At 66.2% G+C, this 56,622-nt stretch carries 50 protein-coding genes (1 of these 50 only partly in view); 16 read left to right on the top strand and 34 right to left on the bottom strand.

The genetic code is table 11. The annotated features are described in order from the left end of the window. The 3 genes from AC1DOX_RS15115 to AC1DOX_RS15105 all read right to left on the bottom strand — a co-directional run. Positions 1-430: the start of a glutamate/aspartate ABC transporter substrate-binding protein gene (locus tag AC1DOX_RS15115; protein ID WP_092135925.1), read on the bottom strand. The gene continues 470 nt to the left of window position 1, outside the view; 430 of the gene's 900 nt are visible here — the first part of the coding sequence; it begins with the start codon at positions 428-430; its stop codon lies beyond the left edge, outside the window. A 304-nt stretch (positions 431-734) separates the two neighbouring features. Continuing rightward, positions 735-2,042: a Glu/Leu/Phe/Val family dehydrogenase gene (locus AC1DOX_RS15110; protein WP_441619021.1), complete on the bottom strand. Its 1,308-nt coding sequence runs from the start codon at positions 2,040-2,042 to the stop codon at positions 735-737. Between the two features lie 122 nt (positions 2,043-2,164). Beyond that, positions 2,165-3,109 (bottom strand): LysR family transcriptional regulator, encoded by a 945-nt coding sequence (locus AC1DOX_RS15105; protein ID WP_441619019.1) that lies wholly within the window; start codon positions 3,107-3,109, stop codon positions 2,165-2,167. A 177-nt stretch (positions 3,110-3,286) separates the two neighbouring features. Between AC1DOX_RS15105 and AC1DOX_RS15100 the strand changes: the two genes are divergently transcribed. Both AC1DOX_RS15100 and AC1DOX_RS15095 read left to right on the top strand, forming a co-directional pair. Next, positions 3,287-3,853, top strand: coding sequence for a cysteine dioxygenase family protein (locus AC1DOX_RS15100; RefSeq protein ID WP_441619017.1), 567 nt, complete (start codon positions 3,287-3,289; stop codon positions 3,851-3,853). Between the two features lie 69 nt (positions 3,854-3,922). Beyond that, positions 3,923-4,381: an Lrp/AsnC family transcriptional regulator gene (locus tag AC1DOX_RS15095; protein ID WP_441619015.1), complete on the top strand. Its 459-nt coding sequence runs from the start codon at positions 3,923-3,925 to the stop codon at positions 4,379-4,381. Between the two features lie 111 nt (positions 4,382-4,492). Here the strand turns inward: AC1DOX_RS15095 and AC1DOX_RS15090 are convergent, their stop codons facing one another. The 4 genes from AC1DOX_RS15090 to AC1DOX_RS15075 all read right to left on the bottom strand — a co-directional run bounded on the left by AC1DOX_RS15090 (position 4,493) and on the right by AC1DOX_RS15075 (position 9,254). Then, the gene (locus tag AC1DOX_RS15090) at positions 4,493-5,266 is read right to left on the bottom strand and encodes an ABC transporter permease (RefSeq protein ID WP_441619013.1); all 774 of its coding nucleotides are present in this window, start codon (positions 5,264-5,266) and stop codon (positions 4,493-4,495) included. A 2-nt stretch (positions 5,267-5,268) separates the two neighbouring features. Next, entirely contained in the window at positions 5,269-6,114 is an 846-nt protein-coding gene (locus tag AC1DOX_RS15085; protein ID WP_441619011.1) for an ABC transporter ATP-binding protein, read from the bottom strand. After that, positions 6,111-7,169 (bottom strand): ABC transporter substrate-binding protein, encoded by a 1,059-nt coding sequence (locus AC1DOX_RS15080; protein ID WP_441619009.1) that lies wholly within the window; start codon positions 7,167-7,169, stop codon positions 6,111-6,113. Before AC1DOX_RS15080 ends, AC1DOX_RS15085 begins: the two co-directional genes overlap by 4 nt. Before the next feature lie 192 nt (positions 7,170-7,361). After that, positions 7,362-9,254, bottom strand: a complete 1,893-nt coding sequence (locus AC1DOX_RS15075; RefSeq protein WP_441619007.1) for an ABCB family ABC transporter ATP-binding protein/permease — start codon at positions 9,252-9,254, stop codon at positions 7,362-7,364. 85 nt (positions 9,255-9,339) lie between these two features. Here AC1DOX_RS15075 and AC1DOX_RS15070 point away from each other — a divergent pair, with 85 nt between their 5' ends. After that, on the top strand, positions 9,340-9,744 hold the full coding sequence (locus AC1DOX_RS15070) for an acyl-CoA thioesterase (RefSeq protein WP_092135914.1): 405 nt from the start codon (positions 9,340-9,342) through the stop codon (positions 9,742-9,744). A 122-nt stretch (positions 9,745-9,866) separates the two neighbouring features. On the opposite strand, the gene AC1DOX_RS15065 is transcribed toward AC1DOX_RS15070, so the two are convergent. The 7 genes from AC1DOX_RS15065 to clsB form a co-directional block, all read right to left on the bottom strand. Beyond that, positions 9,867-10,643, bottom strand: coding sequence for an enoyl-CoA hydratase (locus tag AC1DOX_RS15065; protein WP_441619005.1), 777 nt, complete (start codon positions 10,641-10,643; stop codon positions 9,867-9,869). Positions 10,644-10,687: 44 nt separating this feature from the next. Beyond that, positions 10,688-11,644 (bottom strand): DegV family protein, encoded by a 957-nt coding sequence (locus AC1DOX_RS15060; RefSeq protein ID WP_441619003.1) that lies wholly within the window; start codon positions 11,642-11,644, stop codon positions 10,688-10,690. Positions 11,645-11,756: 112 nt separating this feature from the next. Continuing rightward, positions 11,757-12,956 carry an acetyl-CoA C-acyltransferase gene (locus AC1DOX_RS15055; protein WP_441619187.1) on the bottom strand — a complete coding sequence of 400 codons (1,200 nt, stop codon included), beginning with the start codon at positions 12,954-12,956 and terminating at the stop codon, positions 11,757-11,759. 21 nt (positions 12,957-12,977) lie between these two features. Beyond that, positions 12,978-15,404, bottom strand: a complete 2,427-nt coding sequence (locus AC1DOX_RS15050; RefSeq protein ID WP_441619001.1) for a 3-hydroxyacyl-CoA dehydrogenase/enoyl-CoA hydratase family protein — start codon at positions 15,402-15,404, stop codon at positions 12,978-12,980. A 135-nt stretch (positions 15,405-15,539) separates the two neighbouring features. Next, entirely contained in the window at positions 15,540-17,327 is a 1,788-nt protein-coding gene (locus AC1DOX_RS15045) for an acyl-CoA dehydrogenase C-terminal domain-containing protein (RefSeq protein WP_441618999.1), read from the bottom strand. A gap of 82 nt (positions 17,328-17,409) precedes the next feature. Next, entirely contained in the window at positions 17,410-18,000 is a 591-nt protein-coding gene (locus AC1DOX_RS15040) for a TetR/AcrR family transcriptional regulator (RefSeq protein WP_441619185.1), read from the bottom strand. A gap of 341 nt (positions 18,001-18,341) precedes the next feature. After that, positions 18,342-19,598: a cardiolipin synthase ClsB gene (gene clsB, locus AC1DOX_RS15035; protein WP_441618997.1), complete on the bottom strand. Its 1,257-nt coding sequence runs from the start codon at positions 19,596-19,598 to the stop codon at positions 18,342-18,344. A gap of 169 nt (positions 19,599-19,767) precedes the next feature. On the opposite strand from clsB, the gene mobB reads away from it, so the two are divergent. Then, positions 19,768-20,277: a molybdopterin-guanine dinucleotide biosynthesis protein B gene (gene mobB, locus AC1DOX_RS15030; RefSeq protein ID WP_092135904.1), complete on the top strand. Its 510-nt coding sequence runs from the start codon at positions 19,768-19,770 to the stop codon at positions 20,275-20,277. Positions 20,278-20,284: 7 nt separating this feature from the next. On the opposite strand, the gene AC1DOX_RS15025 is transcribed toward mobB, so the two are convergent. The 7 genes from AC1DOX_RS15025 to AC1DOX_RS14995 form a co-directional block, all read right to left on the bottom strand. Continuing rightward, entirely contained in the window at positions 20,285-21,043 is a 759-nt protein-coding gene (locus AC1DOX_RS15025) for an endonuclease/exonuclease/phosphatase family protein (protein ID WP_176860899.1), read from the bottom strand. Beyond that, entirely contained in the window at positions 21,040-21,513 is a 474-nt protein-coding gene (nudB, locus tag AC1DOX_RS15020) for a dihydroneopterin triphosphate diphosphatase (RefSeq protein ID WP_441618994.1), read from the bottom strand. The genes AC1DOX_RS15025 and nudB overlap by 4 nt, the downstream gene beginning before the upstream one ends. A 183-nt stretch (positions 21,514-21,696) precedes the next feature. After that, positions 21,697-22,632 carry a hypothetical protein gene (locus tag AC1DOX_RS15015; protein WP_477114040.1) on the bottom strand — a complete coding sequence of 312 codons (936 nt, stop codon included), beginning with the start codon at positions 22,630-22,632 and terminating at the stop codon, positions 21,697-21,699. Positions 22,633-22,828: 196 nt separating this feature from the next. Then, entirely contained in the window at positions 22,829-24,637 is a 1,809-nt protein-coding gene (gene aspS / locus AC1DOX_RS15010) for an aspartate--tRNA ligase (RefSeq protein WP_441618990.1), read from the bottom strand. A 43-nt stretch (positions 24,638-24,680) separates the two neighbouring features. Next, positions 24,681-25,409: a DUF502 domain-containing protein gene (locus AC1DOX_RS15005; RefSeq protein ID WP_441619183.1), complete on the bottom strand. Its 729-nt coding sequence runs from the start codon at positions 25,407-25,409 to the stop codon at positions 24,681-24,683. Positions 25,410-25,443: 34 nt separating this feature from the next. Further along, on the bottom strand, positions 25,444-25,782 hold the full coding sequence (locus tag AC1DOX_RS15000) for an FmdB family zinc ribbon protein (protein ID WP_477101433.1): 339 nt from the start codon (positions 25,780-25,782) through the stop codon (positions 25,444-25,446). A gap of 340 nt (positions 25,783-26,122) precedes the next feature. Then, on the bottom strand, positions 26,123-27,559 hold the full coding sequence (locus tag AC1DOX_RS14995) for a high affinity choline transporter 1 (RefSeq protein ID WP_441623962.1): 1,437 nt from the start codon (positions 27,557-27,559) through the stop codon (positions 26,123-26,125). A gap of 405 nt (positions 27,560-27,964) precedes the next feature. On the opposite strand from AC1DOX_RS14995, the gene AC1DOX_RS14990 reads away from it, so the two are divergent. Next, positions 27,965-28,561 carry a hypothetical protein gene (locus AC1DOX_RS14990; RefSeq protein ID WP_441623960.1) on the top strand — a complete coding sequence of 199 codons (597 nt, stop codon included), beginning with the start codon at positions 27,965-27,967 and terminating at the stop codon, positions 28,559-28,561. Between the two features lie 16 nt (positions 28,562-28,577). On the opposite strand, the gene AC1DOX_RS14985 is transcribed toward AC1DOX_RS14990, so the two are convergent. From AC1DOX_RS14985 to AC1DOX_RS14940, 10 genes are all read right to left on the bottom strand, one after another. Beyond that, the gene (locus tag AC1DOX_RS14985) at positions 28,578-29,201 is read right to left on the bottom strand and encodes a methyltransferase domain-containing protein (RefSeq protein WP_441623958.1); all 624 of its coding nucleotides are present in this window, start codon (positions 29,199-29,201) and stop codon (positions 28,578-28,580) included. Positions 29,202-29,207: 6 nt separating this feature from the next. Beyond that, on the bottom strand, positions 29,208-30,785 hold the full coding sequence (ubiB, locus tag AC1DOX_RS14980; protein WP_441623956.1) for a ubiquinone biosynthesis regulatory protein kinase UbiB: 1,578 nt from the start codon (positions 30,783-30,785) through the stop codon (positions 29,208-29,210). A gap of 70 nt (positions 30,786-30,855) precedes the next feature. Then, positions 30,856-31,539 (bottom strand): ubiquinone biosynthesis accessory factor UbiJ, encoded by a 684-nt coding sequence (locus AC1DOX_RS14975; protein WP_441623954.1) that lies wholly within the window; start codon positions 31,537-31,539, stop codon positions 30,856-30,858. A 112-nt stretch (positions 31,540-31,651) separates the two neighbouring features. Further along, positions 31,652-32,653 carry a Tim44 domain-containing protein gene (locus tag AC1DOX_RS14970; protein ID WP_441623952.1) on the bottom strand — a complete coding sequence of 334 codons (1,002 nt, stop codon included), beginning with the start codon at positions 32,651-32,653 and terminating at the stop codon, positions 31,652-31,654. 51 nt (positions 32,654-32,704) lie between these two features. After that, positions 32,705-33,436: a bifunctional demethylmenaquinone methyltransferase/2-methoxy-6-polyprenyl-1,4-benzoquinol methylase UbiE gene (gene ubiE / locus AC1DOX_RS14965; RefSeq protein WP_441623950.1), complete on the bottom strand. Its 732-nt coding sequence runs from the start codon at positions 33,434-33,436 to the stop codon at positions 32,705-32,707. 23 nt (positions 33,437-33,459) lie between these two features. After that, entirely contained in the window at positions 33,460-33,876 is a 417-nt protein-coding gene (locus tag AC1DOX_RS14960; RefSeq protein WP_441623948.1) for a gamma-butyrobetaine hydroxylase family protein, read from the bottom strand. Positions 33,877-33,940: 64 nt separating this feature from the next. Then, positions 33,941-35,860, bottom strand: a complete 1,920-nt coding sequence (locus AC1DOX_RS14955) for an ABC transporter ATP-binding protein/permease (protein WP_441623946.1) — start codon at positions 35,858-35,860, stop codon at positions 33,941-33,943. Positions 35,861-36,011: 151 nt separating this feature from the next. After that, positions 36,012-36,446: an HIT family protein gene (locus tag AC1DOX_RS14950; RefSeq protein ID WP_092135883.1), complete on the bottom strand. Its 435-nt coding sequence runs from the start codon at positions 36,444-36,446 to the stop codon at positions 36,012-36,014. Between the two features lie 11 nt (positions 36,447-36,457). Then, on the bottom strand, positions 36,458-40,432 hold the full coding sequence (locus AC1DOX_RS14945; protein ID WP_477114039.1) for a DUF3683 domain-containing protein: 3,975 nt from the start codon (positions 40,430-40,432) through the stop codon (positions 36,458-36,460). Positions 40,433-40,583: 151 nt separating this feature from the next. Further along, positions 40,584-41,162 carry a YqaA family protein gene (locus AC1DOX_RS14940; RefSeq protein WP_441623941.1) on the bottom strand — a complete coding sequence of 193 codons (579 nt, stop codon included), beginning with the start codon at positions 41,160-41,162 and terminating at the stop codon, positions 40,584-40,586. A gap of 278 nt (positions 41,163-41,440) precedes the next feature. Here AC1DOX_RS14940 and AC1DOX_RS14935 point away from each other — a divergent pair, with 278 nt between their 5' ends. From AC1DOX_RS14935 to AC1DOX_RS14900, 8 genes are all read left to right on the top strand, one after another. After that, positions 41,441-41,935, top strand: a complete 495-nt coding sequence (locus tag AC1DOX_RS14935) for a (2Fe-2S)-binding protein (RefSeq protein WP_092135878.1) — start codon at positions 41,441-41,443, stop codon at positions 41,933-41,935. A gap of 10 nt (positions 41,936-41,945) precedes the next feature. Then, the gene (locus tag AC1DOX_RS14930) at positions 41,946-44,333 is read left to right on the top strand and encodes a xanthine dehydrogenase family protein molybdopterin-binding subunit (RefSeq protein ID WP_441623937.1); all 2,388 of its coding nucleotides are present in this window, start codon (positions 41,946-41,948) and stop codon (positions 44,331-44,333) included. Between the two features lie 18 nt (positions 44,334-44,351). Further along, positions 44,352-45,152, top strand: a complete 801-nt coding sequence (locus AC1DOX_RS14925) for an FAD binding domain-containing protein (protein WP_441623935.1) — start codon at positions 44,352-44,354, stop codon at positions 45,150-45,152. A gap of 191 nt (positions 45,153-45,343) precedes the next feature. Next, complete coding sequence (locus AC1DOX_RS14920; protein ID WP_441623933.1) at positions 45,344-46,240, top strand: AAA family ATPase; 897 nt, start codon at positions 45,344-45,346, stop codon at positions 46,238-46,240. A gap of 4 nt (positions 46,241-46,244) precedes the next feature. Continuing rightward, a complete protein-coding gene (locus AC1DOX_RS14915; RefSeq protein WP_441623931.1) occupies positions 46,245-47,477 on the top strand; it encodes a vWA domain-containing protein in 1,233 nt (410 codons plus the stop codon). Then, entirely contained in the window at positions 47,468-48,031 is a 564-nt protein-coding gene (locus AC1DOX_RS14910; protein WP_092135871.1) for an SRPBCC family protein, read from the top strand. The genes AC1DOX_RS14915 and AC1DOX_RS14910 overlap by 10 nt, the downstream gene beginning before the upstream one ends. Next, on the top strand, positions 48,004-49,071 hold the full coding sequence (locus AC1DOX_RS14905) for an XdhC family protein (protein ID WP_441623928.1): 1,068 nt from the start codon (positions 48,004-48,006) through the stop codon (positions 49,069-49,071). The genes AC1DOX_RS14910 and AC1DOX_RS14905 overlap by 28 nt, the downstream gene beginning before the upstream one ends. After that, the gene (locus AC1DOX_RS14900) at positions 49,068-49,676 is read left to right on the top strand and encodes a nucleotidyltransferase family protein (RefSeq protein ID WP_477101430.1); all 609 of its coding nucleotides are present in this window, start codon (positions 49,068-49,070) and stop codon (positions 49,674-49,676) included. The genes AC1DOX_RS14905 and AC1DOX_RS14900 overlap by 4 nt, the downstream gene beginning before the upstream one ends. Before the next feature lie 3 nt (positions 49,677-49,679). On the opposite strand, the gene AC1DOX_RS14895 is transcribed toward AC1DOX_RS14900, so the two are convergent. From AC1DOX_RS14895 to otsB, 3 genes are read right to left on the bottom strand one after another with little or no spacing between them, the layout of a single operon-like run. Then, positions 49,680-51,074, bottom strand: coding sequence for an alpha,alpha-trehalose-phosphate synthase (UDP-forming) (locus AC1DOX_RS14895; protein ID WP_441623924.1), 1,395 nt, complete (start codon positions 51,072-51,074; stop codon positions 49,680-49,682). A gap of 31 nt (positions 51,075-51,105) precedes the next feature. Beyond that, on the bottom strand, positions 51,106-52,977 hold the full coding sequence (locus AC1DOX_RS14890) for a glycoside hydrolase family 15 protein (RefSeq protein WP_477112459.1): 1,872 nt from the start codon (positions 52,975-52,977) through the stop codon (positions 51,106-51,108). Between the two features lie 13 nt (positions 52,978-52,990). Further along, a complete protein-coding gene (gene otsB / locus AC1DOX_RS14885) occupies positions 52,991-53,803 on the bottom strand; it encodes a trehalose-phosphatase (protein ID WP_441623920.1) in 813 nt (270 codons plus the stop codon). 260 nt (positions 53,804-54,063) lie between these two features. On the opposite strand from otsB, the gene ilvA reads away from it, so the two are divergent. From ilvA to AC1DOX_RS14870, 3 genes are all read left to right on the top strand, one after another. Continuing rightward, positions 54,064-55,599, top strand: a complete 1,536-nt coding sequence (gene ilvA, locus AC1DOX_RS14880) for a threonine ammonia-lyase, biosynthetic (protein WP_441623918.1) — start codon at positions 54,064-54,066, stop codon at positions 55,597-55,599. Between the two features lie 9 nt (positions 55,600-55,608). After that, positions 55,609-56,442, top strand: coding sequence for an NADPH-dependent 7-cyano-7-deazaguanine reductase QueF (queF, locus tag AC1DOX_RS14875; RefSeq protein ID WP_092135862.1), 834 nt, complete (start codon positions 55,609-55,611; stop codon positions 56,440-56,442). Between the two features lie 9 nt (positions 56,443-56,451). After that, positions 56,452-56,622, top strand: a 171-nt coding sequence (locus AC1DOX_RS14870) for a transposase (RefSeq protein ID WP_477101432.1), incomplete at its 3' end; no start/stop codon positions are given.

The following is a 56,622-nucleotide window of genomic DNA, read 5'->3' as shown; positions in this document are numbered from 1 at the left end:
CCTTGATGCCGCCATCCTTCTTCACCATGATGCGGGTGCCGATGATGAAGATGCTGGTGGTAAACGATGCCTGCTTCTGGCGCTCGAGGTTATTGGTCGTGGACCCGCACTCGATGTCGATCGTGCCGTTCTGCAGCAGCGTGATGCGGTTCTGCGAGGTGATCGGGATTTCCTTGACCTGCAGGTTCGGCAGCTTCAGCTGGTCCTTGATGGCTTCCACGATCTTCATGTTGATATCGTAGGAATAGCCCACCTGGCGCACGCCGCCCAGGTTGTAGTTGAACGGAATCGAAGAATCCCGCACGCCCAGCGTGATAACACCCGTATCCTTGATCTTCTGCAGTGTGCCCGTCAGCGGCTCGGCTGCCTGCGCGGTACCGCACAGGACGCCCGCCGCGATCATCAGGCTAGCCAGCTTGGCTACATTCATAACATCTCCTTGACCATGAAGAGAAAGGCGGGACTCTAGCAAAAAGGTCCCACCAGCGAAACAGTATTGCTTAGCTCGTGACCCAAAACAACGGGTTTTTCCCCTAAGTGGTGCCGTTTCGGGCATGGTTTCGCGGCGATGCGTCAAAATGAGACACAACTGCGAACGCTTGCGCCATTCGACTGCGGGCGGCACAGGTACGAAAACGCGGCGACCGGAACTCTCCGGCCGCCGCGTTCTGCCATTTGCCGAAGCGGAGTCATGCTGCATCGCAGCACTACCTCCGCTCCCAGTCCCGCCTCAATCAGGGATACAGGCCGCGCATCTCGCGCGCCTGCAGGATTCGCGTACAGGCGACGATGAACGCAGCCGTACGCAGCGTGACCTTGTTTTCCTGGGCAACCTGCCAGATCGCCCGGAAGGCTTCTTGCATGATTCGTACCAGGCGTTCGTTGATTTCCTCCTCGGTCCAGAAGAAGCTCGAGAAATCCTGCACCCATTCAAAGTAGGACACGGTCACGCCGCCGGCGTTGGCAATCACGTCCGGGCAGACCAGGATGTTGCGCTCGCGCAGGATGTCATCCGCTTCCGGCGTGGTCGGGCCGTTGGCGCCCTCGATCACCAGGCGGGCGGTGATCTTCGGCGCGTTCTCCGCCGTGATCTGGCCTTCCAGCGCGGCCGGAATCAGGATGTCGCACTCGACTTCCCAGAACTGCCCGGTCGACAGGACCTCGCCGCGGAAGCCCTCGATGGTGCCGCTGTGCGAGGCATATTCCATCATCGCCGGAACATCCAGGCCAGCCGGGTTGTACAGCGTGGTGCGGTGATCCTGCACGGCCACGACCTTGGCGCCGGCCTCATGGAACAGCTTGGCGGCGACCGCGCCCACATTGCCGAAGCCCTGTACGGCCACGCGCGCGCCCTTGATGTCCATACCCAGATTGCGGGCGGCTTCCGAGCCCACGACGAACACGCCGCGGCCGGTGGCCTCGTGACGGCCCAGGGAGCCGCCCAGCGAGATCGGCTTGCCGGTCACCACGCCGGTGGACGTGCTGCCCGAATTCATCGAATACGTATCCATCATCCAGGCCATGACCTGGGCGTTGGTATTGACGTCCGGCGCAGGAATGTCCTTGCTCGGTCCGATGATGATGTTGATTTCGCTGGTGTAGCGGCGGGTCAGGCGTTCCAGCTCGCCCTTCGACAGCGAGCGCGGATCCACGCGGATGCCGCCCTTAGCGCCGCCGTACGGCACGTTGACCGCGGCGTTCTTGACCGACATCCACGCCGACAGCGCCATCACCTCTGACAGCGTCACGTCTTGGTGGAAACGCACGCCGCCCTTGCCCGGGCCGCGCGACAGGTTGTGCTGCACGCGATAGCCCTCGTAGTGGGCGATCGTGCCGTTATCCATTTCGATGGGCACGTCCACGACCAGCGCACGCTTGGGGCGCTTCAGCGTTTCGACCCAGCGCGCCAGCGAGCCCAGGTAGGGCGTGACGCGATCGACTTGCTGCAGGTAGATGCCCCAGGGCCCGAGCGCCTCGGCGTTCAGGTAGGAAGGCAGGATATGGGAGTTGACGGACGACTTGGACGGTGCTGCGGAAGACATCGTTGGGTTCCGAGTGAAGGTGACACGGAGCATATCGGCGCCCCGCACCCCGAATCCAATGCCGATTGCTCATCCGCCCCCGAACGGTTATGCAACCCTTGCATAACCTTGCCTGCCACGTCTTACGACGTCAGGGACGCCCAGATCTTGTCCACCAACTGGCGCTTGCGCCGGACCTGGCCGCCGCGCCGGTCGTTGGACGCCTCGGAGGGCCGCTCCCGATAAAGCCGGATCTCCATGTCGATGGACTGCGGCAACCCGCGCGCGGCCTCGGCCCGCACCAGCCGGCCGGCGGCCACGTCCTCGCGCACCGCGCTCTCGGGCAGGAAGGCCATGCCGTGCCCCGCCAGCGCCATCACCTTGAGGGCCTCGGCCATATCGGTCTCGTAGCATTTGTCGAGCTTGAGCGTGTCGCCCGATTCCGCCAGCAGCATGTCCACCATCCGGCCCAGGAAGGCATTGGGGGTATAGCTCAGGAACGGCACGGGCTTCTTGTCCGTGCCCGGCAGCCGGAACAATGGCCGCCCGGTGGCGTCCGGCACGCTGAAGGGCGACAGCCTTTCCATGCCAAGTACCAGCATGTCGTAGTGCGCCGGATCAAGCTGGATCGCCTGACGCGCGTGGTGATAGACCATGACCAGGTCGCACCCCCCTTCCACCAGCATCAGCACCGCGTCGTGGACGTTCAGCGCGCGCAGCCGGCACGGTAGCGTGCCGACCTTGCGCTCCACGCCCTTGAGCCATTCCGGGAAGAAGGTCAGTGACAGCGTGTGCGGCACCGCGAATTCCAGCACCTGCGCGTTGGCGGAACGCTGGCCGCGCATCAGTGCGCGGGTTTCGCTGACCTGCGCCAGCATCGCCAGGGCCTGCTCGTAGAACACCTTGCCAGCCGCCGTCAGGCTGGTGGGATAGCTGGAGCGATCGATCAGCTCGGTGCCAACCCACGCCTCCAGTGACTGGATGCGGCGCGAGAACGCCGGCTGGGTCACGTGCCGCAGCTCCGCCGAGCGCGAAAAGCTGTGCGTCTCGGCCAGGCTGACGAAGTCTTCAAGCCATTTGATTTCCATGGCGCGAATTATCGCTTGCCGCTCGTCGCAGCGCACGATGAGCAAGTTGTTTCCAATTTTCTACAGTCCTGTAGAACAGGATTACAATTTGAGACCGATTCCGACCAAAGAATGCATGATCTTGCTCCGGAGGCACTTCTATGATGGATGGCATACCACATCGAATCCGAGCCAGCCATGCCCGCCCCGCACACGTCCGCCGTTCAACCATGCGTCCCCAGTGGGCCCACGACGTCTCCCCTGAACCTGCTGACCACCGGCATGGAAGCCACGCTGGCCCAGAGCGCCCGCATGGTCGCCGCCCATGTGGCAGCCAGCCTGCCCGATGCCGATACGCTGCTGGCAGCCCTGCCGCCCGGCGCGCTGGACGGCAGCCCCGAGACCTACACGCGCCATCTGGTCCATGCCGATCCATACGAGCGGTTCTCCGTCATGCTGCTGATCTGGCGTCCCGGCCAGTTCAGCCCTGTCCACGGCCATCGCACCTGGTGCGCGTACCGCGTGCTGCGCGGCACGCTGTCCGAGCGGCACTACCGCTGGAATCCCGAGAGCCGGACCGCCACACAGGTCAACGCGGTAACGCGCGAGGCCGGCGCGACGTTCAGCGTGCCAGCCGGCTTGCAGCATATCCACGCGCTGGGCAACGCCAGCGACGAGGTCGCCATCTCCCTCCACATCTACGGCGTGGAGCAGGACCGCATCGCCACCGGCGTCAACCTGCTGGTCGACACCGTCACGATCTGACACTCGCGGCGACGGGCCCCGGCGGGTGTGCAGCGCCCCGGGCCCCATTTCCCATTGACGCGAGACGCCATGGACCGCTATGACCGCCAGATCCTCGGCATCCTGCAGGAAGATGCCACCGTGGCCGTCGCCGAGATCGGCGAACAGGTCGGACTGACCTCCACGCCCTGCTGGCGCCGGGTGCAGAAGCTGGAAGAATCCGGCGTGATCCGCAAGCGCGTTGCGCTGCTGGATGCCGGCAAGCTCAATGTGGGCGTGACGGTGTTCGTCTCGATCCGGACCAACCAGCACAACGTGAAGTGGCTGAAGGCCTTCCACGGGCTGGTCGCGTCGATTCCCGAGGTCACCGAGTTCTATCGGATGGCCGGGGATACCGACTACCTGCTGCGCGTGGTCGTACCGGACATCGCCGCCTATGACGCCGTGTACAAGAAGCTGATCCAGGGCGCGGAGCTGGCCGATGTGAGCTCAAGCTTCGCGATGGAGCAAATCAAGTACACCACGGCACTGCCGCTCGACTACGCCTGAGTTGCGGCCGGGCTACGGCCGCGCCCGAGTCCCCCCGGGCCCCGTCCGACTGGCCGCCGAAGGGTTACCAAAGAGCCGCCAAAGACGCGAACGGCGCATCGCGGGGCCCCATCAGCCGCGATGCGCCCATCCTGTCATCCGCTTCTCCAGCACGGCAAACAGCTCGTACATCCCCATCGCCATCGCGGCGATGACCACGAGCCCCGCAAACGCCAGCGGCATCTTCATCGCCGAACCGGCGGACACCAGCAGATAGCCGATCCCTTCGTTCGCCGCGTTCATCTCGGACACCGTCGTGCCAACGAACGCGAGCGTGATCGCCACCTTCAGCGACGCAAAGAAGAACGGCATGGCGCGCGGCAGGCCGACCTTGAACAGGACGTCCCGCCGCCTGGCGCCGAGCACGCGCAGCACGTCCTCGAGTTCCGGCTCCAGCGTGGCCAGGCCCGTGGCGATGTTGACCATGATCGGGAAGAACGAGATCAGGAACGCCGTCAGGATGGCCGGGCCGGCACCAAGGCCAAACCACACCACCAGGATGGGCACGAATGCCGCCTTGGGCAGCGCATTGAACGCCGTCATCAGCGGATACGTGGCCGCATAGGCGAGCCTCGACGAACCCATCAGCAGCCCCAGCACCACGCCTACGCCGATGGCCAGCCCGAAGCCGACCATCGTGGTCCAGAACGTGCGCCACGCATGGCCCGCGATCACGTCGCCATATTCGGTCAGCGACGACACGATGGCCGACGGGCTGGGCAGGATGAAGTCGGAAATATCAAAGACCAGGCACGCACCCTGCCAGAGCAGCAGGAAGGCACCCAGCAGAAGCCACGGCGCGACGCGCTGCACGCGCCTTGCCTGGGAAGACGTCAGTGTCGTCATGATCAATGCTGCCGGACGTGGCCGATCTTCTCGCGCAGTTCGTGCACGCGTTCGGCAAAGGGTTCGGTGTAGGTGACTTCGAGCGGTCGCGGGCGCGCCAGGTCGATTTCCTTGCGCAACAGGATACGGCCCGGTCGGGCGCTCATCACGTAAACAGTGTCGGCCAGGAACACCGCCTCGCGCAGATCGTGCGTGACGAGGATCACGTTGAAGCGTTGCGCCTGCCAGAGATCGCGCAGCACGCACCAGAGTTCTTCACGCGTGAACGCGTCGAGCGCGCCAAACGGCTCGTCCAGCAGCAACATGCGTGGCTGGTGGATCAGCGCCCGGCAGATCGACGCGCGTTGCTGCATGCCGCCAGAGAGCTGCCACGGATACTTGTCCTCGTAGCCGGACAGCCCCACGGTCTGCAGCAACTCGCGCGCACGCGCCACGTATGCATCGCGCTTCGCGCGCATGGTCGACCGGTACGGCTCGACAATCTCCAGCGGCAGCATGACGTTGTCGAGCGTGGTTCGCCACGGCAGGAGCGTCGGCGCCTGGAAGGCCATGCCGACCTGCTTGAGCGGGCCGTGGACCTTCTCGCCGGCAATGCTCACCACACCGCGCGTGGCTGGACGCAGGCCGGTGGCCAGCTTCATGAACGTCGACTTGCCGCAGCCGGACGGGCCGACGATGGCGATGAACTCGCCCGGCGCCGCCTGCAGCGAAATGTCTTCCACCGCGAACTCGCCACGGCGGGCGAGTTCGTCGTCATAGGCCAGCCAGACACGATTGAAATCGACGAACGGCTTGCCCTCGTTAGGTGCCCCACCCGTGGCGTGAGGAATGTCCTGCCTCGCCATCATCGCAGCACATCCAGGTCTGCCGCGGCCGGCAGGTAGGCGTCCGTCCACAACGCATCCGGGTTGATGCGGCCCTTGGTACCGAAGGCATCGGCCACCTGCGACGCCATCAGCGACAGTCGCGGCTTGCTCACCCGCCCAAAGCCCTCCGCCCTGGCATCCGGCGACTTCACCACGCTATCGAGGGCAAGCTTCAGGCGGCGCACCTCCAGCTTCTCGTCGATAATCCCGTCGCGCGCCTTGACGGCCTTGATGCCCTCCTCCGGATGCGCGATCACGTCGCGCGCGGATTTGGCAAACGCGCGCAGGAACGCCTTGACGGCCTCCGGATTGCTCTTCAGGAACGACTCCGAGGCGATCACCGCGTTGCCATACAGCTTCACGCCGTATTGGGGATACGGCAGCACGACAATGTCCTCGTCCTTCACGCCACGCGCATTGAGGTTCAGGATCGACGTGAAGGAGAAGCCCGTGATCGCATCGAGATCGCCGCGCGTCAGCATGGTCTCGCGCAGCGTGGGATCCATCGCCTGCCAGTTGAACGACGACGCCTGCAGGCCGTTGGCCTTGGCGAAGATCGGGAATGCGCGGCGGCCCGCGTCAAACACCGGGGCACCGAGCTTCTTGCCGGCCAGGTCCTTCGGCGCGCGGATGCCGGACTTCTTCAGCGCCAGCACGGCCGCGGGCGTGTTGTTGTAGACCATCATCACGGCCACCGGCTTGTTCTTCGCGTCCGGGTTGTTGCCGTAGAACTCCATCACCGACGCCATGTCGGCAAAGCCCATGTCATACGTGCCGGTGGCCACGCGGTTGACCACGTTGCCGGACCCGTTGCCGGCGTCGATCGACACATCCAGGCGCTCGCTCTTGTAGTAGCCCTTCTGCTCGCCCAGCAGGAACAGCGCGGACGGGCCCTCGAAGCGCCAGTCGAGCTGGAAGCGGATCCTGGTGGTGGCTTGCGCCTGTGCGGTGCCTGCGCAGAGTGTCGACAGCACCATCGCAGTGCCAATGGCGGCGCTCAGCTTCAGGCATTGACGGCGCGCGAGGGATTGCGGCATGAACCTTCTCCAGTAGTTGATCTCTCTGGAGGAGGCTTTTCGCAAGGCGCGTGCCAGCTATTCACATGTCCGTCGTGCCCTGATGCAGGGCGGGAACGTGATCCATTGACGAACCATGATTGTGCGCAAGCGCGTGTGGAGCGCAGTTGCCGACCGCGATTGTCGACAATCGCGGTCGATGCAAGGACGGTCTCAGGCGTCCTGCGTGGCGTCGCCGACGTCGATGGCCAGCGCGTCCGAGTGTGGCGCCCCTTCGGCCGCACTGCGCGCCTGAATCTGCCACATCTCCGCATAGCGCCCGTTGGCACGCATCAGCGCGGCGTGCGTACCGCGCTCGATGATGCGGCCGTGATCCATCACCAGGATCTGGTCGGCGTGGACCACCGTGGACAGCCGGTGGGCGATCAGCAGCGTGGTACGGTTCTGCGCCAGCCGCATGAGCTCGGCCTGGATCGCCTGCTCGGTGCGGGAATCCAGCGCCGACGTGGCTTCGTCGAACACGAGGATCGGCGGGTTCTTCAGCAGCGTCCGGGCGATGGCCACGCGTTGCTTCTCGCCACCCGACAGCTTCAGGCCGCGCTCGCCCACCGGCGTGTCGTAGCCCTGCGGCAGTTCGCGGATGAAGCTGTCGATCTGCGCGGCGCGCGCGGCGTCGATGACCTCGTCGCGCGTGGCCTCGGGGCGGCCGTAGGCGATGTTGTAGTAGATGCTGTCGTTGAACAGCACAGTGTCCTGCGGCACGATGCCGATCGACGCACGCAGGCTCGCCTGGCGGACGCTGCGGATATCCTGCCCGTCGATCTCGATGCCGCCGCTGCTGGCATCGTAGAAGCGGAACAGCAACCGCGCCAGCGTCGACTTGCCCGAGCCGCTATGCCCGACCACGGCCGTCGTCGTGCCCGCCGCGATCGTGAAGTCCACATCATCCAGGATCACGCGATTGCTTTCGTAGCCAAAGCCGACATGGCGGAAGCGCACCTCGGCGCCCGTCACCTGCAGCGTCGGCGCGTCGGGCGCGTCCGCCACTTCCATGTTCGTGCCCAGCAGGACGAACATGCGATCCATGTCCGTGGTGGCCTGCTTGATTTCCCGGTAGATCACGCCCAGGAAATTCAGCGGGATATAGAGCTGGATCATCAGCGTGTTGACCAGCACAAGATCGCCGAGTGTCAGTTTGCCAGCCGCAACGCCGACGGTGGCGCGCCACAGGATCAGGATCAGCCCTACCGCGATGATCGCCTGCTGGCCGAAGTTCAGGAACGACAGCGAGTTCTGCGAGCGGATGGCCGCCGTGCGATAGGTGCGCAGGTTCTCGTCATAGCGCCGCGCCTCGTACTCCTCGTTGCCGAAGTACTTCACGGTCTCGAAGTTCAGCAGCGAGTCGATGGCCTTCTGGTTGGCGCGCGAATCGAGCTCATTCATCTTGCGCCGGAAGTGCGTGCGCCACTCGGTCACGACGATCGTGAAGACGATGTAGCCCACCAGCGCGCAGGTGGTGATGGCCGCGAACCAGATGTCGTAGCGCACGACGAAGAAGCCGATCACCAGCGACATCTCCACCAGCGTGGGCAGGATGCTGTACAGCGAATAGGAAATCAGTGACTGGATGCCGCGCGTACCGCGCTCGATGTCGCGGCTCATGCCGCCAGTCTGCCGCTCCAGGTGGAAGCGTAGCGACAAGGCATGAAGATGCCGGAACACCTGCAGCGCGATCTCGCGCACGGCGCTCTGCGTGACCTTGGAAAAGAGGATCTCGCGCAACTCGGTGAACAACGTGCCGGAGAGCCGCAGCACGCCATAGGCAACAATCAGCCCGACAGGCACCACCAGCAAGGCAGCCGTGTCGCCCGGCCCGATGTTCATGCTGTCGACCAGCTTCTTCATCAGCACGGGCACGCCCAGGTTGGCCACCTTGGCCGCCACCAGGCAGGTCAGCGCCAGCATCACGCGCCACTTGTAGTGCCAGACGTAGGGCAGGAGGTTACGGACGGTCTGCCAGTCGCTGCGAGGCGCACCGGTGTTATGGAACAGCGTGTTGGCCGGGTCGGCGGGGGCGGGCTCGGCGGTCGTGGAATAGCGGCGCATACGTTAGAATTCGGGCCAATGCCGCGATTGTCGCAGAGATCGCACAGCCCGGCAGATCAAGCCCTCCGTACCCTACCTGCCCGCCATGACCATACCTGCCCCCCTCTCCGAACTGCCAGCCGGCAAGAACCCCGCCCTGCGCGTCGTGCCCATGCCGGCCGATGCCAATGTGCACGGCGATGTATTCGGCGGCTGGATCATGTCGCAAGTGGATATCGCGGGGTCCATCCCCGCGGTGGAACGCGCCCAGGGCCGCGTGGCCACGGTGGCGGTCAATTCGTTCCTGTTCAAGCACCCCGTGTTCGTGGGAGACCTCGTGAGCTTCTATGCGGAGATCGTGAAGACGGGCCGGACCTCGATCACGGTGTCCGTTGAGGTGTACGCGCAACGCATGCGCCACAGGCACGCGGTCGTGAAGGTCACGGAAGCCACGTTGACGTACGTGGCGACGGATGAGAGCCGCCAGCCGCGCACGCTACCGACGGCCTGATCTTCACCGGCTGTGGTCCCGCCGCTCCGCACGCGGGAGAGCGAGACCACACCGCAGCTTTCGACGCGCGCCGCCGAAGCATCGGCTTCGGGCGCCCGGAAAAACACCGAGGCGCGCGCCGCTCAGCTGAACTTCGAGAAATCCGGCTTGCGTTTCTCGAAGAACGCCGAGAAGGCCTCCTTCGCCTCCGGCGCTCCCAGCATCTGGCGGAACACCTCGCCTTCCTCGGCCATCTTCTTCTCCACGGCCGCCACATCATCCCCCTTCATCAGCCGCTTGGTCTCCCGTAGCGACGACGCCGGCAACGCGGCCAGCTTCGCTGCCTGCTGACGCACGTAGTCCGCCAGTTCGGCCACGGGGAGCACCTTGGTCACCAGCCCCATCGCGTGGGCTTCCTGCGCGCTGAACGCCTCGCCCAGCAGCAGCTTCTCCGCGGCACGCTGGTAGCCGACAAGACGCGGCAGCAGCAGGCTCGACGCTGCCTCCGGGCACAGGCCCAGCTGCGCGAACGGCAGCGACAGCCTGGCGGAATCCGACGCATAGACCAGATCGCAATGCAGCAGCAGCGTGGTGCCGATACCCACCGCCGCACCGCTTACTGATGCCACCACCGGCTTGCTCGCGTGGCTGATCGCGTGCAGGAACTGGAACACCGGCGCCGGCGTACCATCCGCGCCGTGCGTCGGCGGACGCCTCATGAAGTCCTCCAGGTCGTTGCCGGCCGTGAAGATCTCCGGCTTGCCTTCGATCACGATCACGCGCACGGCGGTATCGGTCTCGGCGGCGCGCAGGGCGTCGGCCATCGTCTGGTACATCGCTGCGGTGATGGCGTTCTTCTTGTCGATGCGATCGAAGCCAATGGTCAGGATGCCCTGGTCGATGCGGGTGGCAATGCTCATGTCAAACCTCGTCTCTATCGTGCTCGGTGGTTATCGTGCGCCGCTCAGACGAACGGTGGCGGCACTTCGGAAAGGTAACTCAGGCCAAACGCGCCCGCGCCCACGTTGAGCGCGACGGTCAGGCTCATCGGGGCCAGCATCAGCTCCACGTCATGCGTCTGCGCCGTCCTGGCCAGCGACTGCCACGCGGGCCATGCCCGCACGTCGCCGATATTGCCCGCGTAGGCGGCGGAAATCGCCGGCGTGAGCAGACAGCCGTTGCGGATGCAGGTCTCGGTATGGGCCAGAAGTCGACGGATGCCGTCCTCGGGGCCGCGCGCCTTGGCGATGGCCGCGGTGTCCCCCTGGTGCATATGGATCACCGGACGGATATTGAACGCGCTACCCAGCATGTAGCGGCTCCATGTGATGCTGTTCTCACCCTTGAGCTTGGCGCGCGTGTACATGTACAGCAGCTCGTTGGGAATCAGAAACATGTGGGCGGCGTCGCGCAACCGGGTTTCGATGGCGTCCGACACGGCAGCGGCATCGGCGCCATCGGCCAGCATGCGCGCGGCCTCGCGCACGATCAACGCCTGCCCCGGCCCGATCGCGCCGGTATCGATCACGGTCAGGTCGAACAGGCCGCTACGGCCGGCGTCCTTGCGCAGCTTGAAACTGCGCGCGACGGTGCCGACCACGGCACCGGTGGCGTTCGCGTAGAACTTGCTGCGCGTGCTCGCGATGGTCAGCAGGATGGCGCGATCGCAGCCGGCCACCACATTCCTGAGCAAGTGGTCCTCCAGCTCGCGTTCGAGCAGGGGAATCGATTCGGCGTAGTGGTCCTGCTTGCCGACCAGGTATTGCTGATACAGATCGGGCAGCGCTTCCTCGTCGCGGGTGTCGACCACGAAGCGGTCGCCCGCGCGGATGCGGAAAGGAATGGTGCGGACGCCCAGGGCGTCCATCATCGCGCGCGGCATGTCGCATGCCGCGTCGGCCAGAATTGCTGTCTCCTGCATATTGTTGTTTTCCTCCGTTTCAAGTGTGTTGGCATCTCCGTGTCCATCGCACTACTTTCTTCACCTGATCAGAGGGTGGGACAGCCAGCGGCTGGCTGTCCCGTCGGCGCGTTCAGACGCGCTCGAAGATTCCGGCTGCACCCATGCCCGTTCCCACGCACATGGTGACCATGCCGTACTTCAGGTTATGGCGGCGCAGCGCGTGCACCACGGTGGCCGAGCGGATCGCGCCCGTCGCACCGAGCGGATGGCCCAGTGCGATCGCACCGCCCATCCGGTTGACCCTGGCCGGGTCCAGCTCCAGGTCGCGCATCACCGCCAGCGACTGCGCGGCAAACGCTTCATTCAGTTCGATCCAGTCCATCTGGTCCTGGGTCAGGCCTGCCGCGGCCAGCGCGGCAGGAATCGCCACCTTCGGGCCGATCCCCATGATCTCCGGCGGCACGCCGCGCACCGCGAACGACACGAAGCGCGCCAGCGGCACCAGGTTGAACTGCTTGAGGACCTTTTCCGAAACCAGGATCAGCGCGCCCGCGCCATCCGAAGTCTGCGAGCTGTTGCCGGCCGTGACGCTGCCCTTGTTGGCAAACACGGGACGCAGCTTGCCGAGTCCTTCCAGCGACGTATCGAGACGCGGACCTTCGTCGAGCGAAATAGTACGCGTCTTTACGCTGACCTCGCCAGTGGCCAGATCCGGGAATTTCTCGACTACCTCAATCGGGGTAATTTCGTCGCTGAACTCGCCGGCCTGCTGCGCGGCGATCGCCTTCTGGTGCGATGCCAGCGAGAACGCATCCTGGTCTTCCCGGCTGACCTTCCACTGGGTGGCCACCTTTTCGGCGGTCAGGCCCATGCCGTAGGCGATGCCCACGTTCTCGTCGCGCTCGAAGATCGACGGCGACATCGACGGCGCGTTGCCCATCATCGGCACCATGCTCATCGATTCGATGCCGGCGGCGATCATCACGTCGGATTCGCCCACGCGGATGCGGTCGGCGGCCATCGCCACCGCGGACAGGCCCGAGGCGCAGAAGCGGTTCACGGTGATGCCGCCCACGGTGTTGGGCAGGCCGGACAGCAGCGCGCCGATGCGCGCCACGTTCAGGCCCTGCTGCGCTTCGGGAATCGCGCAGCCAACGATGGCGTCTTCGATCAGGGCCGGGTCCAGGCCGGGTACCTGGGCCACGGCGGCCTTCAGGATCGTGGCCAGCAGGTCATCCGGACGCGTGTTCTTGAATGCGCCCTTCGGGGCCTTGCCGATCGGCGAACGGGTAGCCGCGACGATGTAGGCGTCTTGCAGTTGTTTCATGATGTCGGTTCCTCGTTGGCCTCTTTAGTTGCGCACCGGCTTGCCGGTCTGCAGCATGCCCATGATGCGCTCCTGCGTCTTGCCCGTGCCCAGCAGTTCGATGAATGCCTTGCGTTCCAGCGCCAGCAGCCATTCCTCACTGACCAGCGAGCCGGCTTCCACGTCGCCGCCACAGACGGCTTCAGCGATGCGCGAGGCGATCAGGAAATCATGCGCGGAGATGAAATTGCCGTCGCGCATGTTGACCAGCGACGCCTTGATCGTGGCGATTCCCGAACGGCCCGCCACTGGCACCAGCGCGCCCGGCACCGGCGCACGGTAGCCGGCGTTGGCCAGCGCGCGCACTTCGCTCTGCGCCACGTACAGCAGTTCGTGCACGTTGTAGACGATGGTGTCGGTCGGCTGCACATAGCCGATCTTCTGCGCGTCCAGCGCCGAGGTCGACACCTTGGCCATCGCCGCCGCCTGGAAGCGGTTGGTGAGGAAGTTCAGGTAGTTCGTGCTGCCGGCGGCCTGTGCGGCCCGGGCGGCGGCAATCGCGGCTTCCTTCAGGCCGCCGCCGGCCGGCACGAGGCCCACGCCCACTTCCACCAGGCCCACGTAGCTTTCCAGCGCCACCACGCGCTTGGCCGAATGCAGCATCAGCTCGCAGCCGCCGCCGAGCGCGATGCCCGAGACAGCCGGCACCACCGGCACCGCGGCGTACTTCACGCGCATCATGGTGTCCTGGAATTTCTTCACAAACGGTTCGATGCCCTTGGCACCGCCCATCATGAAGGCCGGCATGGCGGCTTCCAGATTGGCACCGGCGGAGAACGGGCCGCCCGGCGCGCCCAGTTGCAGCGACGTCGGCTGCCACACCACCAGACCCTTGTAGTCGGCTTCGGCCAGTTCCACGGCACGCACGATGGTATCGAGCACGTCCGGGCCGAGCGTGTTCATCTTGCTCTTAAACGAGATGATCAGCACATCGTCGGCGCCTTCGCTGGTCCAGATGCGCGCGCCGTCATTCTCTTCGATAGTCTTGCCAGCCTTGCGCGGATCGGCGGCATCCGTGCCCTTGATCGCGGCGCGGAACACCTGGCGCTCATACACGGGCAGCGCGGCGCGCTTGACGAAGGCATTGGCCGCGGGCGACCACGAGCCCTGCGCGCTGTGCACGCCCTGGTTGTCGGCCACGGCACCGTTCAGCACCCAGGCGGGCAGCGGTGCACTCGAGAGTGCGCGGCCGGCCTCGATGTCTTCCTTCACCCACTCGGCCACCTGCTTCCAGCCGGCCGCTTGCCAGTCTTCGAACGGACCCGAGTTCCAGCCAAAACCCCAGCGGACGGCCAGGTCGATATCCGCCGCCGAACCGGCGATCTGTTCGAGGTACACGGCGATGTAGTGGAAGACGTCGCGGAACACGCTCCACAGGAACTGCGCCTGCGGGTTGGTCGACTCGCGCAGCAGCTTGATGCGCTCGGCGGGGTCCTTCTTCAACATGCGCACGACGATCTCGTCGGCCTTCTTGCCCGACTCCACGTACTGGCCCGTCTTGGCGTCCAGCACCTTGATCGCCTTGCCTTCCTTCTTGTAGAAGCCGGCGCCGGTCTTCTGGCCGAGCGCGCCCGCGTCGACCAGGCCCTTGAGCACGGCCGGGGTCTTGTACACCGGCGCGAACGGGTCGCTGGTCAGGTTGTCCTGCATCGTCTTGATGACGTGCGCCATCGTGTCCAGACCGACCACGTCGGCGGTGCGGAACGTGGCCGACTTGGCGCGGCCCAGCTTGGAACCGGTGAGGTCGTCGACGACATCGAACGGGATGCCGAATTTCTCGGCTTCGGCAAACACGGCCAGGATCGAGAAGATGCCGACGCGGTTGGCGATGAAGTTCGGCGTGTCCTTGGCACGCACCACGCCCTTGCCGAGCGTGGTGGTCAGGAACGCTTCCAGGCGGTCCAGGATCTCGGGCTGCGTGGTGGCCGTGGGGATCAGCTCCACCAGGTGCATGTAGCGCGGCGGATTGAAGAAGTGCACGCCGCAGAAGCGCGCCTTCAGATCGGCGTCAAACCCGTCGGACAGCGCGGTGATCGACAGGCCCGAGGTGTTGGTCGCGAAGATCGCATTCGGCGCCAGATTCGGAGCGACCTTCTTGTACAGGTCGTGCTTCCAGTCCATGCGCTCGGCGATGGCTTCGATGACAACGTCGCACTCCTTCAGCAGGGCGATATCGTCCTCGTAGTTGGCGGGACGGATCAGGCCCGCCTCGTCCTTGATGCCGAGCGGCGCCGGGGACAGCTTCTTCAGGTTCTCGATCGCGCGTTGGGCGATGCCGTTCTTCGGGCCTTCCTTGGCGGGCAGGTCGAACAGCACCACGGGCACGCGGGCGTTGACCAGGTGGGCGGCGATCTGCGCGCCCATGACGCCGGCACCCAGCACGGCGACCTTCTTGACGATGAAATTGGACATGCGCGCTCCTTGAGTCGTGAGCGTTGAGATGAGAGGTGTGCCGGGGGCGCCGGGCCGCCGCTCGTTATTCGCGCCGCCCCGGTTCACGGGAGCGGCGATCGAACGAAGCGGCAGGTCGGGCGCCCCTCCGGCCAATCAGAACAGGTCTGCGTCCAGCGCCATCAGCGTGGCGGAACCGGCGCGCGCCTTGCGGATTTCGGCGGCGGTTTCCGGCAGCAGCTTGGCAAAGTAGAAGCGTGCCGTGGCCAGCTTGCTGGTGTAGAACTTGTCGCCGCTGGCTTCCTTCTCCAGTGCGATCTTGGCCATGCGAGCCCAGAAGTACGAGAACACCAGGTGACCCACCACGCGCAGGTACGGCACGGCGGCAGCGCCCACTTCGTCCGGGTTGCCCATGGCCTTCATGCCGATTTCCATCGTCAGCTTCTGGACCTTGTCGCCGATATCCGCCAGCGGATTGACAAACTCCTGCATGGCTTCGTTGGTGCCCTCTTCCTCGACGAAGGCCTGCACGATCTTGCCGAAGACCTTCATCCGCGCGCCCATGTCGCCCAGGATCTTGCGGCCCAGCAGGTCCAGCGCCTGGATCGTATTGGTGCCTTCGTAGATCATGTTGATGCGGGCGTCGCGCACGTATTGCTCCATGCCCCACTCGGCGATGTAGCCGTGGCCGCCAAACACCTGCATGCCTTCGTTGGTCGACGTGAAGGCGTTGTCCGTCAGGAATGCCTTGATCACCGGCGTCAGCAGCGCCACCAGGTCACCGGCCTCCTTGCGCACGTCAGCGTCCGGGTGCGACAGCTCGCGGTCGATCTGCAGGGCGGTCCAGTAGCTGAACGCGCGCCCGCCTTCGGCGTAGGCCTTCTGCGTCAGCAGCATGCGGCGCACGTCCGGATGCACGATGATCGGGTCGGCCGGCTTCTCCGGCGCCTTCGGGCCGGTCAGCGCGCGCATCTGCAGGCGGTCCTTGGCGTAGGCCACCGAGTTCTGGTACGCCACCTCGGTCAGGCCCAGGCCCTGTGCGCCGACGCCCAGCCGCGCGGCGTTCATCATCACGAACATGGCGTTCAGGCCCTTGTTGGGCTCACCCACCATCCAGCCGCGGGCGCTATCCAGGTTCATGACGCAGGTGGCGTTGCCGTGGATGCCCATCTTGTGCTCGATCGAGCCGCACTTGATGCCATTGCGCTCGCCCGGATTGCCACTGGCATCGGGAATGAATTTCGGCACGACGAACAGCGAGATGCCCTTGGTGCCTTGCGGCGCGTCCGGCAGGCGGGCCAGCACCAGGTGGATGATGTTCTCGGCCAGGTCGTGCTCGCCGGCGGAGATGAAGATCTTGGTGCCCGTGATCAGGTACGAACCGTCGGCCTGCGGCTCGGCCTTGCTGCGCAGGATGCCGAGGTCGGTGCCGCAATGCGGCTCGGTCAGGCACATCGTGCCGGTCCATTCGCCCGAGACCAGCTTCGGCAGGTAAGCCTGCTTCAGCTCGGGGGTGCCGTGGGCATGCAGGGCCTCGTAGGCGCCGTGCGACAGGCCCGGGTACATCGTCCACGCCTGGCCGGCCGAGTTCAGCATCTCGTACAGCGCGTTGTTGATGATGATCGGCAGGCCCTGGCCGCCGAATTCCGGATCGCACGCCAGGGCGGGCCAGCCGGCTTCGACGTACTGCTGATAGGCCTCCTTGAAGCCCTTGGGTGCGCGCACCACACCGTCGCCAACATAGGTGCAGCCCTCGCGGTCGCCCGGCTGGTTGAGCGGGAAGACCACGTCGGCGCAGAACTTGCCGGCTTCCTCGATGACCTGGTTGATGGTGTCCGCGTCGACGTCCGCGTGTTGCGGCATCGCCTTGAGTTCGGCTTCAGCGCCGAGCAGTTCATGGAGCACGAACTGCATGTCGCGCAACGGTGCGGTGTACTGGCCCATCAAAGACTCCTTGGAGGTTTTCAATGCCGCCACACGCGCATGCCTCGCCACCAGGGGTCGAGGCCGTTGCCCGGGGGCGGCTTCAGGTACGGTAGGACTGAATCAGTTTGTTGAGCGCGACCATGGCAAGCTCGGCACTGTCGGGCAGGCGCAGGAAACGGGCGTCGTGATGCAAGCCTAGTTCAAGGCTGTACATCTCGAACAGCATCGTGCGCGGATCGCAGTCCGTGCGCAGGTGCCCCTCTTCCTTCGCCTGGTCGATTGCGCGCATCAGCGCGGCCCGCCAGATGGTGACGCTCTTGACGAGTTCGTCCCGCACCGGGCTTTCCGCGCGATCGTCGTACTCGACCGCCCCGCTGATGTAGATGCAGCCCGTGGTCACTTCCTGGATGCGCTTTTCCATCCAGCGCCGCACCATCGACCACAGCCGGGGCAGACCGCGTGGCTCCTGCAGCGAGGGATAGAACACCTCTTGCTCGAACCGGCGGTGATACTCCCGCACCACTTCCACCTGCAGGTCCTCGCGCGAACCAAAATGCGCGAACACGCCGCTCTTGCTCATCTGCATGCGTTCCGCGAGCAGGCCGATGGTCAGCCCTTCCAGCCCGTCGCGGGACGACAGTTCCAGTGCGGCATCGAGAATCGCCACGCGCGTCATCTCGCCCTTGCGCAAGGGCGTGGGTGCGGCGGCGGATTCAAGACGAACTGACTGGTGTCGCATGGTTTTCTCTCCGTTCTCGCAGCCCCTCCCCGAGGGGCTGCATATGACCCTGACTTTGCTTTGAAACAGGCATTGCGGATGCCGTGACAACCGCGAATGCACGCAGTCTAAGCCAAAAAAGAACGGTCGTTCAGATTATTCTGGCGGGGCCGATTGGCATCAAGCAATTAATTAGACCTTGGTTTCTAAACGGACGGCAACGGCAGCGCATTGCAGCATCGGCTTAAAACGGCCTTGCGCCAACACGCGGGGGACATGGCGTGCGGCAGGGCAGCATGGTAGCGCGGGCAGCCTCAGTAACGCCCCGTCACACCCGCGATGACGACGCCCACGCGCAACACGTAGTACGCGGCCCAATTGGCAAACCGGCGCAGGCGGGGAAGCCTGGCGTGGACCTCCGGCATCACGCGCGCACTGCGCTGCGCCATGGCCCGCTCCAGCCGGGCACGCAGCTCGTTGGCGAAGGTCGCGTCATAGACGGCCACGTTGGCCTCGCGCGCCAGCAACAGGCTGAACGGATCCATGTTGCTGGACCCCACCGTCGCCCACGTGTCATCGACCACGGCGACCTTGGCATGGAGGAAGCTGGCCTCGTACTCGTAGATCTCGACGCCGGCGGCCAGCAGTGTGGCGTAGAGCGCGTGCGTGGCGTAGTGCTGGAGCCGGTATTCGACCATGCCCTGCAGCAGCAGCCGCACGCGCACGCCGCGCTTCCGGCAGGCCAGCAAGGCGCGACGCATCTTGTGCCCCGGCAGGAAGTAGGCGTTCGCCAGGATCACGTCCTGGCGCGCCGAGCCCAGCGCATACAGGTACTCTCGCTCGATCGTGCGGCGATTGCGCAGGTTGTCGCGCAGCAGCAACGCGGCCGGTACGCCACCCGGCTGCACACTGCGCCGCGCCTGGCGTGCAGCCGTGGCCAGGGTCTCGACTTCCTCAAACGCCTCGGCGGTTTCGCGCAGGCCGCGGCGTTGTGCAATGCGGAACCAGAGCCGCGCGGACGCCAGCGCAATCTGCGCCACCAGCGGCCCGCGTACCTGCAAGGCGAAGTCGAAACGCGGCCCAAGGTCCGGCAGGTCGATCGGGCCGTGGTTGTGGTCGTCGATGATGTTGATGCCACCGACGAAGGCCACTTCGCCGTCGATGACGGCAAGCTTGCGATGCAGCCGGCGCAGATGTCGCCGTGCCAGCTTGAAGCCGCGCACCGGGCGATAGATCTCCAGCTTGACGCCGCCCTCGCGCAGGCGAGTGGCCAGGGAATCAGACATGTCGCCCGCGCCAAAGCCATCGACGACCACCCGCACATCCACGCCACGCTGCGCGGCGCGGACCAGCGCATCGGTCACGCGCGCGCCGACATCATCGTCGGCGTAGATGTAGGTCTCCAGCACAACATGGATGCTGGCCTCGTCGATTGCAGCAATCAGCGCTGGAAAGAACGCCTGCCCGTTGGAAAGAAGCTGGACGAGATTGCCCGGCACGGGACTGCCACGGCGTCGCACCCAGCGCATCAGGCGGGCGGGCGTGGCGGCGTCCGCCGGCGCAGGCTCCATCAGGCCTGACGTGGGCGCCTGAGGAGACGGGGGGGACGGGGGAGCGGGGTCGACCCGGTCGTAGATCCGTGACATGGCTCGATTATCGACCAACGGGCGGTTCCTGCACATCGCCGCAGTCATCTCTGCTATTGTCATTAGATTCTGACGCCACAAAACGGAAAGTATTGTGAAGGTATTCGGCATTGCCGGTTCGTCGGGCAGCGGCAAGACCACACTGCTGGACCAACTGATTGCGCGCTTCGTGGCCGACGGCCTGCGGGTGGCCGGCATCAAGCATACGCACCACGGATTCGACCCCGACACGCCCGGCAAGGACTCTTGGCGCATGCGCGAGGCTGGCTGCGAGAACGTGGTACTGGTGGGTGCGCGGCATCTGACGCTGATGCGGCACTATCCGGAATCGAAGGCTTCGCCCGAGATTGGCGAGGCACTGGCCGTGCTGCCGCCCGATACCGACCTGGTGCTGGTGGAAGGCTACAAGTGGAGCGACTTCCCGAAGCTGGAAATCTATCGGCCCGCCAATGGCAAGGCGCCGCTATGGCACGACGTGCCGGGCGTGGTGGCCGTGGCGACCGATGCGCCGGCCGAAGTGGCCGCGCAAACCTCGCTGCCGGTCATGGACCTGGCCGACGTCGACGCCATTTACCGCTGGGTCCGGGACGCTCTCAAGGGCTGAGCCGCGCCTAGACTTCCGGAATCGCCACGTGCCGCGCCAGTTCGGCAACCAGCGGCACGTGATCCGAGCGCTGCGCCCATTCGCGGCCCGTCAGTGCATGCGTACGTTCGATCTCAAAACCGCGTACGTAGATGCGGTCGAGTTGCCACCACGGCATGTGGCTGGGAAACGTATGAATCCGCCCACTCTTCGCGTGTGCGGACTCCACGGCACCGAGCGTGTTGCAGATCTGCGCATCGAGCCGGTGATTCCAGTCGTTGAAATCCCCTGCGATCACCAGCGGCGCATTGGACGGCACCACGCTGCGCACGCGCTCCACCAGCGCACTGGCCTGCCGGGCCCGGCTGCGGGCGAACAGGCCAAAGTGCACGCAGATCAGGTGTGCCTCCACACCGTTGATATCGGCGACGGCATGCAGCAAGCCGCGCTGTTCGAAGCGGTGGTCGGAAATATCGAGATTCTCGGACATCAGGATCGGGTGGCGCGACAGGATCGCGTTGCCATGATGTCCGTGGTCGTAGACCGCATTGCGGCCGTAGACCGAGTGCGGATAGGCGTCGGTGGCCAGGTAGTTCAGCTGCGTGTGGTCGGGATCGAACAGTTCGGCGGCAACCAGCCGGTCGTTGCGGTCCTGGACTTCCTGCAGGAAGACGATGTCAGCGTCCATCGCCTGCAGGCCCGTGCGAACGTTCTGGATACGCGGCTTGCCGGTAAACCCCTGCACTCCTTTGTGGATGTTGTAGGTGACCACGCGCAACTTCATCATGCGGCTCCGGAGGTGACGTCGAGCCCCGCCACGGCGCGCCATGCCAGCTGGCGCACCGCTTCCGCATTGCTGCTGGAAAAGCAGCGCTCCGCAGCCGCCTGCCAGGGCAGCCATTCGTAGCGCAGGTGTTCGCGCGGCGCCAGCGTCACGGGCACCGGCGCCGGCACGCACAGGCCGAACCAGTGCTCCGTGTTGCGCACGATACCGGGCGCATAGCGGTGCCGCCACTGGGGATAGATTTCGTAGTCGATGGTGTGTTGCCAGTCGGTCAGCGCGTGATCGCTGGCGATGATGCCGGTTTCCTCGGCCACCTCGCGCGCCGCCGTGACCAGCAGGGGCTCATCGTCGGCATCGAGGCTACCCGTGACCGATTGCCAGTAGCCTGGCCGGTCGGCGCGCTCGATCAGCAGGACTTGCAGGTCTGGCGTGTAGATGACGACCAGCACCGATTCGGGAATCTTGTAGGGCATGGGGCGAGTGAAAAGGACAAACCCAAGCATAACGCAGCCCGGTGGCGTTGCCACGCCCGTGACGCGCCCGATGCCCCTGGCTCCACTCCGCGCGGGGCATCGGCGATAAGACGTTGCAGACTTTTCCCAGGATGTGGAATCTCGCCAGTGTCGCGGGATATCGGCAATCCCCGGATCGGGCGATCAGGCCGCGCTGCGCGCGGTGCCCGGCTGGACCGCGGCCGTCGGGATGGCGGCCTCCGGTGACGGCGTGGAACGCAGCCAGGTGTCGAAGACCTCGGGAGAATCCCCGTGGCCCCACGCCGATCGCAATTGCTGCATCAGCGGCGCCAGCGACTGCGTGTAGCGCTGCGACGCCACATGCGCATGCTCGGCCAGCGCGTCCGCACTTTCGCGCACCTGGGCTGCCAGCGCGGCGCGTTCCTGGCCGATTTCCTTTTCGCGCACGCCCAGCTGGTTGTACTTCTGGATCAGGAATCGCTGATAGTCGCCGGCTTCGACACCCTGCGCCGCCTGCGCGTTGACTTGCTCGAAACGCATCACGATGCTGGCGGTCTCCTGCTCGACGTGGCTCGCCTCGGCCGCCAGGTCCTTCAGCGCTTCCTGCAAGCGCAACGCCTCGCGCCGATGGGTCTGCAGCCGCGTCGCCTCGCCCTCGAACGTGCGCTGCGCAGCCAGGTACGCCTGCACCACGGGCTGGGGCGCCACCACCAGCAACGGATCGGCGCCGCCGGCGCGGCTGCCGGACAGCAGCGCATCTTCCGGCAAGCGCAGGTTGCCCACATCCTCGAGCCACCGTCCGCGCGCCATCACGGTGGCGACGGTGTCGAGCGCCAAGCGCCGCAGGGCGTCGGCACGTTGCGCCGCCACCGGCTCGACGGCATCGGCGCCGCCCACAGGCGCGGGATGCGCCGCCTGCGCGGCATGGGCAATTTCCGGCACACAGGCGGCCACGGTGGTTGCCACGGATTCGGACATCGCCAGGGCGGACTTGCGCACCGCCCGGCGCAGCTCAAAGCGCGCCAGCAGCATCATCAGGAATCCGGCAACGAGCCAGGTCAGGATGGTTTCCGCATGCAGCTGCAGGAACTGGCGAATCTGTTCGATATCGATGTTCACGGTTTTTCCTCCCACGTCGCGGCGGCCTTCGTAGTGTGCCCGCATCACGCGCATCAGGAGGAGACCTTGGGCAATCGGGCTTCGTTCCGAGTCGTAACAAATGGAAACGCATCCTTGCTCAGGCAACAAGAAAGCCGCGCATCGGCGCGGCTTTCTTGCGGCGACAGCGGACTGCCGACTGTGACTGGGCCGGTCCTCAGGCCGTGGTCTTCGGCTCCTGCGCACGCAGGCGGATATGCAGCTCGCGCAGTTGCTTCTCGTCGACCGAGCTCGGGGCTTGCGTCAACAGGTCCTGTGCGCGCTGGGTCTTCGGGAAGGCAATCACGTCGCGGATCGAATCGGCACCGGCCATCATCGTGACGATACGGTCCAGGCCGAAGGCCAGGCCGCCGTGCGGGGGCGCGCCGTACTGCAGCGCGTCCAGCAGGTAGCCGAACTTCGCACGGGCTTCTTCCTCGCCAATGTTCAGGGCGCGGAACACCTTGCTCTGCACGTCTTCACGGTAGATACGCACCGAGCCGCCGCCCATTTCCCAGCCATTGAGAACCATGTCATAGGCCTTGGCGATGCACTTGCCCGGATCGGTTTCCAGGTATTGCAGATGCTCGTCCTTCGGGCTCGTGAACGGGTGGTGCATCGCGACCCAGCGGGCATCTTCCTCGTCGTACTCGAACATCGGGAAGTCGATCACCCACAGCGGCTTCCACACGTCCTCGAACAGGCCGTTGGCCTTGCCGAAATCGGAATGGCCGATCTTCAGGCGCAGGCCGCCGATGGCGTCGTTGACCACCTTGGCCTTGTCCGCACCGAAGAAAATGATGTCGCCGTCCTGAGCGCCAGTGCGCTTCAGGATCTCGGCGATCGCCGCGTCGTGCAGGTTCTTCACGATCGGCGATTGCAGGCCGTCACGGCCCTTGGCCACTTCGTTGACCTTGATCCAGGCCAGGCCCTTGGCGCCGTAGATCGCCACGAACTGGGTGTAGGCATCGATCTCGCCGCGCGAAATCGCACCGCCGCCCGGCACGCGCAAGCCGACCACGCGGCCGTTGTCGCTGTTGGCGGGGCCCGAGAACACCTTGAAGTCGACGTCCTTCATCACGTCGGTCAGCTCGGTGAACTCCAGCTTCACGCGCAGATCCGGCTTGTCCGAGCCGAAGCGGGCCATGGCCTCGCGGAACTCCATTACCGGGAACTTGGCGTCCAGGTCCACGTCGATGGCGTTCTTGAACACGGTGCGCATCATGCCTTCGAACAGGTCACGGATTTCCTGTTCGGTCAGGAACGACGTCTCGCAGTCGATCTGCGTGAATTCGGGCTGGCGGTCGGCGCGCAGGTCCTCGTCGCGGAAGCACTTGGTGATCTGGTAGTAGCGGTCGAAGCCCGAGACCATCAGCATCTGCTTGAAGATCTGCGGCGACTGCGGCAGCGCGAAGAAGTGGCCCGGGTTCACGCGGGACGGCACCAGGTAGTCGCGCGCGCCTTCGGGCGTGCTCTTGCCCAGCATCGGCGTTTCGATGTCGATGAAGCCCTGGGCGTCCAGGAACTTGCGCACTTCCATGGCCACCTTGTAGCGCAGGCGCAGGTTGTACTGCATCTGCGGACGGCGCAGGTCCAGCACGCGGTGCGTGAGGCGCGTGGTCTCGGACAGGTTGTCGTCGTCCAGCTGGAACGGCGGCGTGACCGACGGGTTCAGCACGGTCAGCTCATGGCACAGCACCTCGATCTTGCCCGAGGTCAGGTTGGCGTTCTCGGTGCCGGCAGGACGGGGGCGCACCTTGCCGGTAATGCGGATGCAGAACTCGTTGCGGATTTCCTCGGCCGCCTTGAACATCTCCGGGCGGTCCGGATCGCACACCACCTGCACCAGGCCCTCGCGGTCACGCAGGTCGACGAAGATCACGCCGCCGTGGTCGCGCCGGCGCTGCACCCAGCCGGTCAGGGCCACTTCCTGGCCGATCAGTTGTTCGGTCACCAGACCGCAGTAGTGAGTACGCATGGAGGACATAGGAGAGATTCCCGGTAATGCGCGGCCGCGATGCGGCCCGCGCTCAATTGGTATGGGTGGGATCGGTGGCCGCGACCGCTTCGTCGTCGCCGGCCTCGCCGGCCACGGCCGCAGGGGCCACCGCATCCGCCGGACGGCTCGCGATGCCGTTCTTGCGGGGCAGTTCCGTCGGCGCCACCACCCCCATCGAGACGATGTACTTGAGGGCGGCGTCGACAGTCATGTCGAGTTCGATGGTGTCGGCCTTGGGCATCATCAGGAAGAAGCCCGAAGTCGGATTCGGCGTGGTCGGCACGTAGACGCTGACGTATTCGCCTTGCAGGTGGTTCTGCACGTCTCCGCCAGGGCGGCCGGTCAGGAACGCGATCGTCCAGGAACCCTCGCGCGGATACTGCACCAGCAGCGCCTTGCGGAAAGCGTTGCCGGACGAGGACAGCAGCGTGTCCGACACCTGCTTCACGCTGGTGTAGATCGGGCCCACCACGGGGATGCGTCCGAGCAGGGCTTCCCACCAGCGCACCAGGCGCTGGCCGATGAAGTTATGGGCGAGTACGCCCACCACCAGGATGAACAGCAGTGTGAGGATGGCGCCCAGGCCCGGAATGCGGCGCCCGAACAGGTTCTCGGGCTGCCAGGCCACCGGCAGCAGGGCCATGCTCTGGTCCATCGTGCCGATGATCAGGTTGAGCACCCACAGCGTGATGCCCAGCGGCACCAGCACGAGCAGACCGGTCAGGAACCAGGTCTTGAGGGCGGAGGTCTTCTTGACCACGACGGTTTTCTTGGCGACCACGACGTGTCCGGGTTCAGTGGCAGGCGCAGGAGCCAGCGCAGCCCCCGGCAGCCGGAGCCGCGGCGGCGGTGCTGCCGCCAGTCGACTCGCCAGCCGATGCCGTCGAGGACGTTGCGGCCGTCGCTGCCGCGCCGCCGGCCGTGGCCGGAGCGCTGGTGCCGCCGCTGCCGCCACGGAAATCCGTGACATACCAGCCCGAGCCCTTGAGCTGGAAGCCGGCGGCGGTCAGTTGTTTCTTGAAGGTCCCGGCAGCGCCGCAGGATGGGCAGTCCGTGAGCGGGGCATCGCTCATCTTCTGCAGCACATCGCGCCCGTGGCCGCAGGCGTCGCAACGGTAGGCATAGATCGGCATCGTGGTTCTTTCGCGGAAATCTGGATCGGAAAAACTAAAGGTGGCAGCGCCGGCACCATTTGCAATGGCAGCCATGGCAAAAACGCGGAAGCAACCCGCACGGCGATGCAAAGCCTCGGATTATAAACTGTCGGCGGCCCGACCATCGCCGGGAAAAGATGCCAATCCGAGGCGCATACGCCTCTTGAATGCTTCCCGGACGGCGATTGGAGCGTCTCCGGGTGCGAGTTGGCTGTCGCGCGCCCTGTTTTGCCGTCGCACAGCGACGCCGCGGGACGAGAGTTCCAGTGCCTCGGATCGGGTTCCTGCCTGCGCGCCGGACCAGCCGACGCGCCACAAGTTAAGCAATATGCACTTCCCGGACACCAGGCCGATCGCTGATCCATTGCGGCATCAGCGATCCCACGACCATGCCGCCAATCGAGAAGAGCAGCCCCACCATCTGCGGCGGCACCGTCGCGTCGGCGAATGTCACCTCGCACGTCAGCCATGACGCCAGGCCCAGCAGGATCGCGGCCAGTCCGCCCTGGCGGGTGGCCGGCTTCCAGAACATGCCAAAGGCCAGCGGCACAAACGACGACACCAGCGTCACCTTGTAGGCGTTCTCGACCATGTGGAAGATCGACAGATGCGAGTTCAGTGCGAACAACGTCACCAACGTCGTGAATACCAGCACCACACACTGCATCACGCGCAGGAACTGCTTGTCGCTCAGGTGTCGGAAATAAGGGCGCAGGATGTTCTCGGCAAAGGTCACGGACGGCGCCAGCAGCGTGGCCGAGGCGCAACTCTTGATGGCCGACAGCAGCGCCCCGAAGAACATCACCTGCGCGAACATCGGCGCGTGGGTCAGGATGAGCTGCGGCAGGATCAGCTGGGAATCCGCGTTGATGTATTTCTCCACCATCGTCGGGTCGATCATCGTGGCCGAGTAGGCCAGGAACATCGGGATGAAAGCGAAGAAGAAGTACAGCACGCCGCCCAGAACCGAGGCGCGGCCGGCAATCTGCTCCGTGCGTGACGAGGTGACGCGCTGGAACACGTCCTGCTGGGGGATCGAGCCCAGCATCATCGTGAACAGCGCCGCCGCAAAGCCAATGATCTGCACGAGGTCCAGCGACGGCAGGAATTCGAACTTGCCGGCCGCCGCCGCATGCGACACCACGGCCGCCACGCCGCCGGCCTGCCCGCTGACCTCGTAGCCGATGTAGAGCATGCCGACCACGATGATGATCATCTGGATGAAGTCGGTCACGGCCACCGACCACATGCCACCGAACAGCGTATAGACCAGCACGCTGGCTGCGCCGATCATCATGCCGGCGTCCTGCGACAGCGCGCCGTCGGACACCGTATAGAACACCAGGCCCAGCGCCTTGATCTGCGCGGCCACCCAGCCAAGGTACGACACCACGATACATAGCGTGGTCAGCACTTCGGCCAGCCGTCCGTAGCGGTTGTGATAGTAGTCGCCGATCGTGAGCAGGTTCATCCGGTACAGCGGCCGGGCGAAGAACAATCCCACGAGGATCAGGCAGAGGGAGGAACCAAAGGGATCGGACACCACGCCCGACAACCCTTCCTTGAGGAATACGGCCGGAATGCCCAGCACGGTCTCGGAGCCGAACCACGTGGCGAACACCGTGGCGGTGACGATATAGAACGGGAGGCTGCGTCCGGCGACGGCGAAGTCTGCGGTGCCCTTGACGCGCAGCGCCGCCCACAGGCCGATACCGACCGAGATAACCCAATAGACGATGACGAACCAGATCAGCATGCCGCTGCCCTATCCCAGAAATGCCCTGGTGGCGAAAAACCGAAAGCCGGCCGGGTGCGCCGCAACCTGAGCGGCCGGCACCAGCCGGAGTCCAATTCATCGGTCGGGGCCGCGGGCGCCCGGGGCGGGCAAATGCGGTCGTAGCCGAATCAAAACGCGGATTATAGCGACGCAGACCTTCGTGGGAGAAAAAAATTCCCGGACGCAGGCATTTCCCCACATCGGTGCATCGCCGAGGTCACCGGAGGCGCGCCCCTTGTTGCGCGGGCGCCGAAACCGCCGGTTACACGGCTTACAAACCTCCGGTCGGCGGGCATCCGGCCTCCCGCATTAGTGCAGGCAGGCCACCGCCGTCTTGCCTGCGGCGGGCGGCCCGAACGCAAACCCACAACGGAGGAATCCACCATGACGCGTACCCCCCTGCTGCTCGCCGGCCTGATGGCCGCCGCCCTGTCCGGCATTGCCAGCGCCCAGACCGGCGCGGTCACCCATGAAGTGCAACGCGACGTGAACCAGCAGCAGCGCATCGAGAATGGCCTGAAGTCCGGCGCGCTGACCACGAAGGAAGCCTCCAGCCTGGAAAAGCAGACCGCCAAGGTCGACCGGATGGAAGCGAACGCCATGAAAAATGGCTCGGTGTCGCCGCAGGAGCAGGCCCGGATCCAGAATGCACAGAACCGCGTGGGCCAGGACATCGCCCGCGACACCCATAACGGCAGGACCGGCAATCCGGACAGCGCATCGTCGCAGAGGATGCAGGCCGATGTGCAGCGCAACATCAACCAGGAAACGCGGATTCGCAACGGGGTGCAGAACGGCTCGCTGACTAACCGGGAGACGGCGCGGCTGGAGCGCGGCCAGGCGCACGTGGATCGCACGGAGGCACGTGCCGGCCGCAACGGCCATGTCGGCGCGGGCGAGCAGCGCGCCATCGATCGGACGGAGAACCACGCCAGCGGCGGCATTTACCGCGACAAGCACAACGGCCGCCAGCGTGGCTAAGGGAGGGAGCGGCGCCTCAGGCCCGACGACGGCGCCAGACCTGCCAGCGCTCTTGCCCGGTGGTGAACACCGGCAGGGGCGCTGCGGAAGGACGATCCTCGATTAGCTCGAAGGCCGGCGACAGCAAGGCGTTGAGATCCGATTCCGGCGTCGCGAACGGCGGACCGCCACGGGCATCGCCAATGAAGAAGTAGCCGGACAGCAGACCGCCCGGCGGCAGCAGCGCCGCCACCCGCGCGCCGTAGGATTCGCGCAGAGCCGGCGGCAGCGCGCACAGGAACGCGCGCTCGTAGATCAGCGTGCAAGGCGGCTCCGGCGTGAAGGCGAAGAAATCCGCCTCCTGCACCACCGCCCCCGCCGGCCCGAGTGCACGGCGCGCCGAGGCCACCGCCTCGGCGGAGAAATCGATTGCCGTCACCGGCCAGCCCCGCTCGGCCAGCCAACCGGCTTCCCAGCCATTCCCGCAACCCGGAACCAGCGTCGGGCACGGCGCCATCATCTGAGCAAACGCCTGAAATTCCGCCGGCACGCCGCGCGCATCCCAGGGGGTGAAGTTGCGGGCAAAGCGTTCGTCCCAGAATGCGGCATCGGCGGCATTGCGGGTTTCAAACACTGGCCTGGAATCCTCGGTGGCGCTCATCGTCCGTTACCAGTAGCCCGCCCAGGCCAGCGCCTGCACGAGCACGATGCCCGCCAGGAAGCCGCCGACCAGCAGCAGCGCCGTGGACAGCCGGCGATTGGTCCGCCGCTGTTCGACGACGAGCTGCGCCAGCAGCCGCTCCTGCTCACCGTTGTTCTGCATGGCGCGGTTTTCCAGGAACTGGTGCGCCAGGCGCGGAAAATCCGGCAGCATCTTGGCCCACTGCGGGGCTTCCACCTTGATACGCTCCCACGCGCCCTGCCAGCCCACCTGCTCGTACATCCAGCGTTCCAGGAACGGCTTGGCGGTTTTCCAGAGGTCGAGTTCGGGGTCGAGCTGACGGCCCAGCCCTTCGATATTGAGCAGCGTCTTCTGCAGCAGCACCAGCTGCGGCTGGATTTCCACGTTGAAGCGGCGCGACGTCTGGAACAGCCGCATCAGCACCATGCCCAGCGAGATCTCGCGCAGCGGCTTGTCGAAATAGGGCTCGCAGCACGCGCGCACCGCGGATTCCAGTTCTTCCACCCGCGTCTCGCGCGGCACCCAGCCGGATTCCACGTGCAGCAGCGCCACACGGTGATAGTCGCGGCGGAAGAACGCGATGAAGTTCTGCGCCAGGTAATTCTTGTCGAACTCGGACAGCGCGCCGACGATGCCGAAATCCAGCGCGATATAGCGCCCGAACGTCTCCGGCCGGATCGACACCAGGATGTTGCCGGGGTGCATGTCCGCGTGGAAGAAGCCATCGCGAAATACCTGCGTGAAGAAGATCTCCACCCCCTCCTCGGCCAGCTGGTGCATGTCCACGCCGGCGGCCTTGAGCGATTCCGTGCGCGAGATCGGAATGCCATGCATGCGTTCCATCACGAACACGCTGCTCGTGCACCAGTCCCAGAACACCTCGGGCACCAGCAGGAGGTTGCTGTCCGCGAAATTCCGGCGCAGCTGGCTGGCGTTGGCCGCCTCGATCATCAGGTCCAGTTCGTCGTGCAGGTACTTGTCGAACTCGGCCACCACCTCGCGAGGCTTCAGGCGGCGGCCATCCACCCAGACGCGCTCCAGCCATGTGGCCATGTCGCGCATCAGCGCGAGGTCGCTGTCGATCACCGGCAACATGCCGGGGCGCAGCACCTTCACCGCCACCTCGCGGCCATGGTTCGATCCGCCGCGCAGCGTGGCAAAGTGCACCTGGGCGATCGACGCGCTGGCCACGGGCTGGTGCTCGAAGTTCTCGAACAGTTGCGCAAGCGGGCGGCCCAGCGACTTCTCGATGATCTTCACGGCCACCACCGAATCGAACGGCGGCACCTGGTCCTGCAACTTGGCGAGTTCGTCGGCAATGTCCGGCGGCATCAGATCGCGACGCGTGGACAGCACCTGGCCGAACTTCACGAAAATCGGGCCCAGCGCGGTCAGCGCCATGCGCAGGCGTTCGCCGCGCGGCTGCTCGAGCTTGCGTCCGATGGTGATGACACGTACCAGGAACTTGATGCGCCGGCTCTTGAAGCCGGACAGGACGAGTTCATCGAGCCCGTAGTACAGGACGACGAAGATGATCTTGCAGAGACGCAGGAGGCGGGTCATGCGGGGTCTTCAGAAAGCGGAGCCGCGCGGCGCGGCAACGGGAAGCAACATGGCGAAGGCGTTGGCGGGATCAGCGGTGGGCGGATGGCAGCGCGCCCGGACTACCGGTGGCCGGCGATTGCCGCTCCAGCCGCTCCAGCCGCTCCAGCCGCTTTTCCAGCCGCGCCAGGTCGTCGCGCAGGCGAGCCACGTCGGCGCCAAACCCATCCAGCGCCGCGTGGCGCACCAGGGTCGGCTGTTCGTCGAGCAAATATTCGGTCACGTTGTCGAGCAACGCACGGCCCACGCGCGTGGCGCCTTCGTGCACCTGACGGGCGCCGTCGACCACGCGCTGGGCCACGCTGTCGCTGACCGGGCCGCCCATGACGCCGCGCAGCGCGCGCGACAGGTCTTCGGCGGCGTCCCAGCGCAGGTTGCGAGCCAGCGTGGAGACGACGTTGGCCAGTTCGGCATCGCCCTCGATCCGGACATGGCGCATCGCCGCAGCCTGGCCGCCTTCCGCCACATCGGCCACCACCAGTGGCCATTGCTGCAGCGGCACGATCAGCGTCACGGCGGCGCCATCTGCCGCAGGGGCCTGTTCGATGCCGCCCTGCTCCGTCACCTTCAGCGACAGCGCGAAGGCTGCCGCGTCAAAGCGGATCACGCGGCCAGCAAAGGGCGCCAGCAGGCTGCAGGCCCAGGGCTCCTGTTCAATCAGGTGGTTCAGCGCGGCGACGATCGGCGAGGCCAGCGAGGTAGGCAGAGCGTTCATGGCGTCCGGATTGCGGGGATCATGCCCAATAAAAAAGGCCCACGCACGCGTGGGCCTCCATTCTAAGCTACTCGCCCGCCGCATCACCTGATGCGGGCAGGCGCCGCCATGCTCAGGACTCCTGCTGGATGCCGGCCAGCAGCCAGCCGCCGGTACCCGACGTGGCCTTGGCGAGGTTCCAGACTTCCCCAAACGGCTGGGCCGGATCGCCCGCGCGCTCGCGGATCATGCCCGAGAAGCGCACGCTTGCGATATGCTGGGCCGCCGTCGACTCGATACCGAGCAGTTGCGCATCCAGCGTGACGACGTCGGTCTTGTTGACCTCGGCGCCCCGTTCGGACAGGTCCATCTTGATCTCGGCGAACATTTCCGGGGTGGTGAATTCCCGGATATCGTCGAGGTTGCCGGCATCCCACGCGGCCTGCAGGCGGACGTAGTGAACCTTGGCGTTACGCAGGAAGGATTCGGTGTCGAAGTCCGCCGGCACACCCCAAGGCTGCGGAGCCGCTGCCACACCGGCCGCCCCGGCCGCAGCGCCGGCCATGACCGGCGCCGACGACGCGCCACCGTAAGACGCCGGTTGCGCCGGCTCGGGCTCGCGCAGTGTCGGCTCGGCGCTGCGCGGCATGCCGCCGCCCAGTCCGTTGTTGCCCATGCCGGCGTAGGCCGGTTGCTGCGGGCGGGCGCTGCCGCCACGGAACTTGCGGAACAGCCACAGCGCCAGCAGGGCGATGGCCGCGATCATGATCACGTTGGCCAGGAAGCTGGCGGCTGCGCCGCCCAGGCCGAAGTGCGACAGCAGGTAGCCGAGACCCAGGCCGGCCGCCAGGCCACCCAGCATGCCGCCCCAGTTACGCTTGGGCGCCGCGGCGGCGGCACCGCCGGCGGCAGCACCAGTCGTGGCGGGCGCTGCCTGATTGGGCTGCTGAGCCGGTTGCTGCTGGGCTGGCGCATTCTGCGCCGGTGCCTGCTGGCGTTGCTGCGTCACGCTGGACGACTGCTTGCCAACGCTGCGCGAGCCGCCCAGCCGTTTGGCATTGGCGTCCAGCGCGACCCCGAGGGCCAGCGTCGCAATCAGCGACATGGCCAGGAATTTTCCACGTAAAGAAGACATATTCTGTGATCCCCTGTCATTTCCAGCCCATCGAGGGCCGGACATGGCGAATTAGTACTTTCTCCCGACGTGGAGCGCCACCACTCCGGCCGTCAGATTGAAGTATTCGACCTTCTCGAGCCCGGCTTGTTCCATCATGCGGACAAGTGAACCCTGGTCTGGGTGCATTCTGATCGATTCCGCGAGATAGCGATAGCTAGGGGCATCCCCGGCCACACGCTCGCCCAGCCAGGGCAGGACCTTGAAAGAATAGACGTCATACGCCTTTTCCAGGGGTTTCCAGACCTTGGAAAACTCCAGGACCATGACCTTGCCGCCCGGTTTCAGCACCCGGCGCATCTCGGCCAGCGCCGCATCCTTGTGGGTCATGTTGCGCAGGCCGAACGCCACCGTGACAAGGTCGAAGTAGTTGTCCGGGAAGGGAATTCTCTCCGCGTCGCAAAGCGCCACCGGAGTGGGGACGCCCTTGTCCAGCAGGCGGTCGCGCCCTACCCGCAACATGGATTCGTTGATGTCGGTCAGCCAGACCTCGCCCGTCGGACCGGCCTGCTTCGCGAACGCCTTGGCCAGGTCGCCCGTGCCGCCGGCGATATCCAGCACTTTCTGGCCCGGCCGCACATTGGCCTGGGCAATCGTGAACATCTTCCAGAGCCGGTGCATGCCACCGGACATCAGGTCGTTCATCACATCGTATTTGCTCGCCACCGAATGGAAGACGCCCGCAACCTTGCCGGCCTTCTCCGCTTCGTCGACTTTCTCGAACCCGAAGTGGGTTTCGCTCATCTTTCGGACTCCAGATTCAGAAATCAGTGGTGATGGCCACAGGCGTGGCCGCCGGCGGCGATCATGGGCGTGTCGCGGTCCACGCCGGCGGCTTCCAGCCGCTTGAGGTAATCGGCCCAGAGCGCGTCCTGCTGGTCGCCCAGGCGGTACAGCAGCTCCCACGAGTAAATGCCCGTGTCGTGGCCGTCGTCAAAGCGGATCAGAATCGCGTAGTTGCCCACGGGTTCCACGGCCGCGATGCCGACGTCGCGCTTGCCGGTCTGCAGCGTTTCCTGGCCCGGGCCGTGGCCCTGAACCTCGGCGGAAGGCGAAAACACGCGCAGCAGCTCAAACGGCAGGCGCCACGTGCGGCCGTTGTCGAAGCCGATTTCCAGCACGCGAGACTGCGTGTGGACGGTCAGCGCGGTGGGGTGAGGGGTATCTTTTTCCAGGCCAGCCATGATGGTGGGGACGGCGCCGCGCCGTGGCCCCGCCCGCAAGGCGAGCCAAGCCGCGACGGCGCCGTCACGCGTCTTGTACGACCCGATAGCTTACTCCACCGCCCCCGCCTTGCCCATCCCGCGGCCCGGCACCGCTTTCGTCGCGACCGCCGCCATCGACGGGGAGGTAGCGCAGGCGCCGGTCGTGGAACGCGGCGACGGTGCTGCGGTGGGCGATGCTGATGATCGCCGCCGTGGGCATGGTGTCGACCACCAGCTTGTACATGGCGCCTTCGGTCTCCTCATCCAGCGCGCTGGTGGCCTCGTCCAAGAACAGGTAGTCGGGCTTCTGCAGCAATGCGCGGGCGAAGGCCAGCCGCTGCTGCTCGCCGGGCGACAGCCGCAGCGACCAGTTATCGAAGACGTCGAGCTGCTTCGTGAGCATGCCCAGCCGGGCCTGGCGCAGCACATGCTCCAGGGTCTCGCACGAGTGGGCGTTGCCGGCGTCCGGGTAGGAAAGCGCGTCGGCCAGCGTCCCGATCGGCAGATAGCTGCGCTGCGGCAGGAACATCAGGCGTTTCTCAGGCACGGTGATGCGGCCGCTGCCGTACGGCCAGATCCCCGCCAGTGCGCGGAACAGCACGCTCTTGCCGCAGCCGGACGGTCCGTTGACAAGCCAGCGTTCGCCGGGCGCGATCGAGAGCGAGAACGGCGCGACCAGCGGCCGCTGCCCGGGGTGACGCTCCGTATCGACCCCACCATCGTCCTGGCTGGCCCCGCCGCGCACCGGCAGCGCCAGCTCCAGACCGGCAATGGTGATGCCGTTCAGCGCGCGGTCCACGCCATCGGCCTGCACTACCTCGATATCGCCCGGGCCTTCGTGCGCCAGGTCCTGGCGCTCGGCCACGCGCATGGCTTCCTGGAAGTCGATCAGACGGTTGGCGGCGGCCTTCCAGCCCACCAGCGTGGCGTAGCTGTCCACGAACCAGGACAAGGCGCCCTGCACCTGGCCGAACGCCGAGTTGATCTGCATGAGGCCGCCCAGCGTGAGCTTGCCCGAGAAGTAGCGCGGCGCGGCCACCAGCAGCGGGAAGATGATCGCGAACTGCCCGTAGCCGGAATTCACGAAGGTCAGGCGCCGCGTATAGCGCATCAGCTGGTTCCAGTTGGCCCGGATGCGTTCGAATCGCGCGCGCAGCCCGGCCTGCTCGGTCGGCTCACCGCGATACAGCGCCACGGGCTCGCTGTTTTCGCGCAAGCGCACGAGCATGAAACGGAAATTTGCTTCGTATTGCTCCTGCTGGAACGACAGGCCGATCAGCGGGCGCCCGACGAAGTGGGCAATCAGCGAGCCCACCACGGCGTACCCCACCGCGAACCAGACCATATAGCCCGGAATCGTCAGGTCGGTGCCGCCCAGCGCAAAGCTGATCGGGCCGGAGACGACCCACAGAATGCCGATGAACGACACCAGCGTCACCACGGAGTTGAGCAACCCCATCGACAGCGTCAGCGCGCCGTCGGTGAACTGCCGCAGGTCGTCGGCCAGCCGCTGGTCGGGGTTGTCCGTGGTGTGGGTCTGTTCGATCCGGTAGTAGGCCTGGTGCCCGAGCCAGCGCTGCATGAAGGTGCCGGTCATCCACGTCCGCCAGCGCATCTGCAGCATCATCTGGTAGTACTGGCGCGAGATCGCCAGCACGATGAAGCAGGCCGCGATCCACGAGAACCGCAGCAGCAGCGCCTTGAACGAGACAAAATCGCGCTGCTCCAGCGCGTTGTAGAACACCCGGTTCCACTCGGTCAGCAGCACGTTGATGTAGACGATGCCCAGGTTCAGGGCGATCACCAGGAACAGCAGCCCGAGCCCGGCCTTGCGGTCCTCGGACTTCCAATAGGGCTTGATCAGCGCCCAGGTGGCACCCAGGCGCAGCCGGCTCTGGATCTTGAGGGCCTCGGCCGGGACGGCCGGACCCGGCACGGTGACGGAAGACGGTGTGGAAGACATGGCGCCAGCGGTTTGGCCCGCCACGCTTTTTTGGCCGGCGAGCCGTGTTGTTGTTCGACGGGTGTCAGACGCACCGCCGCATCGGCGGGTTCCGTATCAGACTGCAACCGCACATTACCCAAGGTCGCGTACGGGCGCTACGGGATTGCGATCAGCTGGAGGTTTCGAGCGCGGAAAGTGCCGTGCGCAGCGCCGGCAGCCGGCTGGCCAGCTCGCCCAGGCGCACCGGATCCTCCGCTCGCCGGGGCGCGGCCCAGATGGCTTCCGGGAAGTGGGTGTCCCAGCGGTAGCGTGGAATGATGTGCCAGTGCAGGTGCGGCACCATATTGCCGAACGCGGCCAGGTTGACCTTGTCCGGGTCCATGACCTCGCGCACCAGGCGCTCGACCCGCGCGACCAGGCGCATCAGCCAGGCCTGGTCGGCATCGTCGAGGTCGGTCAGCTCGGCCAAATGGTCGTTCCAGACCACGCGGCAGAAACCGGGAAAGCGGTCATGCTCGACCAGGATCACGCGGGCGCGATCCCCCATCCAGACGAGTTCGCCGCCGTCGGTTTCGCACAGTGGGCAATTCGGCTCGCGGGTCATGGCGATCGCAATCAGACCAGTACCCGCTCGATGCCGCCCGCATTGGCCTTGGCCACGTACTCGGGCAGCCAGTCTTCGCCCAGCAGGTGCTTGGCGATCTCGATGACGATGTAGTCCGCCGTCACCGACGCATCCTCGTTGTAGCGCGACAGGCCCTGCAGGCACGACGGGCAGCTGGTCAGGATCTTCACGTCGCCGTCGAAGCCATCGGTCCGCAGCTTGTCCGCACCCTTCTTCATTTCCTCTTCCTTGCGGAAGCGGACCTGCGTGGAGATGTCCGGGCGCGACACGGCCAGCGTGCCGGATTCCCCGCAGCAACGCTCGCTCTTCTCGATCTTGCCCAAGCCGGTGTTGCCGCCCATCAGGTCGTTGACCAGCCTGGTCGGGTCCATCGTCTTGATCGGGGTGTGGCAGGGGTCGTGGTACATGTACCTCGTACCGGTCACGCCCTCGAGCTTCACGCCCTTTTCCAGCAGGTATTCGTGGATGTCGATGATGCGGCAGCCCGGGAAGATCTTGTCGAATTCATACCCGGCCAGCTGGTCGTAGCAGGTGCCACAGCTCACCACCACCGTCTTGATGTCGAGATAGTTCAGCGTATTCGCCACGCGGTGGAACAGCACGCGGTTGTCGCTGACCATCTTCTCGGCCTTGTCGTACTGGCCGTTGCCGCGTTGCGGATAACCGCAGCACAGGTAGCCCGGCGGCAGCACGGTCTGCACGCCCACGTGCCACAGCATGGCCTGCGTGGCCAGACCCACTTGCGAGAAGAGGCGCTCGGAGCCGCAGCCCGGGAAGTAGAAGACCGCTTCGCTCTCGGCGGTGGTCGCCTTCGGGTCGCGGATGATCGGGACGATCTCGTTGTCTTCAATATCCAGCAGCGCGCGCGCCGTCTTCTTGGGCAGGTTGCCCGGCATCTTCTTGTTGATGAAGTGGATCACCTGCTCCTGCACGGGCGGCTTGCCGACCGTGGCGGGCGGGTGCTGCGTCTGCTTCTTCGCAAACTTCTTCAGCACTTCGTTGCCCAGGCGCTGCACCTTGTAGCCCCAGCCGATCATGGCCGTGCGGGTCATGTTGATCGTCTGCGGGTTGGTCGCGTTCAGGAAGAACATCGACGCCGCGGTACCCGGGTTGAACTTCTTCTGGCCCATCTTGCGCAGCAGGTTGCGCATGTTCATGGACACGTCGCCAAAGTCGATCTTCACCGGGCATGGCGTCACGCACTTGTGGCAAACCGTGCAGTGGTCGGCCACATCCGAGAATTCATCCCAGTGCTTGATGGACACGCCGCGGCGCGTCTGTTCCTCGTACAGGAACGCCTCCACCAGCAGCGAGGTCGCCAGGATCTTGTTGCGCGGGCTGTAGAGCAGGTTGGCGCGCGGCACATGCGTGGCGCAAACGGGCTTGCACTTGCCGCAGCGCAGGCAGTCCTTGACGCTGTCCGCGATGGCGCCGATGTCGCTCTGCTGCATGATGATGGACTCGTGCCCCATCAGCCCGAACGACGGCGTGTACGCATTGCGCAGGTCCGCGCCCGGCAGCAGCTTGCCCTTGTTGAAGCGCCCCTGCGGGTCCACGCGCTGCTTGTACGCGCGGAAGTCGCCGATCTCTTCCTCGGTCAGGAATTCCAGCTTGGTGATGCCGATGCCGTGCTCGCCGGAGATCACGCCGTCCAGCGACCGGGCCAGCGCCATGATGCGGGCCACCGCGCGGTGGGCGTCCTGCAGCATGTCGTAGTCGTCCGAGTTCACCGGGATATTGGTGTGCACGTTGCCGTCGCCGGCGTGCATGTGCAGCGCCACGAAGACGCGGCCGCGCAGCACCTGCTTGTGGATCTTCTGCGCCTCGTCCAGGATCGGCTTGAACTCCCCGCCGTTGAAAATCTTGCGCAGTTCGGCCCGGATCTCGCTCTTCCAGCTCACGCGGATCGTGCGGTCCTGCAGCAGGTGGAACACGCTGGCATCGGGCTGCTGTTGCAGACGTTGCTCGAATGCCGGACCCAGCAGGCCCAGGCCGTGCCCGATCAGCGCGGCGCGGGCGGTGGCCAGCGGCGTGTCCAGGTGGTCCTGCAGGTAGCGCCAGCGCGCGCGGATTTCGCGCAGCAGCGTCAGCGCATGCTGTACGCGGTCCTCGAGCAGCTCGGCACTGGGGATTTCGTTGGCGTCGTCGCTACGGCCCAGCGGCAGATTGCCGCGCGCGAAGAAGGCCTCCAGCTCGTCCGTCAGCTTGAGCTTGTTCTTGGTCGACAGCTCGATGTTGATGCGCTCGATGCCGTCCGTGTACTCGCCCATGCGGGGCAGCGGAATCACCACGTCCTCGTTGATCTTGAAGGCGTTGGTGTGGCGGGCGATCGCGGCCGTGCGCGAGCGGTCCAGCCAGAATTTCTTGCGGGCCTCCGGGCTCACGGCGACAAACCCTTCGCCGCTCTTGCCGTTGGCCATGCGGATTACTTCCGAGGTGGCACGCGCCACGGCGTCTTCGTCGTCGCCAACGATATCGCCGATCAGCACCATCTTCGGGAAGGCATTGCGCTTGCTCTTGGTGGCGTACCCCACGGCGCGCAGGTAGCGCTCGTCCAGGTGCTCCAGGCCGGCCAGGATCGCCCCGCCCTCGCGCTTGGATTCCCCGTCCAGGTAATCCTTGATCTCGACGATGCTCGGAATGGCGTCGTGCGGCTGGCCGAAGAACTCGAGGCAGACCGTGCGGACATGCTTCGGCATGCGGTGCAGGATCCAGCGCGCGCTGGTGATGATGCCGTCGCAGCCTTCCTTCTGCACGCCGGGCAGGCCAGCCAGGAACTTGTCCGTGACGTCCTTGCCCAGACCTTCCTTGCGGAACTTGCGCCCTTCGATGACCAGCGTCTCGGTGCGCAATACCTTCTCGCCCGGATCGCGGTTGCCGTCCGACCACTTCAGTTCGAACGTGGCCACCGGCACGTCATGGATCTTGCCCAGGTTGTGGTCCATGCGCGTGATCTCGAGCCAGTTGCCCTCGGGATCCACCATGCGCCACCAGGCCAGGTTGTCCAGCGCGGTCCCCCACAGCACGGCCTTCTTGCCGCCCGCGTTCATGGCGACGTTGCCGCCGATGCAGGACGCGTCGATCGACGTCGGGTCCACGGCAAAGACCAGCCCGGCACGGTCGGCGGCATCGGCCACGCGGCGCGTCACCACGCCGGCGCCGGAGAAGATCGTCGCCACCTTGCGCGACACGCCCGGCAGATCGGTCTCTTCGACCGGACCCAGCTGTTCCAGCTTCTCGGTATTGATGACGGCCGAGAACGGCGTCAGCGGCACCGCGCCACCGGTGTAGCCGGTGCCGCCCCCACGCGGGATGATGGTCAGGCCCAGTTCGAAGCAGCCCTTGACCAGGCCGGCGATCTCTTCCTCGGTGTCCGGCGTCAGCACGACGAACGGATATTCCACACGCCAGTCGGTGGCGTCGGTCACGTGCGAGACGCGCGACAGGCCGTCGAACTTGATGTTGTCCTTCTGCGTGACGCGTCCCAGCACGCGCTGTGTGCGCTTGCGCAGGTCGTAGGCGTCGGCGAATTCCTGCTTGAACGACTCGATCGCCTGCTTGGCGAAGGCGACCAGCTGCTCCACGCGGTGCGAGCGGTCTTCCGCGGCGGGCTCGGCGTGCTCGGCACGGTCGGCGGCGCGGCGCTTTTCGATTTCGTTCAGGCGATGGTGCAGCGCGGTCACCAGCATCTGGCGGCGCTTGGGATTTTCCAGCAGGTCGTCCTGTAGGTACGGGTTGCGGCGGACCACCCAGATATCGCCAAGCACCTCGTAGAGCATGCGGGCCGAACGGCCGGTACGGCGTTCGCTGCGCAGTTCGTCCAGGATGCGCCAGGCTTCCTCGCCCAGCAGGCGGATGACGATCTCGCGATCCGAAAATGACGTGTAGTTATAAGGGATCTCGCGCAGGCGCGGCGGGGCGTCCTGAGCGGCGAGCTTGGCATCGAGCACGAGTGGGGCGTTCATGGCGGGACCGCTTCCTGCTGCGCACGGGGACGGTGCGCGATTATCGTCATTAAAGGGCGATTGTACTGCAACGCCCCGATTCGCCGCACCGCAACATGGCCTTAACCCCAGACTTCCGCGGGGTTCGCCGGTGTTGCCTGCGCCTTTGCGCTCAGAACCACCCTCGGATGAGTTGGCCCACGCCGTGCCAAAAGCTGTCCGGAATCCACATCAGGCTGCCGGTCATGGCCAGATAGCGCAGGAATTTGCCGATGGCCATATAGCCAAGGCTGGGCCAGAACGACAATCTCAGCCACCCCGCAAGAGTGCACAATGGATCACCTATGGCTGGCAACCACGACAGCAGCAGCGTCGGAGGTCCGAGGCGCCGCATCCACCGGAAGTACTTGGCATCCAGCTTCGGCTTGCGCGGATGGCGCGGGTGACCCCGGTGTTCGGCATGCTCCTGCTCGTGCTGCAGATGCTGGCGCCGCTGACGATAGCGCACCAGCGCCAGCTTGGCCGCGTAGCCCAGCCACCAGTCAATGGCGCCGCCCAGCGTATTGCCCAGCGTGGCCACCAGGATCGCCGGCCAGAACATCTCCGGATTGAGCTTGATATAGCCGAACACGGCCGGCTCGGACCCCAGCGGCAGCAGCGTGGCGGAAATCAGGCTGACCAGGAAGATGGCGGGCAGGCCCACTTTCGGCAAGGCAACCGTTCCAAACAGCCAGTCGATGAAGGCTTCCATTGTCGAAGGTCGAGGGAAAAGCGGCGTTTGGCGGCGTCTGTGCGGCAGCCCCGCCCTGCTGGGGGAACCCGCATGGCAGCACCGGTGGATTTGTGATTAACTGTTAGTGCCTGTTGCGGTCAATCGTTCAAGACCTCATCGCAAACCGGGCAAACCCGGCAGCACCAATATCACGAAATAGCCGTCTCAACCAAGCGGCAGTACCGCGTCGTGGCCCGTCCCGCGCTGTTCGGGATTGGCGGAGCTGGCCATGCGCGTCCACCCACATGGAGACAAGCATGGCGATTCCGATCCGCCTGACGGTCAATGGCAAGCCCGTTGACGCTCAGGTCGAACCTCACACCCTTCTGGTCCAGTTCCTGCGCGAGCAGCTTCACCTGACCGGCACGCACGTGGGCTGCGACACCGCCCAATGCGGTGCCTGCACCGTCCACCTGGACGGCCGCGCGGTCAAGTCCTGCAACATGCTGGCGGTCCAGGCGGACGGCGCCAGCGTGACCACGATCGAGGGCCTGGCCCCCAACGGCCAGCTCCACCCGATGCAGGAAGCGTTCCGCGAATGCCATGGCCTGCAATGCGGCTTCTGCACGCCCGGCATGGTGATGGCTGCCACCGCGCTGCTCAAGGAACGTCCGAACGCCGACGCCCAGGCCATCCGCGACCAGTTGGAAGGCAACCTGTGCCGCTGCACGGGCTATCACAACATCGTCCGCGCGGTGCAGCAAGGCCAGTCGGGCATGCGCAGCGGCCAGGCGGCCGCCAGCGCCGAATAAGGGGGATGTCATGAACGCACCCGACAATCACCCGCTCATCGGCAGCCCGGTCAAGCGCAAGGAGGACTACCGCTTCCTGACCGGCAATGGCCAGTACACGGACGACGTGACCCTGCCGCGCCAGAGCTACGGCTATTTCGTTCGATCCCCGCACGCCCACGCGCGCATCCGGTCGGTCAACACCTCCGAGGCGCTGGCCGCCCCGGGCGTGATCGCCGTACTGACCGGCGCGGACATGGCGACCGACAAGGTCGGCGGCCTGCCCTGCGGCTGGCTGATCCACAGCATCGACGGCACGCCGATGAAGGAGCCGCCGCATCCCGCGCTGGCGCACGATAAGGTCCGCCACGTCGGCGACCAGGTCGCACTGGTGATCGCCGAATCGCTGCAACAGGCGCGCGACGCCGCCGAGCGCGTCGACGTCGAGTACGAAGAGCTTCCCGCAGTGGTGGGCGCGGGCACCGCCGCGGCGTCCTCCACGCTGGTCCACGACGATGTGGCCGCCAACACGTGCTACACGTGGGGCCACGGCGACAAGGCCGCCACCGATGCCGCGTTTGCAAAGGCCGCGCACGTGACCACGCTGGAGATCGTCAACAACCGGCTGATCCCGAACGCGATCGAGCCGCGCGCGGTCAATGCCAGCTACACGCGCCAGGACGACAGCTACACGGTCTACGTGGCCAACCAGAACCCGCACGTCGAACGCCTGCTGATGGGTGCCTTCGTGTTGGGGCTGCCCGAGTCCCGGCTGCGCATCATCGCGCCGGACGTGGGCGGCGGCTTCGGCTCGAAGATCTTCCTCTATCCGGAGGACGTGGCGCTGACGTGGGCGTCGAAGAAGGTCGGCCGGCCGATCAAGTGGACCGCCGAACGCTCCGAGTCCTTCCTGACGGACGCGCATGGGCGCGACCACGTGACCCGCGCCGAACTGGCGCTGGACGCCGACGGGAAGTTCCTGGCGATGCGCGTGCACACCGTGGCCAACATGGGCGCGTACCTGTCCACGTTCGCCAGCAGCGTGCCGACTATCCTCTACGCCACGCTGCTCGCCGGCCAGTACGCCACGCCGGCGATCTATGCCGAGGTGCAGGCCGTTTTCACCAACACCGCGCCGGTGGATGCCTATCGCGGTGCCGGCCGGCCCGAGGCCACGTACGTCGTGGAGCGGCTGGTGGAATCCGCCGCGCGCGAGCTGAAGATGGATCCGGCCACGCTGCGCCGCAAGAACTTCATCCGCACCTTCCCGTACGCCACGCCGGTCGGGCTGACCTATGACACCGGCGACTACGAGCCCTGCCTGGCGCGTGCCGAGGAACTGGCCGACGTGGCCGGCTTCCCCGCGCGGCGCGAGGCCGCGAAGCAGCGCGGCAAGCTGCGCGGGCTTGGCTACTCGTGCTACATCGAGGCATGCGGGCTGGCGCCGTCCAACATCGCGGGAGCGCTTGGCGCGCGTGCAGGCCTGTTCGAGGTCGGCGAGATTCGCGTGCATCCCACCGGCACGGTGACGGTGTTCACCGGATCCCACAGCCACGGCCAGGGCCACGAGACCACGTTCGCGCAAATCGTGGCGGACCGGCTCGGCATTGCGCTGGACGCCGTGGAGATCGTCCACGGCGACACCGGCCGCGTGCCGTTCGGCATGGGCACGTACGGATCGCGTTCGCTGGCGGTGGGCGGGTCGGCCATCATGAAGGCGCTGGACAAGGTCGAGGCCAAGGCCAAGAAGATCGCCGCCCATTTGCTGGAAGCGTCCGACGCCGACATCGAGTTCAAGGACGGCGTATTCCGCGTGGCCGGCACCGATCGCACCAAGACGTTCGGCGAAGTGGCGCTGACCGCCTACGTGCCGCACAACTACCCGCTCGACAAGCTGGAGCCCGGCCTGAACGAAAACGCGTTCTACGATCCGACCAACTTCACCTACCCTTCGGGCGCCTACGTATGCGAGGTGGAGGTGGACCCGGACACGGGCGAATCGCACGTGGTGAAGTTCACCGCCGTGGACGACTTCGGCAACATCATCAATCCGATGATCGTCGAAGGCCAGGTGCATGGCGGCATCGGCCAGGGCCTCGGGCAGGCCATGCTGGAGCAGTGCGTGTATGACCCCGACAGCGGCCAGTTGCTGACCGGCTCTTACATGGACTACGCGATGCCACGCGCGGCCGACCTGCCGGACTTCACGGTGGAAACCGCCAAGGGCACCCCATGCACGCACAATCCGCTCGGGGTAAAGGGCTGCGGAGAGGCTGGGGCGATCGGTTCGCCACCGGCGTTCATCAACGCGCTGGTCGATGCGCTGTCGCCGCTGGGGGTACGCGATGTGCAGATGCCCGCCACGCCGCACCGCGTGTGGCAGGCGATCCAGGCCGCGCAGTCCGGCCAGCCGGCTTGATCACGGAGGACCACAACCATGTACGCATTCCAGTTCGAACGCGCCACGGATGCCAAGGCCGCCGTGGCGAAGTTGCAGGCAGATGCCGACGCCAAGTTCCTGGCCGGCGGGCAAAGCCTGCTGGCCGCGATGAAGTTGCGGCTGGCGGCGCCATCCACGCTGATCGACGTCTCGCGCATTCCCGGCATGGCCGACATCCGCGTGGAGGGCGACGACATCGTGATCGGCGCGGCTGCGCGCCATGCCGACGTGGCCGCCAATGCGGAAGTCATGCGCCGCATCCCCGCGCTGGCGGCCCTGGCCAACGGCATTGGCGACCGGCAGGTGCGCGCGATGGGGACGATCGGCGGCTCGCTGGCCAATGACGATCCCGCGGCCGACTATCCTGCCGCGGTGCTCGGCCTGAACGCCACGGTGGTGACCGACCGCCGCAGTATCGCCGCCGACAACTTCTTTGTGAGCCTGTATGAAACCGCGCTCGCCCCGGACGAGCTGATCACGGCCGTGCGCTTCCCCGCGCCGGACCAGGCCGCCTACGTCAAGTTCCGCAACCCGGCCTCGCGTTTTGCGCTGGTGGGCGTGATGGTGGCGCGCACGGGCAAGACGGTGCGCGTGGCGGTGACCGGCGCGGCGGATAGCGTGTTCCGCGCGCCGGCACTGGAGCAGGCGCTCGTGGCCAGCTTCACGCCGGCGGCGGCACGCGCGGTGAAGATGGATCCATCGGGGCTCAATGCCGATCTGCATGCGTCAGCCGAATATCGCGCGCATCTGATTCCGGTACTGGCGGCGCGCGCGGTGGAGCAGGCGCTGAAAGGGTAGCCACCACGTCGACGGTCGTCGCAAGCGCCCGCAAGGCGAAGCGACGACCGCACGACAACCCGGACGACAACCCGGCAGCCACCCCAACGCATCGCCCCGCGAGTCCTTGCGCCCCTTCCGCTTGCCCGCTTCCGCATGCGGAAGGGGCGAGCCCTGCGGTCCATTCACGCCTGTCCCAAGTGCTGTTCATCATGATCCCCACCTCCATCGACCAGACCGTCTCGCTCCTGGAACGCCAGCAGTACTTTGCCGACCGCGAGACCGCCACAGTCCTCTACCTGGCGCTGCGCATGCAGCGGCCGCTGTTCCTGGAAGGCGAGCCCGGCGTCGGCAAGACCGCGCTGGCGCAGGCGATGGCTGGCGCGCTGGGCACGCGCCTGTTGCGGCTGCAGTGCTACGAGGGGCTCGACGCCGCCAGCGCGCTCTATGAATGGGACTACCCGCGCCAGATCATGGCGCTGCGGCTTGCCGAAGCGCGCGGCGAGCGGCCCGAGCAGCAATCGCTCTATCACGACGACTACCTGCTCAAGCGGCCTCTGCTGGAATCCCTGCTGCCCGACCCCGCCGCGCCCGACGTGCCGCGCGTGCTGCTGATCGACGAGATCGACCGCGCCGACGAGCCGTTCGAAGCCTTCCTGCTTGAAGTGCTGTCCGAATACCAGGTGTCGATTCCGGAGATCGGCATGGTGCGCGCCGAGCGGCCGCCGCTGATCATCGTCACGTCCAACCGCACACGCGAGGTTCACGACGCGCTCAAGCGCCGTTGCCTGTATCAGTGGATGGGCTACCCCGGGCGCGACCGCGAACTGCAGATCGTCGCCGCCCGCGCGCCCGAGGCCGCCGTGGCGCTGCAGCACCAGGCCGTCGATTTCATCCACCGCTTGCGCGGCATCGACCTCTTCAAGGCGCCGGGCATCGCGGAGGCCATCGACTGGTGCCGCGCGCTGTCGGCGCTCGGCGTGACCGAACTCGATCCGCAATCGGTGCGCGACACGCTGGGGGTCCTGCTGAAATACCAGGACGACCTGGCCCGCGCCGATGGCCCGACCGTGGCCGAGCTGCTGGCGGGCGCCGCCCCGGAGCCCTAGGCCGATGCCCCACGCCGCCCCCACCGTCCTGCAAGGCGCCGCACCCGCGCTGCCGATGCTGGCGCGCAACGTCACGCACTTCATGCGGCTGTTGCGCGATGCCGGCTTCGGGCTGACGCCCGCGCATGCCGTCGATGCGCTCGACGCGCTGTGCCATGTCGACATCGGCGCGCGCGATGAAGTCCGCGCCGCACTGGCTGCGCTGGTGCTGTCCGGCCCCGACCAGCGCCCGTTGTTCGACGCCGCCTTCGATCTGTTCTGGCGCGACCCCGACTGGGAAGGCAAGATGCGCGCGATGCTGTTGCCACGCGTCGATGTCGGCGCGCCGCCGCCGAAGCGCAGCAACCGGCTGGCCGATGCACTCGCCGCACGCAACCCTCCGGCCCCCTCCCGCGACCAGCCGGGCCGCGAGGAACGCTTCAGCGCCCCGCTGACGTTCTCCGACCAGGAGCGGCTGGCGCAGCGCGATTTCGAAACCCTCACCGCCGACGAATGGCGTGCGCTGCAGCATATGGTCCGCACGCGCCGCACCCATCTTGCGCTGCAGCGCACGCGCCGGCTGCGGGCGGCCGCCTGCGGCACCCGCGCCGACCTGCGCGCCAGCGCGCGGCTGGCGGTCCGGCAACACGGCGAATGGCTGCGCTGGAAGTTCCGCAAGCATGCCGAGCGCAAGCCGCCCGTCGTCCTGCTGCTCGATATCTCGGGATCGATGAGCCAGTACTCGCGCGCCGTGCTGTATTTCTGCCATGCGCTGATGCAATCGCGCGAGCGCATGCACGTGTTCCTGTTCGGCACGCGGCTGACCAACGTGACGCGCGCGTTGCGCGAGCGCGACCCCGACGACGCCGTCAACCTGATCGCGGGCCAGGTGCGCGACTGGGCGGGCGGCACGCGCATCGGCGCCGCGCTGGCCACCTTCAACCGGCAATGGGCGCGCCGCACGCTGGCCGGACGCGCCACGGTGCTGCTGGTCAGCGACGGCATCGACCTGGAACACATCGACCTGCTGGACGCGGAAATGGCTCGCCTGCGCCGCTTTGCGCACCGCATCATCTGGCTCAACCCGTTATTGCGCTACGCGGAATTCTCGCCCCGCGCGCGCGGCATGCAGGCCATCCTGCCGCACGTGGACGCGCTGCGCCCCGCGCACAACCTGGACAGCCTGTTTGCGCTGGAATCCCTGCTGGCCGAAGATGTCCGCCAGCCCCTCACCCAAGGAATGCCGACATGGAAATGAACCAGACCCAGCGCCTGCCCGTGCCCCAGCAGGTCGCCTGGGAGGCACTGAACGACACGGCCCTGCTCAAGCAATGTATTCCGGGATGTGAGAGCATCGAGCCCGACGGCGAAAACGCCTACCTGCTGGCCCTCACCGCCGCGGTGGGGCCGGTCAAGGCGCGCTTCAAGGGCCGCATGGCGCTGCAGGACATCCAGGCGCCGGACAGCTACACCATCCAGTTCGATGGACAGGGCGGTGCGGCCGGATTCGGCAAGGGGACGGCACGCGTCACGCTGGCGCCGGAAGGCGACGAGACCGTGCTCACCTATGCGGTGCAGGCGCAGGTGGGCGGCAAGATCGCCCAGATCGGCTCGCGGCTGGTAGACGCCGCCGCGCGAAAGATGGCCGACGCCTTCTTCACCCGCTTTACCGAAGCAGTGGGCGGCGGCGCGACGGGCGATGACGACGCGAACGAAGCAGCCGGCGACGCGCAAGCGGCCGACGGCAACGAAGAACAGGGTAGCGAAACAAAGCGGAAACGATCATGGACAGCGTGGATCTCGAAGTCCTGAAGTGCAGCGTGCGGTGGCAGCAGGAAGGTCACGCCGTATTGCTGGTGACGGTGGTCAGGACCTGGGGCTCTTCCCCCCGCCCCGAGGGCGCGATGCTGGCGGTACGCGATGACGGCCTCGTGGTGGGCTCGGTCTCCGGAGGCTGCATCGAGGACGACATCATTGACCGCGTGCGGCGCGAAGGCATCAAGGCCAACCGGCCGGAAGCCATCAAGTACGGCATCAGCGCCGAGGAAGCCCATCGCTTCGGCCTGCCGTGCGGCGGCACGATTGAACTGGTGGCGGAGCCGCTGTCGAATGCAAGCGGCATCGCCGAACTGCTGGAGTTCGTCGAAAGCGGCCGGCTGGTGGCGCGCACGCTCGACATGGCCACCGGCGCGGCCACGCTCGGCCATGCCGAGGCCACGGACGGCCTGGCGTTCGACGGCAAGACGCTGCTCACCATCCACGGGCCGCGCTACCGGATGCTGGTGATCGGGGCCGGGCAGTTGTCCAAGTACCTGTGCCAGATCGCCGTCGGCCTCGGCTTCCAGGTGACGGTCTGCGATCCGCGCGAGGAATACACGGAGACGTGGGATATCCCGGGCGTGACGATGGTGCGCACGATGCCGGATGACACCGTGATGGACATGAAGATGGACGAGCGTTGCGCCGTGATCGCGCTGACGCACGATCCCAAGCTCGACGACCTGGCGCTGATGGAGGCGCTGCGCACGCCGGCGTTCTACGTGGGTGCGCTGGGGTCGCGCCGCAACAACCAGGCGCGGCGCGAGCGGCTCAAGGAATTCGACCTGACCGAGCTGGAGCTTGCGCGCCTGCACGGGCCGGTCGGCATCTATATCGGCAGCCGCACGCCGCCTGAGATCGCGATCTCGATCCTGGCCGAGGTGATCGCCGCCAAGAACCATGTCTCGCTGCCGGACATCCTGCAGGTGGAAGGCGCCAAGGCGGCGCGCGAGATTGCCGCGGGCGAAGCCAGTTGCCCGATTCCCCCCGCTCCTTCCGCGGGGGCGACGAACCCGTCCGCGGCGCACTCATGACCCGGCCCGCCCGCGCCCCGCTGACCACCACCGACCTGCCCACCGGGGTCCTTCTTGCGGCAGGATTTGGCCGGCGCTTCGACCCGGCCGGCCAGCGCAACAAGCTGCTGGAGACCTTGCCCGATGGCCGTACGGTAGCGTGGCGCAGCGCCCGCACGCTGGCGGCCGCGCTGCCGAACTCGATTGCCGTGGTGCGTCCGGGCAATCCGGCCCTGAACGAGGAATTGCGGCGCGGTGGCTGCCGCGTCATTGAAGCCCCGGATGCAGAAGCCGGCATGGGCATGGCGCTGCGCGCCGCGGTGGCGGCCAGCCCCGACGCGCGCGGCTGGGTGGTGGCACTGGCGGACATGCCGTGGCTGCCGATGGAACTGGTGCGTGCCGTGGCGCTGACAATCACCACGCCCGACACCATTGCCGCGCCGTGGCGCAATGGCCAGCGCGGCCATCCGGTGGGATTCGGTGCCGCGTGGCGCGACGACCTGCTGAGGCTCGATGGCGACGAGGGCGCGCGCGCACTGCTGAAGTCGCAGCCGGTCACACGCATCCTGACCGAGGACGACGGCGCGTTCCGGGACATCGACACGCCGGGGGATCTCCCGTCGTAGGCCTCAGCCCCCTTCCGCTTCCATTAGCGTGCGCAGGTATTCGCTGCTCCACCAGTGCACATCCTGATGACGGATGCCTTCGAGCAACTTCTGGTGCCGCGCGCGGCGTTCCGCCAGCGGCATGTGCAACGCCTGCTGGATCGCCTGCGCGGTGGCGCGCGTGTCGTAGGGATTGACCAGCAGGGCTTCCTTCAGTTGTTCCGCCGCGCCCGCGAAGCGCGACAGCACCAGCACGCCCGGATCGTCCGGGTCCTGCGCGGCGATGTATTCCTTCGCCACCAGGTTCATCCCGTCGCGCAGCGGCGTCACCAGCGCCACGCTGCTGGCGCGGCACAACCCGGGCAGCCGCCGCCGTGACGTGGAGCGATGGATGTAGCGCACCGGCATCCAGTCCAGCTCGCCAAATTCCCCGTTGATCGCGCCCGTGATGCCTTCCATCTCGCGCCGCAGGTCCGCATAGGCATCCACGGACTCGCGCGATGGCGCGGCAATCTGGACGAGCGTGGCGCTGGAGCGATTCTCCGGATACTCCGTCAGCAGCGTGTGGAACGCCTTGAGCCGCTGCGGCAGCCCCTTCGAATAGTCGAGCCGGTCGATGCCGAGCAGCAGCCTCCGCCGTGCGTACTGGGCAAGCATCATCTCGTAGGTTTCCTGCGCCTCCTCGCCGCGCCCCAGTTCGGCGAATTCGTCCACGTCGATGCCGATCGGGAACGCCTGAGCGCGCACGGTGCGGTGGAACGCGCGGAAACGGTATTCGCCCATCGGCTCGGCGCCGGCTTCGCCCTGCACGTAGCGCGAGAAGTGATCGAGATCGGCCTGGCTCTGGAAGCCCAGCAGGTCATACGCGAACAATGCGCGCATCAGCCACTCGTGCTGCGGGATCGCGGCCAGGATCAGTGGCGGCGGCAGCGGGATATGGAGGAAGAAGCCGATCCGCTGGCCGCAACCGATCGCGCGCAGGTCGGCCGCCAGCGGGATCAGGTGGTAGTCGTGGATCCAGATCACGTCATCGGGCTTCAGCAGCGGCGCCAGCTTGCGCGCGAACAACTGGTTCACGCGCCGGTAGGCGGTCAGGTTGCTGCCCACGTCGAAGTTGGCCAGGTCCAGCCGGTAGTGGAACACCGGCCAGAGCACGCCGTTGCTGTAGCCCAGGTAGTAGGTTTCATAGTCCTCGCGGCTCAGGTCCACCGTGGCCAGCGTCACGTTGCCGGCCTGCGACAGGTGCAGTTCGCCCTCGCCCGGCGTGCCGCCGTGGCTGGGCTCCACGGCCCGGCCGCTCCAGCCGAACCACAGGCCGCCGGTCTTGCTGAGTGCCCCGGACAGTGCCACGGCCAGGCCGCCCGCCGCGTGGTTGCGTGGATCGGCGACCCGGTTGGATACCGCTACAAGTCTTCCCATAGATCGCTTTTTGTCGTTGCCAGTCCCTTCTTCAGATCACGGATTCCCATGGCGCGGACAGGCGCATGGCACCGTTGATCAGGCCGACCATCGAATAGGTCTGGGGAAAATTGCCCCACATCTCTCCGGTGACCGGGTGAGTGTCTTCCGAGAGCAGCCCCAATGGATTGCGCGCGGCCAGCATGGCCTCGAAGATCTCGCGCGCCTCATCGCGACGGCCAATGCGCGCCAGCGCGTCGATGCGCCAGAACGTGCAGATGTTGAATGCCGTCTCCGGCTTGCCGAAGTCATCCGGTGCCTCGTAGCGGCGCATGTAAGGCCCGTCGCAGAGCGATTCTTCCAGCGCCTTGACCGTGGCGATGAAGCGCGGGTCCTTCGGATCGATGATATTGACCTCGGCCATCAGCAGCACGCTGGCGTCGAGCTCCTTGCCGCCGAAGCTCTCCGCAAACGCCTGCCGCGACTCGGACCATGACTCTTCCAGGATGCGCTTCTTCATGCGGTCCGCGTGGTCGTGCCAGTACGCGGCGCGCGCGGGCTGCCCGAGCTTTTCACCGATCTTGGCCAGCCGGTCGCACGCCGCCCAGCTCATCAGCGCGGAGGACGTATGCACCCGCGCCCGCGTGCGCAACTCCCACATGCCGGCGTCCGGCGTGCCGAATACGCGCACGGCCTGTTCGCCCACGTCCTCGAGCCGGCGATACTCGGCAGGCCCGCCGCGATGCAACAGCCGGTGGTCGTGGAAGGCCTGCGCGGCGCCGAGCACCACGTTGCCATAGACATCGTGCTGGAAGTGTTCCTGCGCCTGGTTGCCAACGCGCACCGGGCCCATGCCGCGATAGCCGCACAGGTGGTCGAGCACGCTTTCCGGCAGCTCGCGCTCCAGGCCGATGCCATAGAGCGGCTGGATGTGCCCGTCCTGCGACTGCATGACCACGTTGGACAGCCAGCGCAGGTAGTCCTCCATCGTGCCGACCTCGGACAGGCTGTTCAGCGCGCGCACGACGAAGAACGCGTCCCGCAGCCAGCAATAGCGGTAGTCCCAGTTGCGGCCGCTGCCGGGTGCCTCGGGGATACTCGTCGTCATCGCCGCGACGATGGCCCCCGTCTCCTCGTACAACGACAGCTTGAGCGTGATGGCGGCGCGGATCACCGCTTCCTGCCATTCGCGCGGCACCGCCAGGCGCCGGCTCCAGAGCCGCCAGTACGACGTGGTTTCCTGCTCGAAATCGCGGGCGATTTCTTCCACGCCGTGCGCCAGCGTCTCGTCCGGGCCGAGGATGAAGTTGTAGCCGCGCGTCACCAGGAACGGCGTGTTCGACAGCACGTACGCCAGCGGCGCATCGGTGGTCATGCGCAGCGTCAGGCCATCGCCGATGTAGCGCACGTGGCTGCTTCCGCGCGTCATCTCCGGCTTGATGCGGCCCCAGTTGAAGCGCGGCGCCACGGTCACGCGCACGCGCGGCGCGCCACGGACCGGGCGAATGCGGCGCACCAGCGTCAGGGGGCGGAAATAGCGCCCGAGCCGGAAGAAGCGCGGACAGAAGTCGGTGATCTCGAGGCAGCTGCCGTGCTTGTCGATCAGGTGCGTGCGCAGGATGGCCGTGTTCGGCTCGTACCACTGCGTGGCTTCCTGGAAATCCTCGATCTCGATCGAGAAGTGGCCGCCGTTTTCGGTCGGATCCAGCAGCTTGTTGAACACCGGGTCGGCGTCGAAGCGCGGCATGCAGCACCAGACGATGCGGCCGCGTCCGTCGACGAGCGCCGAGAACCCGCAATTGCCGATCATGCCGAGCGACAGCGACGGCTCGGCGTAGCGGCTGGAACAATCGGAATCGGTATTGACCGCCGGCGTCTCCGGCGCGATGGACCCGTGCGTGGCCGGGCTGGCAGGGTTGGTCACAGCGAATTCTCCCTTAGCGTCGATGTGATGAATTCTGCGCGTGGAGCCGCGTCTCGGCATCGGCGGCGGAGGGATCGGCGTCCCGGTTCGCCATGCGATGCGTCAGCGCGTGCGCGGAGCGGTGCAGCCAGCAGCGCAGCGCGGCGGGGCCGGTCACGCTGACGGTCGCGGCGCTGGCGCGCTGCCCGACCAGCACGCCGACGCCGCCCAGTTCGCGCACGACCGCAAAGCCGGCTTCGTCGGTGACGTCGTCACCGGCGAACAGCGGCATGCGGCCGGCAAACGTCGGCGAGCGCATGAACGATGCAATCGCATCGCCCTTGTCCACGCCGGCGGGCTTGATCTCGACAACCATCTTGCCGGGCAATCCTTCCAGACCGACGGCATCGCGCAGCACGTCGGCCACGGCGGCGCGCACGAGCGGCTCCAGTTCCGGAACCTGGCGGTAGTGAATGGCCACGGCCACGGATTTGCGCTCGAGCTGGAGCCCCGGATGGCGTTGCACCAGGGCCTCCAGATGCGGCAGCAAGGGGCCGATGCCCGGCGCCGGCGGCGTGATGATCCGCTCGCCGCCATGGCGGAATTCGGCACCGTGCACGCCGGCAGCGGGGAGTCGCAGGGGTTGCAGGAAGTAGTCGAGCTCGACCACGGGCCGGCCCGAGATGATGGCAAGCGCGCCGTTCAGGCAGGTATGCAGGGCACGCAGCGTGCCAACCAGTTCCGGCTCCACCTGCACCAGGTCGGGGCGCGGCGCGAGGTCGGCCAGCGTGCCGTCGAAGTCCAGAAACAGCGCGGTATTGGGTTCGATGAGAGGTAGCGAGGGCATCGCGGTACACCGTAGCACGTGACTTTGACCAGCGTCCACCGGGCGCTGTCCTACAGCGCCGCCCGCGATTTCCCCCGTCGCCAGTGGCTCTTGCGCCACGTCGCGGAGCGTATCGCGTGCGATCGCCAGCGCACGGGGGACGCCTCCGCAACGCGTCGCGGATGGGCGCCATCCATTATCATTGGCGGTTTCCGCCGATTTTTCCGGCTTTTTTTGCCACCCGCGTTGCCATTAGCGCGCGCGTGACGCCTCTGCCCACCATGACCCGCACGCCAGCCAAGCCCGACTACCTCAAGAAGATCCTGACCGCCAAGGTGTACGACGTGGCGCAGGAAACCGAACTGACCTATGCGCACGCGCTTTCCGCGCGCACCGGCAACGCGGTCTGGTTCAAGCGCGAGGACACCCAGCCGGTGTTCTCGTTCAAGCTGCGCGGCGCGTACAACAAGATGGCGTCGCTGTCGCCCGAGGAACTCCGACGCGGCGTGATCGCCGCATCGGCCGGCAACCATGCACAGGGCGTGGCGCTGTCCGCCGCGCGACTGCAGTGCAAGGCGATCATTGCCATGCCGACCACCACGCCGCAGGTGAAGATCGACGCCGTACGCGAACGGGGCGGCGACTGGGTCCAGATCGTGCTGCACGGCGATTCGTACAGCGATGCGTACAACCATGCGGCGGAACTCGAGAAGAAGCACAAGCTCACGTTCATCCACCCGTTCGACGATCCCGAGGTCATCGCCGGCCAGGGCACGATCGCGATGGAGATCCTGCGGCAGCACCCGGGCCCGATCCATGCGATCTTCGTGGCCATCGGCGGCGGCGGCCTGATCTCCGGCATCGCGTCGTACATCAAGGCGGTGCGGCCGGACATCAAGGTGATCGGCGTGCAGACCTTCGATTCCGACGCGATGAAGCGTTCCGTGGAGGCCGGCAAGCGCGTGGAGCTGAAGGACGTGGGCCTGTTCTCGGACGGCACCGCCGTGAAGCTGGTCGGCAAGGAGACCTTCCGCATCACGCGGGAACTGGTCGACGAGATCATCCTTGTCGACACCGACGCGATCTGCGCGGGTGTGAAGGATGTGTTCCAGGACACTCGCAGCATCCTGGAGCCGGCCGGCGCGCTGGCGGTGGCGGGCCTGAAGGCCTACGCCGAGCGCGAAAAGCTGAAGAACCAGCACCTCGTGGCGATTGCGTGCGGCGCCAACATGAACTTCGACCGCCTGCGCTTCGTCGCCGAGCGCGCCGAGGTGGGCGAGGCCCGCGAGGCCGTCTTCGCCGTCACGATCCCGGAGGAACGCGGCAGCTTCAAGCGTTTCTGCGAACAGGTGGGCACGCGCAGCGTGACCGAGTTCAACTACCGCATCGCCGACAAGGACGTGGCGCATATCTTCGTGGGCGTGCAGATCGCCAGCCGCGCGGAGAGCGACAAGATCGCCGCCAACTTCCGCCGCCACGGATTCGATACGCTGGACCTGTCCAACGACGAACTGGCCAAGCAGCACATCCGCTACATGGTGGGCGGCCACTCGCCGCTGGCCCATGACGAACTGCTGTATCGCTTCGAATTCCCGGAGCGGCCGGGCGCGCTGATGCGCTTCCTGTCGAGCATGAGTCCGAACTGGAACATCAGCCTGTTTCACTACCGCAACCAGGGCGCGGACACCTCCAACATCCTGGTGGGCATCCAGGTCCCGAAGAACGAGAAGCGCGCATTCCGCGCCTTCCTTTCCACGCTGGGTTACGTACACTGGGACGAGACTGACAACCCCGTCTACAAGCTGTTCCTTTCCTGATTCCCGACCATGACGCTCCCCGAACACTCCCCGCTGGGCAAGCCCTCGGCCTACAAGACCGAGTACGACCCCGCGCTGCTGTTCCCGATCCCGCGGCAGCCCAAGCGCACCGAGATCGGCCTGGCCGAAGGACGCGCGCTGCCGTTCTTCGGCGTGGACATCTGGAACGCCTATGAGGTCTCCTGGCTGAATCTGAAGGGCAAGCCGCAGGTGGCGCTGGCCACGTTCATCATTCCCGCCGATACGCCGAACATCGTCGAGTCCAAGTCGTTCAAGCTGTACCTGAATTCGTTCAACCAGAGCAAGGTGGCCTCGGCGGAGGCGCTCCAGCAGTTGCTGCACCACGACCTCTCGGAAGCGACCGGCGGCACCGTGCAGGTGCGGCTGGTGACCGAGGCGGATCTCGGCACGCAGAAAATGGGCGAACTGGAAGGCCTGTTGCTGGACCGGCTCGATATCGAAACCGACATCTACGAGCCGGACCCGTCCCTGCTGTCAGCCGACCAGGACGAATCGCCGGTGGAGGAATCGCTGGTCTCGCACCTGCTGAAGTCCAATTGCCTGGTGACGGGCCAGCCGGACTGGGGCAGCGTGCAGATCCGCTACGTGGGCGCGCCGATCGACCAGGAAGGGCTGCTGAAATATCTGATTTCGTTCCGCAACCACAACGAGTTCCACGAGCAGTGCGTGGAGCGGATCTTCACGGACGTCATGCGCATGTGCAAGCCGGTGAAGCTGGCGGTCTACGCACGCTATACGCGGCGCGGCGGACTCGATATCAACCCGTTCCGCACCAACTTCAATACGCCGTGGCCGGATAACCGGCGCAACGCGCGGCAATAGTTGCCAGTCATGCAAAAAAAGCCGGCCCGATTTGAACTGCACCCCAAAAGTTGGACACCAACTTTTGGGGTGTTTTTTATGTATCGGTACTCGGAGCAGTTCAGGCTGACAGTGATCCAGGACTATCTGGACGGTCAGTCAAGCTTTGATGAGATCGCCAACCGCCATGGCGTAGACAGC

This window comes from Cupriavidus sp. 01L415 (assembly GCF_056400065.1).
This window is presented reverse-complemented; position numbering and strand designations above follow the sequence as displayed.

What these genes read in the sequence shown, in the direction of transcription:
- AC1DOX_RS15110 (WP_441619021.1), bottom strand. Translation starts at nt 2,042, where the DNA reads ATGTCTTCCGCAGCACCGTCCAAGTCGTCCGTCAACTCCCATATCCTG.
- AC1DOX_RS15105 (WP_441619019.1), bottom strand. Translation starts at nt 3,109, where the DNA reads ATGGAAATCAAATGGCTTGAAGACTTCGTCAGCCTGGCCGAGACGCAC.
- AC1DOX_RS15100 (WP_441619017.1), top strand. Translation starts at nt 3,287, where the DNA reads ATGCCCGCCCCGCACACGTCCGCCGTTCAACCATGCGTCCCCAGTGGG.
- AC1DOX_RS15095 (WP_441619015.1), top strand. Translation starts at nt 3,923, where the DNA reads ATGGACCGCTATGACCGCCAGATCCTCGGCATCCTGCAGGAAGATGCC.
- AC1DOX_RS15090 (WP_441619013.1), bottom strand. Translation starts at nt 5,266, where the DNA reads ATGACGACACTGACGTCTTCCCAGGCAAGGCGCGTGCAGCGCGTCGCG.
- AC1DOX_RS15085 (WP_441619011.1), bottom strand. Translation starts at nt 6,114, where the DNA reads ATGATGGCGAGGCAGGACATTCCTCACGCCACGGGTGGGGCACCTAAC.
- AC1DOX_RS15080 (WP_441619009.1), bottom strand. Translation starts at nt 7,169, where the DNA reads ATGCCGCAATCCCTCGCGCGCCGTCAATGCCTGAAGCTGAGCGCCGCC.
- AC1DOX_RS15075 (WP_441619007.1), bottom strand. Translation starts at nt 9,254, where the DNA reads ATGCGCCGCTATTCCACGACCGCCGAGCCCGCCCCCGCCGACCCGGCC.
- AC1DOX_RS15070 (WP_092135914.1), top strand. Translation starts at nt 9,340, where the DNA reads ATGACCATACCTGCCCCCCTCTCCGAACTGCCAGCCGGCAAGAACCCC.
- AC1DOX_RS15065 (WP_441619005.1), bottom strand. Translation starts at nt 10,643, where the DNA reads ATGAGCATTGCCACCCGCATCGACCAGGGCATCCTGACCATTGGCTTC.
- AC1DOX_RS15060 (WP_441619003.1), bottom strand. Translation starts at nt 11,644, where the DNA reads ATGCAGGAGACAGCAATTCTGGCCGACGCGGCATGCGACATGCCGCGC.
- AC1DOX_RS15050 (WP_441619001.1), bottom strand. Translation starts at nt 15,404, where the DNA reads ATGTCCAATTTCATCGTCAAGAAGGTCGCCGTGCTGGGTGCCGGCGTC.
- AC1DOX_RS15045 (WP_441618999.1), bottom strand. Translation starts at nt 17,327, where the DNA reads ATGGGCCAGTACACCGCACCGTTGCGCGACATGCAGTTCGTGCTCCAT.
- clsB (WP_441618997.1), bottom strand. Translation starts at nt 19,598, where the DNA reads ATGGAGCCTGCGCCGGCGGACGCCGCCACGCCCGCCCGCCTGATGCGC.
- AC1DOX_RS15025 (WP_176860899.1), bottom strand. Translation starts at nt 21,043, where the DNA reads ATGATGAAGTTGCGCGTGGTCACCTACAACATCCACAAAGGAGTGCAG.
- nudB (WP_441618994.1), bottom strand. Translation starts at nt 21,513, where the DNA reads ATGCCCTACAAGATTCCCGAATCGGTGCTGGTCGTCATCTACACGCCA.
- aspS (WP_441618990.1), bottom strand. Translation starts at nt 24,637, where the DNA reads ATGTCCTCCATGCGTACTCACTACTGCGGTCTGGTGACCGAACAACTG.
- AC1DOX_RS15000 (WP_477101433.1), bottom strand. Translation starts at nt 25,782, where the DNA reads ATGCCGATCTATGCCTACCGTTGCGACGCCTGCGGCCACGGGCGCGAT.
- AC1DOX_RS14995 (WP_441623962.1), bottom strand. Translation starts at nt 27,559, where the DNA reads ATGCTGATCTGGTTCGTCATCGTCTATTGGGTTATCTCGGTCGGTATC.
- AC1DOX_RS14990 (WP_441623960.1), top strand. Translation starts at nt 27,965, where the DNA reads ATGACGCGTACCCCCCTGCTGCTCGCCGGCCTGATGGCCGCCGCCCTG.
- AC1DOX_RS14985 (WP_441623958.1), bottom strand. Translation starts at nt 29,201, where the DNA reads ATGAGCGCCACCGAGGATTCCAGGCCAGTGTTTGAAACCCGCAATGCC.
- ubiB (WP_441623956.1), bottom strand. Translation starts at nt 30,785, where the DNA reads ATGACCCGCCTCCTGCGTCTCTGCAAGATCATCTTCGTCGTCCTGTAC.
- AC1DOX_RS14975 (WP_441623954.1), bottom strand. Translation starts at nt 31,539, where the DNA reads ATGAACGCTCTGCCTACCTCGCTGGCCTCGCCGATCGTCGCCGCGCTG.
- AC1DOX_RS14970 (WP_441623952.1), bottom strand. Translation starts at nt 32,653, where the DNA reads ATGTCTTCTTTACGTGGAAAATTCCTGGCCATGTCGCTGATTGCGACG.
- ubiE (WP_441623950.1), bottom strand. Translation starts at nt 33,436, where the DNA reads ATGAGCGAAACCCACTTCGGGTTCGAGAAAGTCGACGAAGCGGAGAAG.
- AC1DOX_RS14960 (WP_441623948.1), bottom strand. Translation starts at nt 33,876, where the DNA reads ATGGCTGGCCTGGAAAAAGATACCCCTCACCCCACCGCGCTGACCGTC.
- AC1DOX_RS14955 (WP_441623946.1), bottom strand. Translation starts at nt 35,860, where the DNA reads ATGTCTTCCACACCGTCTTCCGTCACCGTGCCGGGTCCGGCCGTCCCG.
- AC1DOX_RS14950 (WP_092135883.1), bottom strand. Translation starts at nt 36,446, where the DNA reads ATGACCCGCGAGCCGAATTGCCCACTGTGCGAAACCGACGGCGGCGAA.
- AC1DOX_RS14945 (WP_477114039.1), bottom strand. Translation starts at nt 40,432, where the DNA reads ATGAACGCCCCACTCGTGCTCGATGCCAAGCTCGCCGCTCAGGACGCC.
- AC1DOX_RS14940 (WP_441623941.1), bottom strand. Translation starts at nt 41,162, where the DNA reads ATGGAAGCCTTCATCGACTGGCTGTTTGGAACGGTTGCCTTGCCGAAA.
- AC1DOX_RS14935 (WP_092135878.1), top strand. Translation starts at nt 41,441, where the DNA reads ATGGCGATTCCGATCCGCCTGACGGTCAATGGCAAGCCCGTTGACGCT.
- AC1DOX_RS14930 (WP_441623937.1), top strand. Translation starts at nt 41,946, where the DNA reads ATGAACGCACCCGACAATCACCCGCTCATCGGCAGCCCGGTCAAGCGC.
- AC1DOX_RS14925 (WP_441623935.1), top strand. Translation starts at nt 44,352, where the DNA reads ATGTACGCATTCCAGTTCGAACGCGCCACGGATGCCAAGGCCGCCGTG.
- AC1DOX_RS14920 (WP_441623933.1), top strand. Translation starts at nt 45,344, where the DNA reads ATGATCCCCACCTCCATCGACCAGACCGTCTCGCTCCTGGAACGCCAG.
- AC1DOX_RS14915 (WP_441623931.1), top strand. Translation starts at nt 46,245, where the DNA reads ATGCCCCACGCCGCCCCCACCGTCCTGCAAGGCGCCGCACCCGCGCTG.
- AC1DOX_RS14910 (WP_092135871.1), top strand. Translation starts at nt 47,468, where the DNA reads ATGGAAATGAACCAGACCCAGCGCCTGCCCGTGCCCCAGCAGGTCGCC.
- AC1DOX_RS14905 (WP_441623928.1), top strand. Translation starts at nt 48,004, where the DNA reads ATGGACAGCGTGGATCTCGAAGTCCTGAAGTGCAGCGTGCGGTGGCAG.
- AC1DOX_RS14900 (WP_477101430.1), top strand. Translation starts at nt 49,068, where the DNA reads ATGACCCGGCCCGCCCGCGCCCCGCTGACCACCACCGACCTGCCCACC.
- AC1DOX_RS14895 (WP_441623924.1), bottom strand. Translation starts at nt 51,074, where the DNA reads ATGGGAAGACTTGTAGCGGTATCCAACCGGGTCGCCGATCCACGCAAC.
- otsB (WP_441623920.1), bottom strand. Translation starts at nt 53,803, where the DNA reads ATGCCCTCGCTACCTCTCATCGAACCCAATACCGCGCTGTTTCTGGAC.
- ilvA (WP_441623918.1), top strand. Translation starts at nt 54,064, where the DNA reads ATGACCCGCACGCCAGCCAAGCCCGACTACCTCAAGAAGATCCTGACC.
- queF (WP_092135862.1), top strand. Translation starts at nt 55,609, where the DNA reads ATGACGCTCCCCGAACACTCCCCGCTGGGCAAGCCCTCGGCCTACAAG.